Annotated in this window: 34 protein-coding genes and 1 pseudogene; 11 read left to right on the plus strand and 24 right to left on the minus strand. The window is 68.9% G+C overall.

What is annotated here, in order from left to right; genetic code table 11:
* A partial coding sequence (locus ONA70_RS11580) for a carboxypeptidase-like regulatory domain-containing protein (protein ID WP_265006386.1) occupies positions 1–823 on the plus strand: 823 nt, incomplete at its 5' end.
* A 54-nt stretch (positions 824–877) separates the two neighbouring features.
* On the opposite strand, the gene ONA70_RS11585 is transcribed toward ONA70_RS11580, so the two are convergent.
* The gene (locus tag ONA70_RS11585) at positions 878–2,086 is read right to left on the minus strand and encodes an aldehyde dehydrogenase family protein (protein ID WP_265006419.1); all 1,209 of its coding nucleotides are present in this window, start codon (positions 2,084–2,086) and stop codon (positions 878–880) included.
* Between the two features lie 456 nt (positions 2,087–2,542).
* Between ONA70_RS11585 and ONA70_RS11590 the strand changes: the two genes are divergently transcribed.
* A complete protein-coding gene (locus ONA70_RS11590; RefSeq protein ID WP_265006387.1) occupies positions 2,543–3,976 on the plus strand; it encodes a PQQ-dependent sugar dehydrogenase in 1,434 nt (477 codons plus the stop codon).
* Positions 3,977–4,122: 146 nt separating this feature from the next.
* On the opposite strand, the gene ONA70_RS11595 is transcribed toward ONA70_RS11590, so the two are convergent.
* The 5 genes from ONA70_RS11595 to eda form a co-directional block, all read right to left on the minus strand.
* A complete protein-coding gene (locus ONA70_RS11595) occupies positions 4,123–4,722 on the minus strand; it encodes an SRPBCC family protein (protein WP_265006388.1) in 600 nt (199 codons plus the stop codon).
* 47 nt (positions 4,723–4,769) lie between these two features.
* The gene (locus ONA70_RS11600) at positions 4,770–5,579 is read right to left on the minus strand and encodes a class I SAM-dependent methyltransferase (protein WP_265006389.1); all 810 of its coding nucleotides are present in this window, start codon (positions 5,577–5,579) and stop codon (positions 4,770–4,772) included.
* Positions 5,576–7,219 (minus strand): radical SAM protein, encoded by a 1,644-nt coding sequence (locus ONA70_RS11605; protein WP_265006390.1) that lies wholly within the window; start codon positions 7,217–7,219, stop codon positions 5,576–5,578. Before ONA70_RS11605 ends, ONA70_RS11600 begins: the two co-directional genes overlap by 4 nt.
* A 215-nt stretch (positions 7,220–7,434) precedes the next feature.
* Entirely contained in the window at positions 7,435–8,472 is a 1,038-nt protein-coding gene (locus ONA70_RS11610) for a sugar kinase (protein ID WP_406601184.1), read from the minus strand.
* Between the two features lie 63 nt (positions 8,473–8,535).
* Positions 8,536–9,198, minus strand: coding sequence for a bifunctional 4-hydroxy-2-oxoglutarate aldolase/2-dehydro-3-deoxy-phosphogluconate aldolase (gene eda, locus ONA70_RS11615; RefSeq protein ID WP_265006392.1), 663 nt, complete (start codon positions 9,196–9,198; stop codon positions 8,536–8,538).
* A 53-nt stretch (positions 9,199–9,251) separates the two neighbouring features.
* Here eda and ONA70_RS11620 point away from each other — a divergent pair, with 53 nt between their 5' ends.
* Positions 9,252–10,028, plus strand: coding sequence for an IclR family transcriptional regulator (locus ONA70_RS11620; RefSeq protein ID WP_265006393.1), 777 nt, complete (start codon positions 9,252–9,254; stop codon positions 10,026–10,028).
* 24 nt (positions 10,029–10,052) lie between these two features.
* Here ONA70_RS11620 and ONA70_RS11625 read toward each other — a convergent pair whose 3' ends face one another.
* Positions 10,053–11,423 (minus strand): mannitol dehydrogenase family protein, encoded by a 1,371-nt coding sequence (locus ONA70_RS11625; RefSeq protein ID WP_265006394.1) that lies wholly within the window; start codon positions 11,421–11,423, stop codon positions 10,053–10,055.
* 131 nt (positions 11,424–11,554) lie between these two features.
* Positions 11,555–13,078, minus strand: a complete 1,524-nt coding sequence (locus tag ONA70_RS11630; RefSeq protein WP_265006395.1) for a UxaA family hydrolase — start codon at positions 13,076–13,078, stop codon at positions 11,555–11,557.
* Positions 13,079–13,188: 110 nt separating this feature from the next.
* On the opposite strand from ONA70_RS11630, the gene ONA70_RS11635 reads away from it, so the two are divergent.
* Positions 13,189–14,313: an RNA-guided endonuclease InsQ/TnpB family protein gene (locus ONA70_RS11635; protein WP_265006396.1), complete on the plus strand. Its 1,125-nt coding sequence runs from the start codon at positions 13,189–13,191 to the stop codon at positions 14,311–14,313.
* A gap of 193 nt (positions 14,314–14,506) precedes the next feature.
* Here the strand turns inward: ONA70_RS11635 and ONA70_RS11640 are convergent.
* The 6 genes and pseudogenes from ONA70_RS11640 to ONA70_RS11665 all read right to left on the minus strand — a co-directional run.
* A pseudogene (locus ONA70_RS11640) lies at positions 14,507–14,986 on the minus strand (enolase C-terminal domain-like protein); the annotation flags it as partial.
* A gap of 58 nt (positions 14,987–15,044) precedes the next feature.
* The gene (locus ONA70_RS11645) at positions 15,045–15,938 is read right to left on the minus strand and encodes an ABC transporter permease (protein ID WP_265006397.1); all 894 of its coding nucleotides are present in this window, start codon (positions 15,936–15,938) and stop codon (positions 15,045–15,047) included.
* A complete protein-coding gene (locus ONA70_RS11650; RefSeq protein ID WP_265006398.1) occupies positions 15,938–16,858 on the minus strand; it encodes an ABC transporter permease in 921 nt (306 codons plus the stop codon). Before ONA70_RS11650 ends, ONA70_RS11645 begins: the two co-directional genes overlap by 1 nt.
* A complete protein-coding gene (locus ONA70_RS11655) occupies positions 16,855–18,006 on the minus strand; it encodes an ABC transporter ATP-binding protein (protein WP_265006399.1) in 1,152 nt (383 codons plus the stop codon). Before ONA70_RS11655 ends, ONA70_RS11650 begins: the two co-directional genes overlap by 4 nt.
* Positions 18,003–19,106, minus strand: coding sequence for an ABC transporter substrate-binding protein (locus tag ONA70_RS11660; RefSeq protein ID WP_265006400.1), 1,104 nt, complete (start codon positions 19,104–19,106; stop codon positions 18,003–18,005). Before ONA70_RS11660 ends, ONA70_RS11655 begins: the two co-directional genes overlap by 4 nt.
* A 194-nt stretch (positions 19,107–19,300) precedes the next feature.
* Complete coding sequence (locus tag ONA70_RS11665; RefSeq protein ID WP_265006401.1) at positions 19,301–20,290, minus strand: LacI family DNA-binding transcriptional regulator; 990 nt, start codon at positions 20,288–20,290, stop codon at positions 19,301–19,303.
* Positions 20,291–20,463: 173 nt separating this feature from the next.
* On the opposite strand from ONA70_RS11665, the gene uxaC reads away from it, so the two are divergent.
* The 5 genes from uxaC to ONA70_RS11690 all read left to right on the plus strand — a co-directional run bounded on the left by uxaC (position 20,464) and on the right by ONA70_RS11690 (position 28,124).
* On the plus strand, positions 20,464–21,879 hold the full coding sequence (gene uxaC / locus ONA70_RS11670; RefSeq protein WP_265006402.1) for a glucuronate isomerase: 1,416 nt from the start codon (positions 20,464–20,466) through the stop codon (positions 21,877–21,879).
* A 243-nt stretch (positions 21,880–22,122) separates the two neighbouring features.
* Positions 22,123–23,811 (plus strand): glycoside hydrolase family 55 protein, encoded by a 1,689-nt coding sequence (locus tag ONA70_RS11675; protein ID WP_265006403.1) that lies wholly within the window; start codon positions 22,123–22,125, stop codon positions 23,809–23,811.
* A gap of 140 nt (positions 23,812–23,951) precedes the next feature.
* Complete coding sequence (locus ONA70_RS11680) at positions 23,952–25,397, plus strand: glycoside hydrolase family 28 protein (RefSeq protein WP_265006404.1); 1,446 nt, start codon at positions 23,952–23,954, stop codon at positions 25,395–25,397.
* A gap of 288 nt (positions 25,398–25,685) precedes the next feature.
* Positions 25,686–27,059 (plus strand): glycoside hydrolase family 28 protein, encoded by a 1,374-nt coding sequence (locus tag ONA70_RS11685; RefSeq protein ID WP_265006405.1) that lies wholly within the window; start codon positions 25,686–25,688, stop codon positions 27,057–27,059.
* A 30-nt stretch (positions 27,060–27,089) separates the two neighbouring features.
* Positions 27,090–28,124 carry a hypothetical protein gene (locus tag ONA70_RS11690; RefSeq protein WP_265006406.1) on the plus strand — a complete coding sequence of 345 codons (1,035 nt, stop codon included), beginning with the start codon at positions 27,090–27,092 and terminating at the stop codon, positions 28,122–28,124.
* 163 nt (positions 28,125–28,287) lie between these two features.
* On the opposite strand, the gene ONA70_RS11695 is transcribed toward ONA70_RS11690, so the two are convergent.
* From ONA70_RS11695 to ONA70_RS11740, 10 genes are all read right to left on the minus strand, one after another.
* A complete protein-coding gene (locus ONA70_RS11695; RefSeq protein ID WP_265006407.1) occupies positions 28,288–28,977 on the minus strand; it encodes a DivIVA domain-containing protein in 690 nt (229 codons plus the stop codon).
* A complete protein-coding gene (locus ONA70_RS11700) occupies positions 28,974–30,140 on the minus strand; it encodes a globin domain-containing protein (protein WP_265006408.1) in 1,167 nt (388 codons plus the stop codon). The genes ONA70_RS11695 and ONA70_RS11700 overlap by 4 nt, the downstream gene beginning before the upstream one ends.
* Before the next feature lie 2 nt (positions 30,141–30,142).
* Positions 30,143–30,277 carry a hypothetical protein gene (locus ONA70_RS11705; RefSeq protein WP_265006409.1) on the minus strand — a complete coding sequence of 45 codons (135 nt, stop codon included), beginning with the start codon at positions 30,275–30,277 and terminating at the stop codon, positions 30,143–30,145.
* Positions 30,278–30,601: 324 nt separating this feature from the next.
* The gene (locus ONA70_RS11710) at positions 30,602–31,045 is read right to left on the minus strand and encodes a hypothetical protein (protein WP_265006410.1); all 444 of its coding nucleotides are present in this window, start codon (positions 31,043–31,045) and stop codon (positions 30,602–30,604) included.
* Between the two features lie 350 nt (positions 31,046–31,395).
* A complete protein-coding gene (locus ONA70_RS11715; RefSeq protein WP_265006411.1) occupies positions 31,396–31,956 on the minus strand; it encodes a hypothetical protein in 561 nt (186 codons plus the stop codon).
* Positions 31,957–32,457: 501 nt separating this feature from the next.
* Positions 32,458–33,468 carry an ABC transporter permease gene (locus ONA70_RS11720; protein ID WP_265006412.1) on the minus strand — a complete coding sequence of 337 codons (1,011 nt, stop codon included), beginning with the start codon at positions 33,466–33,468 and terminating at the stop codon, positions 32,458–32,460.
* Positions 33,465–34,427 carry an ABC transporter permease gene (locus ONA70_RS11725; protein WP_265006413.1) on the minus strand — a complete coding sequence of 321 codons (963 nt, stop codon included), beginning with the start codon at positions 34,425–34,427 and terminating at the stop codon, positions 33,465–33,467. The genes ONA70_RS11720 and ONA70_RS11725 overlap by 4 nt, the downstream gene beginning before the upstream one ends.
* On the minus strand, positions 34,420–35,946 hold the full coding sequence (locus tag ONA70_RS11730; RefSeq protein ID WP_265006414.1) for a sugar ABC transporter ATP-binding protein: 1,527 nt from the start codon (positions 35,944–35,946) through the stop codon (positions 34,420–34,422). Before ONA70_RS11730 ends, ONA70_RS11725 begins: the two co-directional genes overlap by 8 nt.
* Positions 35,946–36,992, minus strand: coding sequence for an ABC transporter substrate-binding protein (locus ONA70_RS11735; RefSeq protein WP_265006415.1), 1,047 nt, complete (start codon positions 36,990–36,992; stop codon positions 35,946–35,948). Before ONA70_RS11735 ends, ONA70_RS11730 begins: the two co-directional genes overlap by 1 nt.
* Before the next feature lie 136 nt (positions 36,993–37,128).
* A complete protein-coding gene (locus ONA70_RS11740) occupies positions 37,129–39,615 on the minus strand; it encodes a LamG-like jellyroll fold domain-containing protein (RefSeq protein ID WP_265006416.1) in 2,487 nt (828 codons plus the stop codon).
* A 259-nt stretch (positions 39,616–39,874) separates the two neighbouring features.
* Between ONA70_RS11740 and ONA70_RS11745 the strand changes: the two genes are divergently transcribed.
* Together ONA70_RS11745 and ONA70_RS11750 are read left to right on the plus strand one after the other, a co-directional pair.
* Positions 39,875–40,708 carry a DeoR/GlpR family DNA-binding transcription regulator gene (locus tag ONA70_RS11745; protein ID WP_265006417.1) on the plus strand — a complete coding sequence of 278 codons (834 nt, stop codon included), beginning with the start codon at positions 39,875–39,877 and terminating at the stop codon, positions 40,706–40,708.
* Between the two features lie 73 nt (positions 40,709–40,781).
* The gene (locus tag ONA70_RS11750) at positions 40,782–42,290 is read left to right on the plus strand and encodes a sugar ABC transporter ATP-binding protein (RefSeq protein WP_265006418.1); all 1,509 of its coding nucleotides are present in this window, start codon (positions 40,782–40,784) and stop codon (positions 42,288–42,290) included.
* The last annotated feature ends 441 nt before the right edge of the window (positions 42,291–42,731 follow it).

Raw genomic sequence — 42,731 nt, forward strand, 5'->3', positions numbered from 1 at the left:
CCGCACCTACAGCGGCGTCACGGTGGCCAGCGGACAGAGCACCATGCAGAACATCCAGCTCACCACCTCGGGCCGGGTCACCGGCACGGTCACCGGCGCTGGTGGCGCGGCGCTCGCTGGCGCGACCGTGACCCTGGAGGGCGGCAACCTGCCGACCACCGACACCGTCACCACCGACGCGGCCGGCAAGTACACCTCCGACTGGGACCCGATCGGCAGCTACACGGTCACCTGCTCGGCCCCCGGGTACGCCTCCCAGGTGGTCACCGGGGTCATCATCACCACCGGCGGGCTGACCACGGTGAACTGCACCCTGAGCAACACCGGCACGCTCACCGGGGTGGTGACGAACCTCAACACCGGCGGCGCGATCAGCGGTGCCACGGTGACCTACAGCGGCGGCTCCAGCGGGAGTACCACCACCGACGCCGCCGGCCGGTACACGTTCACCGGGGTGACCGCCAGCACGTACTCCGTCACCGCGACGGCCGGCGGCTACCAGGCACGGACCTACACCGGAGTCACGGTGACCGCCGGCGTGACCAACACGCAGGACATCCAGCTCACCACCACCGGCCGGGTCACCGGAACCGTGACCACCACCGGTGGCGCGGCGGTCTCCGGCGCGACCATCACCCTGCAGGGCGGCAACCTACCCACGACCGATGCCGTCGCCAGCGACTCGACCGGCCACTACACCTCGAACTGGGATCCGATAGGCACCTACACGGTCACCTGCTCGGCACCGGGCCGTAGCACCCAGATGATCACCGGCGTCCCGATCACTACCGGAGGCCTGACCACCGTCAACTGCCAGATATAGGCGGATCCGCCAGATCACGTGCAAACGACGAGGCCCGCGGAAGCACGTGGCGGATCAACGCGCCGCCCAATAGGTGCGGGTGTTGACGAACTCGCGTAGGCCGGAGGCAGCCAGTTCCCGGCCGTATCCGCTGCGCTTGGTCCCGCCGAAGGGTAGGCGTGCGTCGGACGCGACCACGGCGTTGATGAAGGCGGCTCCGGTGGTGACCTGGCGGGCGATGGCGATGCCGTGTTCGGGGTGCGCGGTCCACACGCTCAGCCCGAGCCCGTACTGCGAGGTATTCGCCAGCCGGACGGCGTCGGCCTCGTCGGCGGCGATCGCGACGGCGGCGACCGGGCCGAAGGTTTCCTCGTCGAAGGCGACCACGCCGGGCGCGGTGTTCCCGAGGATGGTGGGCTCGAAGAAGTACCCGCTGCCCGGCAGCGGTCGTCCTCCGGTGAGCAGGGTGGCGCCGCTGGCGAGGGACTGGTCGACCTGTCGCTGGATGGTGTCGCGGAGGTCGCCGCGGGCCATCGGGCCGATGTTCGTGCGTGGATCGGTGGGGTCGCCGACAGTCAGGGCCCGGGTGGCGGCGACGAAGGCGGCGGTGAACTGCTCCGCGATGGGCGCCTCGACGATGAACCGCTTGGCGCACACGCAGCTCTGGCCGGCGTTGGTGAACCGGGCCTTCGCCGCAGCGGCGGCTGCGGCCTGGGGATCGGCGTCGGCGAGCACCACGAACGCGTCCGAGCCGCCCAGTTCGAGTACGGATTTCTTCACGGCACGGCCGGCCGCGGCTCCCACGGCCGCGCCGGCGCGGTTGCTGCCGGTGAGCGTCACCGCGGCGATCCGGTCGTCGGCGATCAGCCGCCGGGTGACCTCGGGGACGCGCGGCTCCTCCACCACGATCGTGGTGAAGACGCCCTCGGGCAGTCCCGCCGCCAGGAACACCCGTTCGATGGCCAGCGCGCAGCCGGTGACGTTCGGCGAGTGCTTGAGGAAGACCCCGTTCCCGGCGGTGATCGCCGGGATGGCGAAGCGCATCGCCTGCCAGAACGGAGAGTTCCACGGCATCACCGCGAGCACCAGGCCCATCGGCTCGTACGCGACCCAGGCGTCGACACCGTCGATCTCGACCAGCTCGTCCCCGAGGATCGCCGCGGCCTGCGACGCGTAGTACTCGCAGGTCACGGCCGACTTCTCGATTTCGGCGGCCGCTTCGGCGAGCACCTTGCCCATCTCGTCGGTGATCAGCCGCGCGAACTCATCCTTTCCGGCGCGCAGCGCACATCACGCCGATCTCCCCAATCTCTGTCGGAATTTTTCGATCGAGAGTGAACCGGGCGCAGTCGGGGCGCGTGCCTTCCGGTGGGACCCGAGGTCCTGGCATGGCTTCGCCGGCGCCCTGTCGTGGGCCGTGTCGACCCCGGGCCCCGCGGGGTCTCCAGGTCACGAGACCCGGTCGCCAGCGGGTTCGTCCGGACGTGACGGACCGCCTGCGTCGGCGTTGGACAGAGGAGGCCACCACACCGAACGGCACTACTCGGCGGCAGTCGGGCTTCGCGACCGGCCGGTGCCGCCCGCAATCCACTCTTCACCACTCGGGCAAGAAGGGAACCTGGCATGCACGCACGACATCGCCGTACCGTCGTCCCACGCCGCAAGACCCTGGAAGCACCGAATGGAGGCGGCTGCGTAGCACCAACGCGCGCCCGCCGCCGAACGCGAGGGACGATCGCGATGCTGGCCCTGGCCGCATCCGGGCTGTCCATGACCGCGGTCGGCGCCCCAGCGAACGCCGAGCCGGGCGGCCCGACGATGCTCGATCCGAGGCTGGCGGTGCGGACCGTAGCCACCGGGTTGATCAGCCCCACCGGCCTGGCTTTCATCGGCGTCGACGACATGCTCGTGCTCGAGAAGACCACCGGGCGGGTCCAACGCGTCGTCAACGGAGCCATCGCCAGCACGCCGCTGGACCTCGCCGTCAACTCCGGCTCCGAGCGAGGCCTGCTCGGGATCGCCCTGCACCCGGACTTCCCGACGAATCCTGGGGTCTACCTGTACTGGACGGAGAGCACGACCGGCACCGACACGAGCATCCTCGGCGAGACCCCACTGCTCGGCAACCGGGTCGACCGGTTCGTGTGGGACGGCACAACGCTCACCTTCGACCGCAACCTGATCCGGATCCGCGCCCGGCAGGAGGACGCCGGCCAGCCCGCACGCGCGAACCACAACGGCGGGGTGATCAGCTTCGGCCGTGACGGGAAGCTGTACACCTTCACGGGCGACCTCGGTCGGCGTGGCCAACTGCAGAACCTCACCTGCGGCGCGACCGCCGCCTGCCCGGGGCCACCCGTGCCCGACGACCAGTTCGGCGGGCCGGCACCAGACAACGCCCACCTCAGCGGCGTCGTCCTGCGCCTCAACGACGACGGCACGACGCCGACCGACAACCCCTTCTTCGGTCCTGGTGCGGCCATGGGCGGCGAGGTCGGCGCCACCGTGCAGAAGATCTTCTCGTACGGCCACCGCAATGGATTCGGCATGGCCGTCGACCCCGCCACGGGCAATATTTGGATGCAGGAGAACGGCGACGACAGTTTCAGCGAGGTCAACCGGCTCGAGCCGGGCATGAACGGCGGCTGGGTCCAGATCGCCGGGCCGGTGCAGCGAATCGCCCAGTTCAAGGAGATCGAGACGACGTTCGGCGGCCGGAACCTCCAGCAACTCCGCTGGCCGCCGAGCAACATCGCGGACAGCCCGCAGGAGGCGCTCGGCAGGTTGTTCATGCTTCCCGGGGCGCACTACAGCGATCCCGAGTTCAGCTGGAGGTGGGAGCTCGCCCCCGGCGGAATGGGCTTCCTCAACAGCCGGACGTTCGGGCCGGAGTTCCAGGGTGACCTGTTCATGGGTGCCGCGACGGCCACCCTCAACGGGGGCTACCTGTTCCACTTCAACCTGACCGGCAACCGCCGGAAGATCGCCGTCGACGACCCGCGGCTGGAAGACCGGGTGGCGGACAACCTCGCCAAGCACGAGATCACGGAAAGCGAGAGCCTCCTGATCGGCCGGGACTTCGGCGTCGTCACGGACATCGAAACCAGCCCGGACGGCAACCTGTCCGTCCTTTCGCTGACCAATGGCGCGGTCTACACGATCCACCGGCGCTGACGACCATCAGCCCCGACGGGGGTGACCCGCCTGTCCGCCGTGCCGGGCCTGCGGGTCACCCTCTCGCATCAGCGTCTGCGGCAACTGTGGTGGCTCAGCGGCTGCCCACTTCACCTTGTCCACCCACGGTCGAGGTTCTCTGATGATCAGGCCGACGCGCTAGGGTCGGTCGGCTGCTTGCGGCCGAGCGCGTGCCGGCGTTCGGCCTCGGACTTCACTGCGGCCAGCGCGTCGGCAACCGTCGCCTCCCATCGCCGCGCGACCACCGCCGCCCACCGGGCACCCGGCGCCCAGCCGTCGGTGCCCATCTCGCCGGTGTACTCCAGTCGGGTGCGGCCGCCGCCGTCGGTGAGCGAGAAGCGTTCCCGAACGTACGGCACAGGGCCGCGCGCGAGGCGGAAGTCGACGGTGTCGGGGCGGGTGAAGGTAACCGTCTCGACCGTCTGGGTGACCAGGCCACGGCCGACCGGCGTGCGGTGGGCAGCCAGGACCATCCCCTCCCCGCGTTCCAGCACCTGGATCTTCTCCCGTTGGGCCTTCGTGGGCCGGCCGAGGTAGGGCTGGGCGATCACGTCGAAGACCAGCTCGCGGGGCGCGTTGATGTCGAGTACCTGCGGCCCGAGGGCGCGTGTCCGCCGGCCGATGCCCAGATCTATGGTGAGCTGGCCGGAGACCAGTGCCCGGTACCCGACCACGCCCGCGGCCGCGGCCGTGGCCGCGATGGTCCAGCCGAGCCGTGCTGCCATGATCGTCTCCGATCTCCTGTCCGGCGCTGGGGAGTCACCGTTCGCTGTCAATGCGGTTTCACGGCCGTCAGCAGCGCGTAGCCGAGGACACGATCGGCGACGGCGGCGCGGGCGGCGGCCAGCACCGCCGGGGCGCGGTCGAAGTCCACGCCGAGGGCCTCGGCCCGCGCTCGTGCGGTCATACGCACGAGCGCCAGGCGGGCCTCGATCTGATCGATCATGGCCGCTATCGCGTCGTCGCAACGTTCGGTGTGGGTGACCGTCAGCCCCGCGCCGCGCAGCAGGGCGGCGTACCCGTCCAGGGGGCGGGCGTCGGCGACACAGGCGATCCACGCTCCCAGCCCGGCCAGCTCGGGCGGGAGCCGCTCGGCATTGACGGTGACGTCGGTGATGCCGAGCCGACCGCCGGGGCGCAGCACCCGGGCGAACTCGGCGGCGGCGGCGGGTTTGTCGGGGAAGGTGCAGAAGGCACACTCGCACACCACCGCGTCGACCGACTGCGCATCGACGGGTAGCCGTTCGGCGTCGGCTACCTGGAACCGGATGCGGTCGGCGAGGCCGGCGGCCTGTGCGGTGTCGGTGGCGAGGGCGACGTTGGCGTCGGACAGGTCCACGCCGGTGACGTCGACGGCGTACTCGGTGGCGAGCGCCAGAACGGTGGTCCCCCGGCCGCTGGCGACATCGAGGACGACCTTCCCGGGGCGCAGGTCCAGCCGGTCGGCCAGCCGGCGGGTGAGGGCGAGGCCCCCAGGGTGGTAGGAGTCGCCGAGCAGCAGGGCCACCACGTCAGAGCCGTAGGTGGCGGCGCAGCATGCTTTGGCTGCGGCGGCCGTAGGCGGCTGGATCGGGACGCTCATCGGATCCCGCGGCCGACGTTGGTGCGGTCCGGCGCGATGCGGCGTTCGCCGTCCGGGCGATGCCCCACGCCGCTCCCGGCGATCTTCGAGCCGTAGGGCGAATCGATGAGGATCGGCTGCAGTGGCCGCGAGTTGGGCACGACGTCGGCCACCGTTACGCCGGACATCTGTTCGCGGACCTGTTCGCGGTAGCCGACGGAGTTGTAGGCGCAGAACGGTATCAACCTGCCGTCCGGGGTGATCTCCTCGACGCAGCATTTCATCAGCTGCTTGACGTTGAGGGTGTACGGATCCTGGAAATCCTGGATGACGATCATGAAGGCGCGGTCGGTGAGGTTCGCGACCGCGTCGGGCAGGTTGATGCCGCAGGCGTCGGCGCAGTCCAGCGCCGCGGCGGTCTGAGCGAGGCGGTCGCGCGTGGTGTCGGTGCCCATGAACGCCGACGCCGACCACAGCTTTTCCAGCGCCTCTCGTACGGCGTGGTCCGGCACGACCCGGTTGGACACGTAGTCGAGGTAGTCCTCGACGTTGAGCAGCCTCGGGATCGGCACCACGGCGAAGTCCGGCGTACCGGGGGCGCCTTCGGTGAGCAGGTAGGTGATGGACCGGCAGGTCGGGAAGCAGCACGGCACCGGGAAGAAGTCCTTGGCCTGGAACCAGTCGGGCACCTGCTTCGCGATGAGGTGGATGATGTCGGAGTTGGTCAGCCGGGTCAGCGGGTCGAAGGTGACGTGCCGGCCGGAGTGGGTGACCGGCTGGAACGAGACGCTGCGCACCGCCGGGTGAGCCAGGCCGTACCTGATGATGGCACCGAGTTCGTGTTCGTTGAGGCCGCGTTCGACCGCAGCGACGAGGGTGACGGTCAGCCCGACGTCGGCACAGTTGTCCAGGGCCTGCTGCTTGATGGCGCGTAGGTCCCGGCCGCGGATCTCCCGGTGGGTGCGCTCGTCGAACCCGTCGAACTGCAGGTAGATGTTGACCGGCCGGCCGGGCCGGTTGCGTTCCCCCAGCGCGGCCACAAATCTCCGGTCGGAGGCGAGGCGGATGCCGTTGGTGTTGAGGTTGACCGCCTTGATCGGGCGTGCCTGGGCGGCGTCGATGAAGTCGAGGATCTGCTTGTGGATCGTGGGCTCGCCGCCGGAGAACATCACCACCTCGGCCTCGCCTTCGCTTTCCACGAAGACGTCGAGCATCCGCTCGCACTGCTGCAGATTGATCGAGTAGCCGTCGGGTTGGTGGCCGGAGTCGGCGAAGCAGATCGGGCAGTCCAGGTTGCAGCCGGTGTTGACCTCGATGATGCCCAGGCAGGCGTGCTGCTTGTGCTCCGGGCACAGGCCGCAGTCCGAGGGGCAGCCGTCGCGGACCTCCGTCTGAAAGGTCAGCGGGATCGTGCCGGGCTTGTTGAACCGGGCGCTGTCGAGATACATCTGCGCGTCGCCGTACACCAACGCCTCGAACGGGCCGTGCTCCGGGCAGCGCTTGCGCAGGTACACCTTGTCGTCGCGGATGTTGACCTGGCCATCGACGACGATCTTGCACACCGGGCAGATCGACTTGGTGTACTCGACGAACACCTCGTCCCGGTCCCGCTTCGCCGCCGATGACACCGGAGGAACGGGGACCCGTTCAACAGCGGCCATGACTGCTCCTCGCGGCGGGCGATTCTGCTTGCCGTGATCAGCCTCGCGAAGACCAAACGCGTCCTTCCGTGATCACGCTTTCCCAACCCTCCCTCCGCCGAGGCTGTCGCGCCCGGAATTTCGGCAAAGCGGCACGGTACAGCGCGATGACGGTGTACACCCAGGTCGGTGCCACCGAACGCGAAGGGGGGCCGAGCCAGCGGTCACCGTGTCCGTTACCGCTGGACGCGGGCGCCGCCGCCGCGCACGAGAGCCTCGACTTCTTTCAGGCTGGCCATCGAGGTGTCACCGGGCGTGGTCATCGCGAGGGCTCCGTGAGCCGCTCCGTATTCCACGGCGGTGGCGAGGCCACGGTCTTCCAGCAATCCGTAGATCAGTCCGGAGGCAAAGCTGTCGCCGCCGCCAACGCGGTCGAGGATTTCCAGTCCGGGTCGATGGGTCGCTTCAACGAAACCGATGTCGGTGGACCAGGCAACGGCACCCCAGTCGTTGACCGTGGCGCTGCGGACCGTACGCAGGGTGGTGGCGACGACCGTGAAGTTGTCGTACTCCTTCGTGACCGCCTCGATCATCCGCTTGAAGCTGTCTGCTTCCAGGTGGGACAGCGAGGCGTCGGTGCCGGGCACCTCGAAGCCGAGCGAGGCGGTGAAGTCCTCCTCGTTGCCGATCATCACGTCGACATAGCGGGCCAGTCGGCGGTTGACCTCCTGCGCGCGGCTCTGCCCGCCGACCGCCTGCCAGAGGCTGGGCCGGTAGTTGAGGTCGTACGAGATGACGGTGCCGTGCCGGGACGCGGCCGCCATGGCCGCCTCCATGGTGTCCGGGGTGGTCGCGGACAGCGCGGCGTAGATGCCTCCGGTGTGCAGCCAGCGCACCCCGAGCGTGCCGAAGAGGTGATCCCAGTCGATGTCGTCGGGGCGCAGCTGGCTGGCGGCAGTGTGGCCGCGGTCGGAGGTGCCGACGGCGCCACGTACGCCGAACCCGCGTTCGGTGAAGTTGAGCCCGTTGCGGACGGCGCGTCCGGTCCCGTCGTAGGGCATCCATTTCACGAGCGACGTGTCCACTCCGCCCTGCAGGACAAGGTCCTCCAGCAACCGGCCCACATCGTTGTCGGCGAAGGCCGTGACCACGGCGGTACGCAGGCCGAAACAGCGGCGCAGGCCGCGGGCCACGTTGTATTCGCCGCCGCCTTCCCACACCCGGAAGCTTCGAGCCGTGCGAACCCGGCCCTCGCCCGGGTCGAGGCGCAGCATGATTTCGCCGAGCGACACCAGGTCGTATCGGCACTCCCCGGCGGGACGGAGCTGGAGCATCGGTCATGCCTCCGAGGTGGGGCGGGCAGCGGCAACGGCCGCCGCGGTACGGGCTGTCACCTCGTCCCAGCGGGCGGCGGCGATCAGGTCGGGAGCGACCATCCAGGTACCACCGACCGCCAGGACCGCCGGATGGGCAAGGTAATCGGCGAGGTTGCGGGTGTTGACTCCGCCGGTCGGGATGAATCGCAGCGAGCGGAACGGGGCGGCGAGCGCCTTGACCATTGCGATGCCGCCGAGTTGCTCGGCCGGGAAGAACTTGACCGTGTCCAGGCCTGCGTCGAGCGCCATCTGGATTTCGGTGGGCGTTGCGGCGCCCGGGAAGACCGGGACGCCGAGTTGCTGACAGTGCCGTACGACGGCGGGTCCGAAGCCGGGGCTGACGACGAACCGTGCGCCGGCCTCGACGGCCTGGTCGACCTGGGCCGGGGTCAGCACCGTGCCGGCGCCGACGAGCAGTTCCGGGCGCTCGGACATGACGCGGATGGCGTCGGCGGCGGCCTCGGTTCGGAAGGTCACCTCGATGCTGTGCAGGCCGCCTTGGACGAGGGCGGCGGCGAGTGGGTCCGCGTCGCGTGCGTCGTCGAGTACGACGACCGGGAGGATGCGGCTTGCGCCGATGGTCGACGCAACACCTGTCTGTTCATCATTGTGAACGCTAGTCACATATATGACCCTACCGGCGCCAGTCGCGGTGTCAACCCGCTAAAGTGGCCGCCATGGCATCACCCGAGCCGTTCCCGCCGGTGAAGTCCGCCGGCCGGACGCTGGAGGTACTCGAGGCGCTGGCCGCCTCGCCCCACCGGCGTTCCCTGGTCGACCTGTCCCGCGCCCTGAACATCCCGAAAAGCAGCCTGCACGGCATCCTTCGGACGATGACTCAACGCGGCTGGGTGGAGAGCGACGACACCGGAACCCGATTCGGGCTGGGCGTCCGCGCCCTTCAGGTCGGCGCCGCCTACCTCATGACGGACGACACCGTGGGCCTGTTGGGCGGGGTGCTGGACGACCTGTCGCAGCAGTTCGGGGAGACCGTCCACCTCGGACGCCTGGACGGCGCACATGTCGTCTATCTGGCCAAACGCGAATCGGTGCACCCCTTGCGGCTCTACAGCGCGATCGGCCGGCAACTGCCGGCCCACGCCACCGCCCTGGGCAAGGTACTGCTCGCCGACCGCCCCGACGACGCCCTGGACCAACTCCTGGCCTGGCCGCTGCCGGCCCTTACCGCGCACACCATCACCACACGGGACGCGCTGCGCGCCGAACTCGCCACCGTGCGGGCACGCGGCTACGCCGTGGATCGCGAGGAGAACACCGAAGGCATCTTCTGCTTCGCGATGGCCGTACCGTTGCAGGCACCGGCGACCGACGCCATCAGCCTGTCCGTGCCGGCGGCGCGGCTCGGCGCGGACAGCGAGGAACAGATCGTGGCCGCCCTGCGCCGGGCCGTCGACCAGGTCAAGGCCGCGCGCGGCCTGCTGTCCACGGCCTGAGGCGGCCAGTCCCCGTCGGCCGGTTCAGCCGCGGACGCCGGTCAGCCCGGCGACGTGGTCGATCAGCACAGCGCGCAACTCGTCATGGTCGCGAAGGTCCGTTCCGAAGATCTCCTGGATGTCCAGCATCGAGCTGACCAGCCGGCGCGGGTCGCCATCACCGGTAGCCGCGGCGGCACGGAGCCGGTCGGCCAACGGGTCCTCCAGCGGCAGGTCCCGGTCCCGGACGTCCCGGCCCCGAGCCACGTACACCATCCATCCGGCGACTGCGAGCGCGGCGTACCGTGGCACGGCGCCGGCCGCGAGGCGATCCCGGATCGTGCCGAGCAGCCGGACCGGAAGCTTCTGCGATCCGTCCATGGCGACCTGGACGGTACGGTGCCGCAGCGCCGGATTGGCGAAGCGCGCCAACACCTCTCGCCGGTAGTCGGCCAGGTCCAGGCCGTCGGAAACGCGCAGAGTGGGCGCGACGTCCTCGACCATGAGCGCGGCCGCGGCAGTGGCGAGGTGATCGTCGGCGAGGGCGGCCGCGATCGTCTCGTGGCCGCGCAGCGCGCCGAGGTAGGCAAGCATCGAATGGGTGGCGTTGAGCATGCGCAGCTTCACCGTTTCCCACGCTGCGACATCCCGGGTCAGCACCGCGCCGGCGAGCTCCCACGCGGGCCGGTCGGCCGCGAAGTCGTCCTCGACGACCCATTGGCTGAAGGGCTCGGTGACCACGACGCCCCGGTCTTCCAGGCCCAACACCGCTAGGGCCTCGGCTCGGTCCTCGGCGGTGGTGGCGGGCACGATGCGGTCCACCATGCATGACGGGAAGCGCACAGAGGTGGCGATCCAGTCGGCGAGACCGTGGACTTCAGCCGGTGGCAGCGCGTCCAGGAAGTCGTCGAGCAGCCCGCGCAGGACGGTGCCGTTGCCGACCAGGTTGTCGCACGACAGCAGGGTGACCGGGCCGGCGTCGGACGCCAGCCGGCGTTGGAGCCCGCGCACCAGCTGGCCGACGGCGGTCCGGGGTGGGCGGCCCGCGAGGTCGGCCATCACCTCCGGGTCAGACCGGTCCAGCCGGCCGGTAGCGCCGCGGCGGTAACCCTTCTCGGTCACGGTGAGGGTGACGACGCGTACGGCGGGGTCGGCGATCCGGTCGACGACGGCGACCGGATCATCCGGTCCGACCAGCACCTCCCGCACGCTTCCGACCACGCGCAGGGGTGCCGCGCCGCGCCCGCGTTCCAGTACGGAGTAGAGGCCGTCCTGCGGGCCGAGTTGGTCACGCACGGACGCCGACCGCTGGGTGACCCCGGTGATGCCCCAGTCGTCGCGCCCGGTCGCCGCCGCGGCCAGCTCGGTGAAGACTGCCTGGTGCGCCCGGTGGAAGGCACCGATCCCGAGATGCACGACGCCCACCCGCAGCGCGCGTGGATCCACGGCCGGGGCGGTCCACGAGGTGCGCCTGCCGTGACCGGCGGCGGGTTCTAGGGTCGCGAGGGAGAGTCGGCGTGCCCCGGTGGACACCTCGAAGGCCGGGCTCACAGCACCGCCCCCAGCTGCCACGGCACGATCTCCTCACCGCCGAGGCCCATCTCCTCACTGGCGCTGCGCCGGCCCGACGCGACGTCAAGCAGCAGGTCGTAGACCTGGCGCCCCATCTCCTCCACGGGCAGGCCCTGCTCGACCACCGGCGAGCAGTCGAGGTCGATGTCGCCGGCCATCCGTCGGGCCATCTCGGCGTTGCTGGCGATCTTGACCGTCGGGACGGGGCGGCTGCCGAAGACCGAGCCGCGGCCGGTCGTGAAGCAGACGAGGTTCGCACCGCCCGCGACCATCCCGGTGACGGACACCGGGTCGTAGCCGGGAGTGTCCATGAAGACCAGTCCCGAGCGCGGGACCTGCTCGGCGTACTGCCGCACGGCGGTCAACGGGCTGTGGCCCGCCTTGGCCACCGCGCCCAGCGACTTTTCCAGGATGGTGGTGATGCCGCCCTCCTTGTTACCCGGCGAGGGGTTGGCGTCCATCGTCGTTCCTTGGCTCTGGGTGTACTCCTCCCACCATCGGATCCGTTCCATCAGCGCCTCGGCGACGTCGGGGCTGGTCGCGCGGCTGGCCAGCAGGTGCTCGGCGCCGTAGACCTCGGGGGTCTCGCCGAGCAGGGACGTCGCTCCGGCGGCGACCAGCAGATCGGAGGCCACGCCGAGGGCGGGGTTGGCGGTGAGGCCGGACCACCCGTCGGAGCCTCCGCACTGCAGGCCGAGGACGAGTTCCTCCACACCGACCTCGGTGCGCGCCGTGCCGGCGAGCTCGCCGATCATCTCGCGGACGAGTGTGACGCCGTGCTGGACGGCCGAGGACGTACCGCCGACGTCCTGGATGGTGTAGGACGAGACCGGCACGCGGTCGGCGACGCCGAGGTCTGTCATCACTCCCGTCACCGCGTTGACCTCGCAGCCGAGCCCGACCACGACGAGGCCGCCGATGTTCGGGTTTCGGGCATAGCCGGCGAGGGTGCGTCGCAGCAGCTCCCAGCCGTGGCCGTGGGCGGCCATGCCGCACCCGGTGCCGTGGGTCAGCGCAACGACTCCGTCGACGCCGTCGATTCCCTCGGTGTCGTCTTCGGTGATCCGGGCCACCTTGCGGGCGACCGTCGCGGAGCAGTTGACCGTGGTGAGTACCCCGACGTAGTTGCGGGTGGCCGCCCGGCCGTCCGGTCGGCGATAGCCGTGGAACGTGCGGCGGAGGTCGGGCGGCAGCGCCGGGGTGGCCGAGGGCGCCGCGCCGGCCGCCGCTCGGGCGGCGGCGTCGTCCGGCATCCCAAGGTTGTGCACGTGCACGTGCTCGCCCGCGCGGACATCCGTCAGCGTACGCCCGATCACCTGGCCGTACTTGCGCACGAGCGTCCCCGCGGCCAGGTCGCGTAGGGCCACCTTGTGTCCGGCGGGAACGCCGGTGCGCAGGGTCAGCTCTCCCCCACCGCGCACCTCGACCCGGGCTCCGTCAGGCATGGCCGCGGTCGCCACGGCGACGTCATCATTCGGGTACAGAAGGACCAGATTCATCGGAATTGCGGCGTGGAAACCCGGCCGTGCAGGGCCGGGAGGAAACGCCGCCCCCTCCCTTGGGATAAGTGTCTTACGTGGACGGTAAATTGTGAGGCGTGGGTGGGGTGGTGAAGCGTGCGTACAAGTACCGCTTCTACCCGTCGGCTGAACAGGCCGAGCAGTTGAACCGCACCTTCGGGTGCGTGCGTCTGGTGTACAACCGGGCACTGGAAGCCCGTACCCGCGCGTGGGCGGTGGACCGCCAACGCACCACGTACGCGCAGTCGTCGGCGTGGCTGACCGAGTGGAAGCGCATCCTGGAGTTGGCGTTTCTGAACGAGGTGTCGTCGGTGCCGTTGCAGCAGACGCTGCGGCATCTGCAGGCCGGGTTCGTGGCATTCTGGGATAAGCGGGCCCGGTACCCGAGGTTCAAGTCCAAGCGCAAGTCGCGGGCGTCGGCGGAGTACACCCGCTCCGCGTTCCGCTGGCGCGACGGTCAGCTCACCTTGGCGAAGATGAACGCGCCGCTGGACATCGTGTGGTCGCGGCCTCTGCCCGAAGGTGCGGAACCGTCCACGGTCACCGTGTCCCGGGATGCCGCCGGCCGCTGGTTCGTGTCCCTGCTGGTCGAGGACCCGACCGTGAAGACGCTCCCGTCGGTCGCGGCGGAGGTTGGTGTGGACGCGGGCATCACCAGTCTGCTCACCCTGTCCCATCCCCTTGCCGGGGTGAGCGACGAGGAAGGGAAGGTGGCCAACCCGCGGTACGGGCAGACCGACCGGCGCAAGCTCGCCAAGGCCCAGCGGAACCTGGCCCGCAAACAGGACGGCTCCGCGAACCGGGCCAAGGCCCGACTCACAGTGGCCCGCATTCATGCCCGTATCGCCGACCGGCGGCGGGATCACCTGCACAAGCTGACCACCCGACTCGTCCGTGAGAACCAAACGGTCGTGATCGAAGACCTCAGCGTGCGGAACATGCTCCGCAACCGCCGCCTGGCCCGCGTCATCTCCGACGCGAGCTGGAGTCAGTTCCGCGACATGTTGGAGTACAAAGCCCAGTGGTACGGGCGCAAGGTGATCCCCATCGACCGCTGGTACCCGTCGTCCAAAACCTGCTCGACATGCCGACGGATCAACACCACCCTCACCCTCAACGAGCGCACCTGGACGTGCCCCGGCTGCGCAACCGAGCACGACCGGGACATCAACGCCGCGAAAAACATCCTCGCCGCCGGGCTGGCGGAGAGGTAAAACGCCTGCGGAGCTGATGTAAGACCCCAAGGGAAAATCCTCCCGGCAAGGCAATCGGCGATGAAACAGGAAAATCTCACGGGCAACCGTGGGAATCCCGACCCCTTCAGGACCGGGAGATGTCAACTCAACCTCTCCACGCCGGCGGCCTCGATCGCCGGCAGCCACCGGAGTTGCGCCGGGCGCGCCGGCTTCACCATGGGTGGACGGTGCCGTCCTCGAGCCGGTTGACCGGCAGGTACGCCGGCGAGTACGGGTAGCGTGCGGCCGCCTCCTCGTCGATGTCGACGCCGAGCCCGGGTACTTCCGCGGGGTGCAGATAGCCGCCCTCGAAGTGGTAGCCGTGCGGGAAGACCTCGTCGGTCTGCTCCGTGTGCCGCATGTACTCCTGCAGGCCGAAATTCGGGATCGAGATGTCGAGGTGCAGCGCGGCTGCCATGCACACCGGCGACAGGTCCGTCGCCCCGTGCGAGCCGCTGCGTACGTGGTGCAGCGCGGCCAGATCGAAGATGCGTCGCAGGTGCGTGATGCCGCCGGCGTGCACCACCGTCGTACGGATGTAGTCGATGAGCTGCTCACGGATCAGCTGGGCCGCATCCCAGACGGTGTTGAAGACCTCACCGACGGCGATCGGTGTGGTGGTGTGCTGACGGATGAGCCGGAAGCCCTCCTCTTCAGGGTGACGAAGTTGCGCCCGGGACTGGTCACGATCACTCGGGCGTCCGCGATTTTCACGGCTGCGGCTCCTCTTTGACCCGAGCGACCAGTTGGGTCGGGTTGACGTAGCGCAGCGCGACGACGAGCAGCACCAGCATCATCGACGTGTAGATGACCGCCATGGCGTCCACCGACTGCTGTGCCCGGATGCCCGCCGCGGACATCGAGTAGTAGAGGGCGACGACCAACGTCTGCGAGTCCGGACCGGCGGTCAGGAAGGTGAGTTCGAACATGCCGACGGTCCGGACGAGGACGAGGATCGCCGACGCCAGGATCCCGGGCAGGAGCAGCGGCGCCAGCACGCTGAGGAAGACCGAGCGCAGCCCCGCGCCGCACATCCGGGCGGCGCTTTCGATGCGCGGGTCGATCTGCTCGATGAAGGGCGTCATGGTGAGGATGACGAACGGGACCGACGGTACGAGGTTCGCGAGCACCACACCGGAGAGGTGCCCGGCGAGGCCGAACTTGTAGAGGACCGTCGCCAGCGGGATGCCGTAGGTGATCGGCGGCATGAGGATCGGCAGCAGGAAGACGAGATAGATGATGCGTTTGCCGGGGAAGCTGCGGCGGGCGAGGACGTACGCGGCCGGCACCCCGATCACCAGCGACAGCGCCACGACGAGCAGGGATACCTCCAGGGTGACGGTGATGACCTGGAGCAGCGCGAACTCGCTCCATGCCTGGCCGTACCACTTGGTGGTGTAACCGTCGGGCACCCAGGTGTCGAACCACCGCTGGCCGAACGAGCTGACGATGACGGATCCGATGACGCCGAGCAGGTTGACGAAGAAGAAGATGACCGCGCCCCAGACGAGCCACGCGGCGGGGCGCGCGACGATCCGCCGGCGCGGGGTTGAGCCGTCCAGCTGCTTCGTGCCGGCGGGACGGACGTCGGTGAGAGTTGCCATCAGCCCTTTCCTCCTGTCGACCCGGTGTAGAGGCGACTGCGGGCGGCGAGCACGAGGGCGATGATGACGAGCTCGACGACCCCCATGATCACGGCGATCGCCGAGGCGTACGGGTAGTCGTACTGCTCGTACGCCGCCTGGTAGGCCGCGATGGAGATGACCCGCGTCTCGCCGGCGGGATTGCCGACAAGGACGGCCGAGGGGAACACGCTGAAGGCGAGCACGAACGTCAGGCAGAACGTCGTCGCCAGCCCGGGCATCAACAGCGGCAGCGTGATGGTGCGGAAGCGCTGCCACCAGCCGGCGCCGAGGGTGGCCGCCGCCCGCTCCAGGGTCGGGTCGATTCCCGACAGGTACGAGAGCACGAGCAGGAACGCGAAGGGGAATCCGGTGATGATCAGGGAGAAGAAGACGCCCCAGTAGTTGTGGATGAGTCGGACCGGCTCGTCAGCGAGGTGCAGGGCGAGCAGTACGCGGTTGAACCATCCGGTGGGGCCGAGGAAGTTGAGCAGCCCCTGGGCGGTGAGGACCGTGCCGAGGGTGATCGGCACGACGAGCAGGATCGTGATCAGCCGCTTGCCGCGGAAGCGTCCCCGCATCCGGTAGGCGATGGGCACTGATGCCACCACGTTGAGCACAGCGGCCGGCAGGGCGATACGCAGGGTGATCCAGATTGTGTCCCGCTCGTAGGCGTCGCCGAAGAAGCGTGCGTAGTCGCTGAACGGCCCGCCCTTGGTCGGTTGGAAGGAGAGCCCGAGTCCGTAGAAGAACGGGTAGAGGAAGAGCAGCACGACGAAGAGCAACGCCGGCACGAGCAGCCACAACTGGCGGTCGATCCCGCGTTCGGCGAGGCGGTGCTGCCAGTGCGCCCGGGGGGATCGGGGCCGGCCCGCCGGCGGCGCGGTGGGTGGTGATGTCATGGGACCAGCCTTGGCTCGCGGAGTGTTCCGGGCTCCGCCGCATCGGCGAGGCCGGCGGCCGGCCGCTCCACCGAGTCGCTGGGAAAGACCAGCAGCCGTCGCGGATCGATGCTGAGCGTGACCCGGTCACCGGGGGCGATCCGTTTGTCCGTGCGTACGTGGACGCGGAGGCCGGCGTCGTTGCGGGCTTCCGCCGCCAGCTCCCGGCCCTGGTATTCGACCACCTCGATCTCTGCTGGCACGGTGTTCGTCGTGGCGTGCGGGTCGTCGACGCGGACGTCCTCCGGCCGTACCGCTGCGACAACCTGGTCACCCGCCGCGATCTGGCCGACCGGGTCGCCGACGAGCCGGAGCCCGTCGGCTTCCACGGTGATCTCTCCGGCCTGTGCCGCCTGTACCCGCATGGGCCACAGGTTGCGGTAGCCCATGAAGTCGGCGACGTGCCAGTTGGCCGGCCGGGTGTGCAGTTCCTGCGGCGAGCCGATCTGCTGCACGGCGCCGGCGCGCAGCACGACGAGTCGGTCGGCCAGTGACAGGGCCTCCTCCTGGTCGTGGGTGACGTAGACCGTCGTGAGGCCGAGCGACTGGTGCAGGCGCCGGATCTCGGTGCGCATCTCGAGGCGCAGCTTGGCGTCGAGGTTGCTCAACGGCTCGTCCATGAGGACCAGGGACGGCTCCAGGACCACGGCCCGGGCGATCGCCACCCGCTGCTGCTGGCCACCGGAGAGCTGGCCGGGCAGCTTGTCGACGTGCTCCTCGAGGCGTACGAGGCGGATGGCCTCGTCGGTGCGGCGGCGGATCTCCTGCTTCGGTAGTCGCCGCATCCGTAGTCCGAATGCGACATTGGCGCGAACGGACATGTGCGGGAAGAGCGCGTAACTCTGGAAGACCATGCCGAAGCCACGGCGTTCGGGCGGCAGGACGTCGATACGCCGCTCGTCCTGCCAGATGCTGCCCCCGGTGAGGGGCAGCAGTCCGGCAAGGCAGTTCAGGGCCGTGGACTTGCCACACCCGGAGGGACCGAGGAGGGCGATGAACTCGCCCGCCTCGATCGTCAGGTCGAGGTCGCTGAGCGCGTTCTGGCTGCCGAAGCGACGCGTCACGCCCTCCAGCCGCAACTGCGAGAAGCCTGGCTTCGGCGCGGTCATCCCTTCTTGACCTTCCCGCCACCGATCTCCCGGTCCCACCGGTCGAACGCCGCCACGAGGCTCTTCGCGTCGAGCGGAACCTCGGTCGGGTTGTTCGCGATGAGCGCCTCGTACTCCGGCCGGCCGAAGTCCCGGATGGCGTCCTGGCTCTGCTGGGGCGCGTCGGACAGGTTGACGCCCTTCACCGCCGGGCCCGGGTAGAAGTAGCCCTGGTCATACGCCTTGGCCTGCTGTTTCGGAGTGAGCATGAAGTTCAGCAGGGCCAGCACCGCGGCCTGGGTGTCGGTGGAGACGCCCTTGGGAATCACCGCGTAGTGCGCGTCGGTCACCCAGTGGAACCCGCTCAGGGAGCTGACCTTCGCCTCCTTCGGCACCGTCCCGAGCACCCGCGGGTTGATGTCCCAACCGGTCGTGGAGGCGATCACGTGCGCCGAGCCATTGGCCAGGTTCTTCATCGTCTCCGAGGTGCCGGAGGGGTAGTAGTCGACGTACTGGTTGAGCTCCTTGAGGTAGGCCCAGGTCTTGTCCCACCCGTTGATGGGGTCCTTCGGGTCCTTGTCGCCGAGGATGTAGGGCAGGCCCATCAGGAAGGTCCGTCCCGGCCCGGAGTTCGACGGGCGGGCGTACTGCACCTTCCCGGGGTGCGCCTTCGCATAGGCGAGGAGCTCGTCGGCGCTCGTCGGCGGGGTCGCCACCTTCGACGGCAGGTATTCGAGCAGGGGGCCGGACGGGTAGTAGGTGACGGTGACGCCGGCGTTGCCCGCGAGCTTCTGCATGGCGGCCGCCGGTTCGAGGTAGTCCTTCATTCCGGCCAGCCGGTCCTCGAACTTCGGCAGCACATCGATCCACAGGCCCTGGTCGATTCCGGCCGCGAGCCCGTCCACGCCGGTGAGCACCAGGCCGATGTCGACCCGGTTGGCGTTCTGCTGCGCCTTGATCTTGCCGGCCAACTCCGGCGCCGTGGCCTTGGAATAGGTCACCTTCGAAACGATGTCGGGATTCTTGCTGACGAACTCGTCGATCATTCCCTGGGTCAGCTGCAGGTTGCCGGCGACGTCGAGGATGTTCAGCGTCACCGCCTTCGCCGGCTTCTCGGGCACCTCACCGTTGCTGTCGCCGCCGGCCCCTCCGGGGCTGCTCGGCGCACCGCAGGCGGCGGTCAGGGCGAGTACGGTCGATGTTGTTGCGACAATCAGGGCACTCCGTCGGGTAAAGCCCATGAGACGTTCCCTTCGTCGAGCTGTTCGGGGGGATTTCCGTCGGCCGGGGTTTGGGGGAATCCCCGGCCGGATGGTCAGTTGGTCCGCGCGAGCCCGGTCGAGGCCCGCACGAGTAGTTGGGTGGGCAACTCCCGGCGGACCTTGCGCGCGTCCTCCGGGCGCTCAAGAATCGCGAGCAGCAGGTCAACGGCGGCCCGTCCGAGCTGCTCCTTGGTGAGCGATATCGTGGTGAGAGCCGGGGACGACATGCCCGACATGTGAATGTCGTCGATGCCCATCACGCTGATGTCCCCCGGCACGTCCAGGCCACGGTCCCGCAGGCGGCTCAACAGGCCGAGTGCCATGACGTCGTTGTAGGCGACGACCGACGTGACTCCGGAGGCGACGACGAGGTCCGCCGCGGCGACCCCGCCCTCGAAATATGGCGGGAAGTGGCCCGCGACAACGAGTTCCATGCCTGCGGCCGCGGTGGCGGCGCGCAATCCCCGGACCCGGTCACGGGTCGACCAGGAGGTGCGCGGTCCACCCACCCAGGCCACCCGTTGGTGGCCGAGGGCCCGCAGATGCGCGACCGCCTGCCGCATGCCGTCCGTGTTGTCGAAGAAGACGGATGGGACGTTGCGGATCCGCCGGTTGGCCATGACGAGCGGGGTGCTCTCCGCAAGCGCCCGGATCTCCTCCTCGGGTGCGCGCGGCGAGCAGAGGATGAGCCCGTCGACCTGCTTGGCCAGGATCCGCACCAGCCCCGCCTCGGCTGACGGGTCCTCGTCGGTGTCGGAGAGGAAGACGGCATAGTCCGCCTCCCGCGCCTTGGCCTGCACACCCTTCACCACGCTCGGGAAGAAGGGGTTCGCGAGGTCCGGCACGATCAGGCCGAGATTCCCCGTACGGCCGGTGATGAGACCCCTGGCGGCCCGGTTGGGCGCGTAACCCAGCCGCTGGGCCGCGCGGACCACACGCTCGCGAGTCGCCGCGTTGACGATCTCGGGGTTCGACAGCGCCCGGGACACGGTGGACGGTGAGACGCCGGCCTCGCGCGCCACTTCCCGGATTGTTGCTCGCACCGTCCACCTCCTGGCCGACTGTCGCCCACAACTCTGAAACCGTTTGCGGTCAGCTGTCAATACTCCGTTGCCAGAAGGTTTCCGGGAGGTTGCCCACCAGCCTCTCTTGTCGCGGCCAGCCGATGATGCAATCCTTTGCAGGATTTGCTGTCACCGAGACCCAAGGAGATCGTGTGGCCCCGCTACGTCTGCATCCGGACCGAGCCCTTCCCGCAGGCGACGAGATCCGCACGGTCGCCCGCCGGATCTACCAAGCCACGCGCGGCCTGCCGTTGGTGTGCATGCACGGGCACGTCGACGCGGCGGTCTTCGCCGACGACGAACGGTTCTCCGACCCCGCGCACCTGCTGGTCGTGCCCGACCATTACGTCACGCGAATGCTGGTGTCGCAGGGCGTCTCCCTCGATCAACTCGGCGTCCCCCGCCTCGACGGGGGCAAGGTAGAGACCGACCCCCGGGCGATCTGGCGGATCTTCTGCGCCCACTGGCACCTGTTCCGGGGCACGCCCAGCCGCTACTGGCTGGAGCACGAACTGGCCGAGGTGCTCAAGCTCGACGTCGCCCCCGGCCCCGGCACCGCCGACGAGCTCTACGACCTCATCGACGCCCGGCTTTCGGAGCCCGGCCTTCGACCCCGCGCTCTGCTCGATGCGTTCAACATCGAGCGGATCTCCACCACCGATTCCGCCACCTCAACGCTGCGGGACCACGCGGCGCTGCGGACCGCCGGGTTCGGTGACCGGGTCATCCCGACCTTCCGCCCAGACGCGTTGACCCACGTCGGGCACGCCGGTTGGGCCCGCCAGGTCGCCCGCCTCCAGACCCTCACCGGGATCGACACCGACAACTACGAGGGATTCCTCGCAGCTCTGCGCAGTCGGCGGGAGGCGTTCGTGGCGGCCGGTGCGCGCGCCACCGATCACGGACACCTCACCGCCGCCGCCGAGCCGTTGAGCGTCGAAGAGGCCACGCGCATCTACGCCGATGCGTCCAACGGCGGCGTGAGCACCGAGGCGGCGCAAGCCTTCGCCGGCCACATGCTCTTCGAAATGGCGCGGATGTCGTGCGACGACGGATTGGTCATGCAGATCCATCCCGGCGTGCTACGCGACCACGATCCGGCGATACACGCGTCCTTCGGCTCCGACCGCGGCTTCGACATCCCGATCGCCGCCGAGTTCACCCGCGCCCTCCAGCCGATGCTCACCGCCTTCGGCCGCGACCCGCACTTCCGGGTCGTGCTCTTCACCGTCGACGAAACCGTCTACTCCCGCGAACTCGCCCCGCTCGCCGGTGTCTACCCCTCCGTACGCCTCGGCGCGCCATGGTGGTTCCTCGACAGCCCCGACGGCATGCGCCGCTTCCGCGAGCTGGTGACCGAGACCGCCGGCTTCTACAACACGTCCGGCTTTGTCGACGACACTCGGGCCTTTCTGTCGATCCCGGCCCGACACGACCTGGCCCGGCGCATCGACGCCGGCTACCTGGCCCGCCTCGTCGTCGAACACCGACTGCCCGAGGACGAGGCCGTCGAAACAGCGATAGACCTGGCCTATCGCCTCCCGGTCGAGGCGTACGCCCGCCGGTAGGCGCAGCCGGCGGGAACTGACGAGTCTGGCCCATACCGGTAGGGAGCCGGCCCTTCGTGGCTCGGCCCGTACCGGCGTGCCCGTTGGCCGGCCGAACGAAGCATGCGACACGTTAAAGCGGCGTATGAAAAATGTTTCAGAGTTGTGAAGCATTGACTCCCGTGCCGGCCGTCTGGTGTCGTCGTTCTCGGCCGCAAAGGATTTCATCTCCGCCACCCGCACGAGGCCCCAGGGGAGATCGCCATGTCGTCCACCAGCGCACAACCCGCCATCAGTCGACGGGGACTCCTCGGGTTGGGGGCGGCGGCCACCGCCGCCACCACGCTGACCGTCGCCGCCCGCCCGGCCCTCGCGGCAGAGGCGGGGGCCGTCGGGCAACCGAGGGATGCCTCGGCCGACCTGTTGGCGCAGTGGCGGGAGGCGCCCGGCTCCCACCCCCTGGTGCCGGACGTGTCCCGCGCCGGCTACCGGCTCGGCGACAAGCCGCCGACGCCTCCCGTCGTCGCGAAGGTCACCGATTTCGGCGCCCGCACCGACGGGACGGACAGCACGGCCGCGTTCAATGCCGCACTCGGCTGGGCGGGCCAGCACGGTGGGGGCGTCGTTCTGGTACCACCGGGGACGTACACCCTGTCGGGGCCGGTCTGGATGCACTGGTCCAAGGTCGTGCTCCGCGGCGCCAGTCGGGACTCCACGGTGCTGCACTTCACGCGCACCCTCGATGACGGCTACCGGCCGAACCGTCAGTCCAACGGGAACAGCCGCTGGTCCTGGACGGGTGGACAGGTCTGGTTCGTCTCGCCCGAGCGGCGCGCACAGTCCGAGGCCGAGGACTACGCCGGGTCCGAGGGGTGGCTGCTCGGCGACGTGCTCGCCGAGGTCGGCGCGGCGTCGCGCGGCCAGCGGACGCTTGTCGTGTCCGACACCAGCCGGCTGGCCGCCGGGGAGATGGTCGTCCTGGAGTGCCAGAACCCCTCGGACGCCAGCCTGCTGAAGCACCTGGCCGGCGACGTACCCGGCACCCGAACGTACGATTGGCCGCGCCGGGCGCCACAGCTCGTGACGGGATCCGGTGGCCAGTACGTGCAGTACGCGACGCTGCAGTGGCCGGTGCGGGTCGAGGCGGTGCTCAACAACCGTGTGATCAGGCTGTCCCAACCGCTCAAGTACGATCTGCGGCCCGACTGGCCCGCACGACTGCGCGACATCGGCCCCACCGTCTCCGACGCGGGCGTCGAGCAGCTCACCATCCGCAACGAGTTGGTTCCCCAGACGGCGCACAACAGGCATCCGGGCTCGAACGGCGTGTGCTTCCAGGCCGTGCACGACTGCTGGGCGCGTGACGTACGAGTCGAGAACTGCGACCTCGGCTTCGGACTCACGACAGCCAAGTCGGTCACCCTCACCGCGGTTGCCGTCGGTGGCCGGGCCGCCCATCACAGCTTCGCCTGCCGGATGCAATCCAACGACAACCTGGTGGAGAACTTCGAGATCGAGCGGTTCAGCGTCCCGGTTCCGTCCGGCGCCGTCCATCACGGCCTCAACCTGGAGGGCCTCTCCTCCGGGAATGTCTACCGCCGCGGCCAGATGTCGGAGGGCACGTTCGACACCCACCGCGCCCTGCCGTTCGAGAACGCACGGACGGCCATCACCATCGAGAACAACGGATCGGTGGGCGGTTCGGCCGCGTCGGGTCCCCTGTTCGGAGCCCGGATGGCGCACTGGAACGTCAGGATCACGAACGCCCGCTCGTACGCGATCACGATCGCCGATGTCGCACCGCGCAGCGCGACCGTCGGCGTTCAGGGCGTCGAGGGCACCGGCGGCGGCCTGTCCCGGGACTTCTCCGGCGACCTCGAATCACTGCTCGTCGATCACGGATCGGCGCCGTCCGTCGACGACCTCTACGCCGCGCAACGCGCACCGCGCTAGGTCACTCACCGACACCGCGCCGGTCGGCCACACGTCATCGACCGTCCCGACGCGCCGAGCACCGGGCGATTCATCAGCTTCGATCACCACTCCCCCACCAGCAGGTCAACATCTCAGCTCCCAGAGCGAGGAGAGCACCAATGACGACGGAACACACCAGGCGCCATTTCCTCCGGTTGGCCGGCGCGGCGGGCGTCGCCGTGGCCTTCACCCCGGTTTTCGCCGGTCCGGCGGCGGCCGACCCCCTGCCGGCCGGCTACCCGTGGGCCCGGGCGGAATACATCAATGCCAAGGTACGCCGTCCGCACTTCCCCAACCGCTGGTACGACATCCAGGACTTCGGCGCGGTCGGTGACGGCGCCACGAGCTGCACCGAGGCGTTCAAGCGAGCCATCCAGGAGTGCCACTCAGCCGGCGGCGGCCACGTCGTCGTACCGGCCGGCCGGTGGCTGACGGGCCCGATTCACCTGCTCAGCAACGTCGACCTGCACGTCACCGCCGCCGCGGTGGTGCTGTTCAGCCAGACGCCCGCCGACTACCTGCCCGCCGTGCTGACCCGGTTCGAGGGGGTCGAGCTCTACAACTACTCCCCGCTGATCTACGCGTACGGACAGGAGAACATCGGCGTCACCGGTGCCGGCGTGCTGGACGGCCAGGCCGACAACGCGCACTGGTGGCCGTGGAAGGGCAAGGCCGAATACGGCTGGAAGAAGGGCGACCCCAAGCAGGACGCGGCCCGCAACCGGCTGTTCGCCATGGCCGAGCAGGGCGTGCCGGTCGAGCAGCGGGTGTTCGGCGAGGGCGACTGCCTGCGCTCCTCCTTCATCGAGCCGTACCGTTGCCGCAACGTGATCATCGAGGGCGTGACGATCCTCCGCTCGCCGATGTGGGAAATCCACCCGACGCTGTCGGAAAACGTGCTCGTCCAGAACGTCACCGTCAACTCGCACGGGCCGAACAACGACGGCTGCGACCCGGAGAGCAGCCGCATGGTCGTGATCCGCGACTGCACGTTCGACACCGGCGACGACTGCATCGCGATCAAGGCTGGCCGCAACGCGGACGGGCGTCGGGTTGCCACCCCGAGCGAGGACATCCTCATCGAGGGCTGCCTGATGCGCGACGGCCACGGTGGTGTGACGATCGGCAGCGAGATGTCCGGTGGCGTGCGCAACGTGTTCGTCCGCGACTGCGAGATGTCCAGCCCCAACCTCGACATCGCCCTGCGGTTCAAGACCAACTCGGTCCGGGGCGGCTTCATCACCGGCTTCTACGCCCGCGACATCACCATCGGCGAGGTCGCCGGCGCCGTGATCGACGTGAACTTCTTCTACGAGGAAGGACCTGGCTACGGCTTCAACCCGGTCGTAGGTGCCATCGACGTACGCAACCTCACGGTCCGCTCGGCCGCTCGGGGCCTCAACCTCCGAGGCTACGCCGACGACCACATCAACGGGGTGACCCTCACCGACGTCGACTTCGGCACCACCAGCAAGCCCGATGTCGTGGAATACGTCGACAACCTCGTGCTGCGCAACGTCATCGAGAACGGTGCGCCACTCGTCCTGAACTCCGTCTCGGCCTGAGCCGGCCGCCCGGATCGCGGCTGGCTGAATCGACGTTACGCAAGGAGCCGAAAGTGAACCGCGGCACGCGTGCCGTGCCGGTCGGGTGACCGCGGCCATGATTGTCGGCCTGCCCAGCCCGAGTTCAGCCATCGGGGCGTACGGCCCGGCCAGCCACGACCGGGACCTACGTCCGCTCGACCGGAAGGTCGTCGCGTCCCGGCCGGGCCGCGCCCGCCATCGGAGATCGGTGAGGAAGGTGTGGAGATGAAACGCCATGGTAGAAGTAGGGGCCGCATCATCATGCTGATGTCGGCCTTGCTCGGGTTCGTTCTTTCAAGTCCTCCGGCGGCGGCCACAGCTGCGTCTGGCGCGCCTGACAACGGTGCTGGTGCTCAGTGGGGAGCGCCCGGATGGGGGCAGGTGCCGCAGATTGAAAAGTCGATCACGGTGCCCACATTCCCGGACCGCGATTACACCGTGACCGAGTTCGGGGCAGTAGGTGACGGAACAACCGACGCGAGGCCGGCCATTACGGCCGCCATCCACGCAGCGAACAGCGCAGGCGGCGGCCGCGTCACACTCCCGGCGGGGACCTGGTTCAGCAAAGGTCCGATACACCTGATGAGCAATGTCGACCTGCACGTCTCCGACGGCGCGACGCTGCGGTTCAGCCAGGACGCCACTGACTACCTTCCTCAGGTGCTGACTCGTTGGGAAGGCACCGACCTCTACAACTATTCCCCGATGATCTACGCCTTCCGAACGACGAACGTCGCGGTTACCGGCGGCGGTGTCATTGACGGGAATACCGAGCCCTCTGACACGGAGGGATTTGGGACGTTCAGGCCCAAGCAGGGTCCCGCGCAGTCGCGACTTCGCATGATGGGCACCACCGGCGTGCCTGTTGAGGAGAGGGTGTTCGGTAACGGGGACTACCTTCGGCCGAGCATGATTCAGTTCTATGAATCAGAGAACGTGCTACTGGAGGGCTTTACCGCCGTCGACTCCCCGTTCTGGGTAAACCACTTCGTCTACACGCGTAACGCCACACTCCGCAATGTGACGGTCGACAGCAAGTCCTTGAACAATGACGGCGTGGACGTGGACTCCAGCACCAACGTGATGATCGAAGGCAATACTTTCATCACCGGCGACGACAGCGTGGTGGTGAAATCGGGCCGTGACCAAGATGGCTGGCGGGTTGGACGACCGAGCGAAAACATCATCATCCGGGGCAACGACATGCGAGGCCACAACGGTTTGACGATCGGGAGCGAGATGTCCGGTGGGGTGCGGAATGTTTTCATGGAGAACAACGTCCTCGGCGACGTGAGGTCCGCGCTCTACTTCAAGTCGAACACGGACCGAGGCGGCGCCATCGAAGACATCTGGGCGCGCAACATCACGGTCGGCGACGCCGACACAGTCCTTGACTTTGACACCAACTACAAGAACGAGGGCAGCGGCAGGTACCCGTCGCTGTACCGGAACTTCAACGTCGAGAACGTGACAGCCGAAAGGGCCGGGACAGGAATCCGCGCTGTTGGAATCGCGGCTCAGCCAATCCGGGATGTTCTGGTGAGGAACGTGACCATCAATGAGGTTGAAGATCCGCTCATCATCGAAAATGTGGACGACATCAACCTCAAGAACGTGTGGATGAACGGCGAACGATGCTAAAAGTGGTCGGAAGGGACGGAGTGAGCCGAGATGCCAAGTGAGGGCACGAGAGGGATCGCACGACGAAGCCTCCTGCTGGGAGCGGGTGCCACTGCCTCCGCAGTCGCGCTGGGACAACCCACCGCCTCAGCATCCGAGCGGCCCGCGCAGGCGCCAAATCCAGGTCAGTCGGGCAGGATTCTCAACGCGTACTACCTGGCTGCCAACGCCTACACGATCGTGCCGCGCCGAGTTCGCGAGGACATGACGTGGATGGCCAGCATCGGGACCAACGCGGTCTCCATCAGTGTGTTGGAGCAGGATTTTGACAGCGCCAACTACAACATACAAATCACGGTCGAGGAGGCGTTGAGAGCCGGCATAACCCCTTATGCCATTCCTTCGCGTTGGGGAAGTCTGGTGGCCGGCGCACCCAGCGTGCCCAGCAATTTCACCGAGAGTCACTCGGAGACCTGGCTGCTGGACGACGACGGCACTCCCTATACCAACAGCAGAGGCCATCGAAGCGACCCGACCCACCCGAAGACGATTCAGTTCTTCAAGGAGCGCACCGAGAGGCTGCTGACCCAGTGGCCCTTCGAGGGCATAATCTGGGATGAGCCGAAGGAGGACAACACCTACGACCTGTTTCGGCAAGCCAGCGAGCACGCCAAGGCGATCAAGCCTGATGTGACGATCTCGCTCTTCCTTGACCTCTCGGCCTACAAGGGAGCATCCAGGGAGGACGCGGCCGAACAGTTCGCCCGAATCGAAGCCATTGACTATTTCGGCTGCGACGGCAGCCCATGGGGGACGGACGACCCGGGTGACCAGAAGAAGGTTCTACTCGGCGGCGACGGGGAACGCTTCATCGCGATGGCCAGAAGGAACGGCAAAGGTAGCTTCCTCCTGGCGGAGACGTATGCCCTGCGCAAGTCGGTCTACCCGCTCGTCGACCGACGCCTTCCAGAAGTTGTCGACCTGGCCTCCGACTGTTTGAGTTACTACTACTACCCTCGAGACAACGAGGACCCGGAGCAGCTCATGCAGATCACTCGCAAGCATGTGAGGGGCTACGCCGGCTGACGCACCAGCGGAGCCCGGTTGTCAGGCTCTCACCGGGACACACAGTTGCCGCCCAGCTGGCCAGCCGGCGCAGGGCGTCCTGGGCCGGCGTACCGGGCTCGGCGCTGTAGGCCGTCATAGTCAGCCCGTGGTCGGCCCGCGATACGCGGGCCGACCACACCCGTCACTGATGCCGCAAGTGGGGCATTGGCTTTGTCACTCCGTTCAGTGATTGCTCGGCCCCGGCAACCGGGGTCACCATTCGGTTCATTGTTCGGGTCAGTTGCTCGCTGCCTTCGTTCAGGTGCCCGGCGGCGGACTGGAGATGCGAGATCATCATCTCGCCGAAGATCCGCAACGCTTCCTGGGCGGCTGTCGTGTCGTTGAAGGCGTCGCCGGTGTTGTGCCGATCGTGCACCGCTTGCTCGGCCTCCTGGCGGGCGTTCTCTACCGCGGCCTGCACGTAGGACTCGTACTGCACGCGGGCGTACTCGGCGACTCGGCTGGCGTAGTCGTGGGCCTGGGCGATGATCTGCTCGGCTTCCCGCTGCGCTGCGGACAGCATGTTGACCTGCTCGGCTACCGGTTGGTTTGCCGCCCTGTCACTGCTCGGAAGGACCCCGTGCCGGTGCAGCTCAAGGTGATCATTGAGCCGCGCGTTTTCCGCCTGGAGGTCCGCCATCTGCGTGGCGAGACGGTCCAGTTCGTCGGCTACCTGGATTCGGAACCGGTCGACATCCGTCGGCTCGTACCCGCGACGGGTGAACGAGGCGGCGTCGAACTGCCAGCGGCGCACCCGGTTGGCGGTCATGCGGACCGGGGGGCTCAGGGCCACCTGTCCGCCGTCGTACCTGCTGATCGACGTCACGCTCACCGGACACCTCCGGAATTGTCAGGGGTGGTGCTTGCTCGCCAGGTCGGCCCGTACCAGTGCCCGCCGAACCCTTCGTGGTGTAGTTGGCCGGCGTGGTAGCCCGCCTGGGTCAACGACGCCACCGACTGGGCCACCATCTGGTCGGAGCCGCAGACGTACACGTGCCGGGACCGCCAGTCCCCGTCGGCCAACGCACGGTCCACCGGGTGCACCAGGTCGCCGGGCCGCTGGAAGTCCAGACTCACGACGTGGTTCACGGTCAGCCACGGCCAGGACGAGGCCAACTTGTCAATCGCGTCGGTGTCGTAGAACTCGAGGCGGGTCCGCGCCCCCACATACAGGGCGACCTGTCGCCGGGAGTCTTCTGCCGCGACCTGCTCGAGCAGTGCCTTCATCGGCGCCCACCCGGTGCCGCCGGCCAGGATCAGCAGGTCGCTGGAGCCGGCCGGCCGCAGGGTGAGCCGGTCACCCACGGGGGCGGCCAGATAGATGCAGTCCCCGGCCGCGCAGCCGTACACCAGCCGGGAGGAGACGGCACCGCCGGGCGTTACCCGCACGTGCAGCTCGATGGTGCCGTCGCGGCGGGGGGCGTTAGCCGGCGAGTAGTACCGCCAGGCCCGCACCGCCGGGTGGGCCACGCCGATGGATTGGCCGGGCGTGAACCTCAACAGGTAATCGGGCCGCACCGTCAGCACCGCCACGTCGAACGTCCGCTGCTCGTGGCTGATGACCTCCGCCTCCCACCACGGGGGGTCGACCGCCTCGGCCTTCTCCGCAGCCTCGATCATGACCTGCGCGATCAGCTCGTAGGCGTCGGCCCAGTCCTTGGCGAGTTCGTCGGTCCACGCATCCCGCAGGAAGTGCCGCAGCGTCGCGAGCAGCGCCTGACCGACTGCCGGGTAGTGCTCGGCGCGCACCGCGTACTTGCGGTGGTCCGCGCCGAGCTGCTGCAGGAACTCGGCGAGCCGGTCGAGCTGGTCCACGTGGGAGACGATGTGCCCCAACGCGGACACCAGCTTGTCCCGCTGGCCGGCCATGTTCGTCGGGAACATCCGCCGGGTCTCGGGATATGCCAGGAAGAGGGTGGAATAGAAGTAGATCGGCACCTGCTCGCCGTGCGCGGCGACCTGGGACCAGCTTTCCTTCAACCGTGCGGCGTCCATGCTCAGACGCCCTGCGGCATGGCGGACGTCACCACCTGGTCCGGCACGTTCGCCAGGACGTCCCGAGCTGTCTTCCCGGAGGCGGCGCCACCGATTCGCTCGTAGTGGGAACGGCGGGTGTCTTCCGTAACCGTCACGGTCATTCCTCCAAGTGCAAGGGTTCCCGCGCGTCGACGCGGAGGGGCTCAGGCCTATCGGTGCGATGTCGGCAATCCACACCCCATCGGCACCTAACAGGCCGTGTCGGACCATAGCCGGTCGCCGCCGGCCCCGCTCACCCGGCTACGAGCAGGACGGGACAGGTTGTCAGGCGCGAGGACGCACTTCCAGCTCTCGCAGCGAGGCGTCAGCGAGCAGGACCTGACCAACGGCCCGCCATCGTCGTGACCAGCGCCGCAATGGCAGACGGCGGCGGCCACGCCGGCTGATGGCGTGGCCGCCGATTCAGGCGATGTGGGGGGCTACTTCCGGGAGGCGACGACCACGATGGCGAGGACCCAACCGACGAACAGCCCGTAGACGCCACCACCGGCTGCCCAGCCGAAGGCACCACGCAGGCTGGCATCCAGCTGGAGGAACGCGGTCAGGAGGCCAGCGGACGCCGCGGCGAAGACGTAGGCCCCCCAGCTTGAGAAGAACAGCCTCGCGCTGCGCGATGATCCTGCCGCGACCATGACGGACACGAAGACGCCGGTCAGCACGATGAGCAGAATTGCCTTGATGTCGTTGGCGAGGATGGTCCGCACTGACTCATCCGAGCTGAACGACCAGGTCGGCCATGCCAACTGCTTCAGAAAAAATCCCCACGCGTCGTTCGAGGTGTGGTTCTTCGCCCAGTCGGTGTAGGCCGGGTTACCGAATGCGATCACCAGGATCAGGGCGGCGAGCACCGCCGTGCCCGTCACGGTGCGGACCCGCCCGGCTGTAGTAGTAGCCATACGGACAGTGTGCGGCGTGAGTCCGGCGCGAGGCAATCCACGAGGGTAAATGGCCGCCCGCGTCAGCGGCGGCGCGGGCCTGCTCCACCAACTGGCCCCAGGCCTGCGCCGACAACCTCCGCCGGTCGTTCCGGTCCCTTCTTCGCCAGCCCGGCAGCATCCGAGGCGGTCGCCGCCTCCTGGAACGTCAGGTGCTGCCCCTTGACCAAGAGTTGCACCTTCGCCTTATCGCGCCGCCTCTCCTGATCGACGTACAGAAGTCACTGCCTTAGAGGCGGAGTGGCCCGTGGGGCTGGATGCCGGCCAGGTCCGCACCGCTACTGTCGGAGCGCCCGGGCGATCAGCCTGCCGATGACCAGGTACACCAGCGCGGCGAGCCCGTAGTTGAGAACGAGCCCAATTTTGGCGTCGTTCGGCGTAAATACGTCACCGAACCCTAGTACGAACACTTTGGCCAGCACGTACACGAATTGCACAAAGCCGTTGTCTTGGTTGGCCTTGGCCAACGAAAAGAACACGTGCAACGCGAAGATGAAAGCCACACTTCCGGTCACGCCGACGACGACGCGGGCGGCGATGGTAGCGGCATCCGTCTGGCCCCGTTGTCGTGGCACTGCCGGGGTCGCGTAGGGCGCCGGTGGGTAAGCAGGCGGGGCATACGGCGTCGGAGGCGGTGGATAGTGCGCCGCAGGCGGCGCGTACGGCGTCGTGGATTGGGGGTAGTGCGCGGCGGGCGGAGTGTAGGGCGTCGAGCCATGGCCGTGGTCCACGTCCACGTCCACGTAGGCGATCCGCTGAGTGGGTGGGGTGTGGGGTGCGGCGGGTCTGGTGTGGAACCGGTCTTGTTGGTCGTCGGGGTCGTAATTGCGGTACGACATGGGTGAGCAGTCTAGTGTCGCTCCACCTTGGGCAAAACCTCTCTTTCCGAATTATCGCATCTCTCTACATCTGGTCGTTAATTCACCACACTCCGTAAGCGCCCACTCTTCCTCGATATCTGTGACTCACCGCAACCGTCAGTGAACGCCGTGGCTACCGGCGGAGGTGGACTCACACCCGAGCGAGACCGAGTTGGCCAGGATTGGCAGCCGTGCCCGGGTGGGTAGGTGGCCCTGGGTGAGGCTGACCCATCGGTTGACCATCGCGGCCGCGGCGCTGTTAGCGCTCTGGGCCGGCCTGGCCGATGATGCGGGCCAGGTCAGCCCAGCCTGCATCGGAGATGGCGGCGGCCAGACGCCGGTTGCGCAGCAGGCTGACGGGCCAGCACCACCGCTTGCGATGGTGACGGGTCGATCGTGAACCGGAACGCGGTAAACCTCCCCACAGCCCCACAGCATGCCTGCCACCTACGGCACTTCCGAAACCACGGTCGACCGCCCTCAGGACAGCCGCTGCGCCCGGTGCAGGATCCGCTGGGTGACCACCACCAGAGCGAGGAACGCGCCGCTGACGACCTGCTGGAACGACGAGGTGAGCACGCCGATCTGGTTGATCAGGCTCTGGATGACCCCAAGCAGGAGCACGCCCGCCATTGTTCCGGTGAGACCGCCGGAACCCCCGGTGAGTAGCGTGCCTCCGATCACCACGGCGGCGATGACGTCGAGTTCCATGCCGGCGCCGAGGATGGTGACACCGGAGGACAAGCGGGCGGCGTTGAGGGCGCCCGCCAGTCCGGCGAGCAGTCCGGAGATGAGATAGACGAGGACCTTGACCCGCGTGACCGGCACGCCCATGAGGACCGCTGCCTCTTCGCTGCCGCCGATGGCGTAGACGTTCTGGCCGAAGCCGGTGCGTTGCAGCAGCACCCCGCCCAGCAGGGCCAGACCCAGCGTGATCCAGACGGGCACGGTGAGGCCCAGAAAGGACGCCTGGCCCAGGGCGCTGAACGCGTCGTTCCGCACCAGGTAGGTGTTCGCCCCCTCGTCGGATACGGCGAGCATGAGGCCCCGCATGCCGAGCAGCCCGGCAAGGGTCACGATGAACGGTGCCATGCCGGTGCGTGCCACGATCAGCCCTTGCACCAGCCCGATCGCGCCGCACACGGTGAGCGGCAGCAGCAGTGCGACGAGCAGCCCGTATCGGGAGCCGTAGGCGGCCAGCACCCCGGCGAGCACGAAGGACGAGCCGACGGAGAGGTCGATGCCGCCGCTGATGATGACGAAGGTCATCCCGATGGCGATGATGGCCAGGAACGACGACGACACCACGATGTTCGCGGCGTTCTGCGGGGTGGCGAACGAGTCGAAGGCGACGGCTCCGACCACGACGGTGACCGCCAGCACCATGAGCGCGCCGTGGTGCTGCAGCAGGTGGCCGATCCGTTCGCGGCGCAGCATGCCCGGCGCGCGCCGCGTGTCGGTGCCGGTGTCCGCGTCCGTGGTGGTGGTCATGCGCGCCTCCCTCGGGCGGCGTAGACGGCGGCCAGGATGATGACCGCCTGGACCATCTGGGTCCAGGACTGCGGCAGGTTGTGTTTGATGAGCGTGGCCTGGAGGAGCTGGATGAGCAGGGCGCCCATCACGGTGCCGAGCACGCGGACCCGACCTCCGGTGAGCGGGGTGCCTCCGACGACCACGGCGGTGATCGCGGACAGCTCCATGAGCAGGCCCAGCGAGGTGGGGTCGCTGGCCTGCAGCCGGGACGTGGCCAGCACGCCAGCCACCGCGGCGAGCAGGCCGGAGATGATGTAGACCGTGATCAGGACGCGTCGTACCGGCAGGCCGGACAGCCGGCTCGCGGCCCGGTTGCCGCCCACGGCGACCAGTTGCCGGCCAAAGGTGGTGCGCTTGATCAGGAACGCGACCAGTACGGTGAGCACCGCCGCGACGATGACCACGAGCGGCAGCCCCAGCACCGACCGGCTGCCAAGGGTGATCAGCGTGGGGTTACGGAACTCGGTCAGCTGCGGTACCAGCACGTTCGCCATGCCGCGTATGCCGACCAGCAGCGCCAGCGTCGCCACGATCGGCTGCACCCCCACGTACGCCACCAGTGCGCCGCCGGCTGCGCCGGCGGCCGCGCCGGCGATCAGGGCCGCGACGATCGCGACAGGAGCGCCGTAGCCGAGGTAGAGCACCACCATCGCCGAGGCGAGCGCCATGACGGCACCGACGGACAGGTCGATGCCCTCGGTGCCGATCACCAGCGCCATCCCGAGTGAGGTGATCACGACGGGCGCGACCTGGATGAGCTGAGTCCGGAAGTTCGCCACCTCCAGGAAGTGCGGCGTGAACACCACGTTGAAGAGCAGGAGCGCGAGCACCGACGCGTAGACGCCGTACTCCTGCAGCCACGTGAGCAGGCGTGCCCGCCCTCCCCACACGCGCGGCGCGGCCGCGAGCTCAGCCATCGGTCTCTCCTGTCGCGGCAATCGTTGCCATGATCGCTTCTTCCGTCACCTGGTCGCCGCTCAGTTCGCCCGCGACCGCGCCGTCGCGCAGGACCACGACGCGGTCCGCCCCTTCGACGAGTTCCTCCAGATCGGATGAGATCAGCAGCACGCCGAGCCCTTCGGCCGCAAGCTCGTCGATGAGCGCCTGCACCTCGGCCTTGGCGCCGACGTCGATGCCCCGGGTCGGTTCGTCGAGCAGCAGGACCTTGGCGCCGGTGGCCAGTGACCGGGCCAGCAAGACCTTCTGCTGGTTGCCGCCGGACAACTCGGAGACCTTCTGGTGCGGCGAGGCGGCCTTGATGCGCAGCCGCCGCATGAAGCTGTCGACGATCCGGTCGATCCGGGCGTCGGACACCACTCCGGACCGGGACAACTGGGGCAGGGCTGCCAGCGCGATGTTGTCCCGTACCGACAGGGTCGGCACGATCCCCTCGGCCTTGCGGTCCTCGGGGACGAGGCTGACCCCGGCCCGGATCGCCGCCGCCGGAGAGCCACGACGTACCTGTTGCCCGGCCACCGTCACCGTGCCGGCGTCGACCGGCAGGGCACCGGCGATCGCCTTGGCCGTCTCGCTGCGCCCCGCACCCAGCAGCCCGCCCAGCCCCACCACCTCGCCGGGACGGACCTGCACGGACACGTCGCGCAGGACCGGCCGGCAGGACACCGAGCGGGCCTGGACGAGCGGCTCGCCGACCGTGGTGGTGTGCTCGCCGGTGAACTTCGTCGCGCCGTCCCGCCGGATCTCGGCGGGGTCGCGGCCGAGCATCAGGGCGACCAACTCCACCCGGGCCAGCTCGTCGAGCGGCCCGTCGTGCGCGACCCGGCCGTCGCGCAGCACGGTGACCCGGTCACAGATCCGGTACAGCTCGTCGAGGCGGTGGCTCACGTAGATCACCGAGATGCCCTCGGATCGCAGGTCGGCGATGACACCGAAGAGGGTGTCCACCTCCCGCGGTTCCAGGGCCGAGGTCGGCTCGTCCATGACCACCAAGCGGGCCTCGATCGAGACGGCGCGGGCAAGGGCCACCATCTGCTGGGTGCCCATGCCGAGCGAGCGCAGCGGGCGGCGCACGTCGGTGCGGATGCCGTACCGGGTCATCACCCGCTCGGCCTCGGCGTACAGCTGCGTCGTGTCGGTCACCCCGAGTCGACTGCGCGGTTCCCGCCCGAGCAGCAGGTTGTGCGCGAGGCTCATCTGCGGGACCAGGTTGACCTCCTGGTAGATGGTCGAGATCCCGGCCCGCTGGGCGGCGAGGGGGTTGTCGAAGGTGACCGGCTCGTCGCGCAGCAGCAGCGTCCCACGGTCCGGCCGGTACACGCCGGTGAGGACCTTGATCAGGGTGGACTTGCCGGCGCCGTTCTCGCCGACGAGGGCGTGGACCTGCCCCGCGTCCAGCCGGAAGGACACGTCGTCAAGGGCGAGGACGCCGGGGAATCCCTTCGAGATTCCCCGGGCCTCCAGAACCGCGGTCGCCATCAGTACGCGTTTCCCAGGCTCTCCTTGGCGTTCGCCGTGGTGTACTCCTGGTCACTGATGATCACGGTGGCCGGGATCCCCTCCCCGTCGAGGAACTTCTGGGTGGTGGAGAAGGCGAGCGGGCCGAAGCGCGGGTTCGACTCGACGACCGCGGACAGCCAGCCGTCGACGATGCCCTGCACGGCGGCGCGGGTGCCGTCCACCGACACGATCTTGACCTGGCCGGGCGACTTGCCGGCGCCCTTGAGTGCCGTCACGGCGCCGAGCGCCATCTCGTCGTTCTCGGCGTAAACGCCCTTGGTGCCCGGTCGGGATTGGATCAGCTGCTCGGTGACCTGCTGACCCTTTTCCCGGGTGAATTCGCCGGTCTGCTCGAAGGAGATGGTGATGCCGGGCGCCTTCTCCTGGATGCGGTCCTTGAAACCCTTGGTCCGGTCGGTGGTGACGTTGTTGCCGGGCGCGCCGAGGAGGATGGCGACCTCACCCTGGCCGCCGAGGGCCTGGATCATCTGGTCGGCCGCCCGCTTGCCCTGCTCGTAGAAGTCCGACCCGATAAAGGTGAGGTAATCGGTGCACGGCTGAGCGTTGATCTTGCGGTCGATGGTGATGATCGGGATCTTCTTCTCCGCCGCCTGCTTCAGCACCGGTTCCCAGCCGTCGGAGTTCAACGGCGCGATGACCAGCAGCTTGGCGCCTTGGGCGATGAGTTGCTGAACGTCCGAGATCTGCTTGGCGAACTGGGACTGGGCGTTGGTGACCCGCAGGTTGGCGATGCCGAGCTTGGCGGCCTCGTCCTTGATGGACTTGGTCTCGGCAATGCGGAACGGATTGGCTTCCTTCTCCGACTGGGAGAAGCCGACCACGTCCTTCTTGAGGTCGAACCTCTGCCCGCCGAAGCTTTGCAGGGTGCAGGTGGGGCCGGTGGCGCCCGCGCTCTGCACGACCTGCTGGCCCGCGCTGCCGGCTGGTGCGGGCGTGTCGCCGCTGTCCTCGCTCTTGGCGCATGCCGCCGTGGCGAGCAGGGCGGCCAGCGCGATTGCCGCCAATCCGGATATCCTGGACATGAGAGGTCCTTTCGCTGACGGATTCTTCATTCGGCGGGGGGCGGTGCGGCGATGCCGGGGGCGGCCGTCGCCGTCGCGGTCAACACCGCGACGACGACGGCGACGAGGCAGGTCGGCCTCACTTGCTGGCTCCCGCTCCGTAGAGCTGGGCGACCTCGGCGGCGGACAGGGCACGGTCGTAGACCTGCACCTGGTCGATCGCGCCGCGCCAGTAGTCGACCGGGCCGCTGTTGTACCAGGCCCGTCCGATGACCGTCGGTCCGCTGGACGCCTCGCCCAGGCAGGAGCTGGCCGTGCCGGCCCGCTGCCCGTCAACGTAGAGCGTCAGCGTGCCGGTGGCGGCGTCCCGCACGCCGACCAGGTGATACCAGCGGCCGGTCTCCGGTGCGGTCGGCGCGAGCGCCCGGACTCCGGCGAAGCTGAACGCGAACCGGTTGTCCGCGCCCGAGTACTGCAGGAAGAAGGCGCTGTGGTTGCTGCCGTCCTGGCTCACCGCGGTGGCGAACCCGCCGAGGCTGTCCAGCTTCACCCAGGCGGACGCGGTGTAGTTGCCGGTGGTGTCGAGGATCGCGGCGCGGGTGTCGACGTACTGGTTGACGCCGTTGAGCTGCACCGCGCTGCCGGAGTGGCCGGCGGTCCACGTCGCGCCGTTCATCAGCGTCCCGTCGTGGTTGCCGGCCTTGTCGTCGGTCACCATGCCGGTGCCCTCGTCCAGCGGCCACCAGCCCACCCCGGTCAGCCCGGGCGTGCCCGGCGGCAGCTGCGGCGCGTTCGCACCGGTGCCGTCGACCGAGCGGACGATGGCGCGGTTGACGTCCCGGACCCGGTCGAAGTCCATCTTCTGGATCTGGCGGTCGTAGGTGTAGAACCCGTTGACCTCGTGCTCCACGTCGGTGGTCTGGGTGTAGACACCGCCGGAGAGCCCGCACCGGTTGGCCACGGTCAGCAGGTCGCGCTGGTTCTCCACGTAGCGCCGGGTGAGGGTGGCGCTGTCCGGCGTCATCTCGTAGCCGTGTCCGTCGCCGAACCACATGTGGCCGGGCACCTCCAGCCCGAGGCCGCCGTGCTCGCCGTCCACGGCGACCCGGTCCCCGCTGGGGATCGGTGAGGCCGGGCCGAGGTACTGGTGGAAGTCGATGATGTCACCGCGCCCCGAGTCGCCCTTGGAGGCGCAGCAGTTCACGCCGCTGTGCGCGTTGACCATCCGGCTCGGGTCCTGGGCGCGCAGCTCGTCGGCGATCCGACCGGTAGCGGTGCGGTCCCACTCGCCCCAGCCCTCGTTGAACGGCACCCAGACCGTGATGGAGGTCCAGCTCTGGTGCTCGTCGACGATCTCCTTCAGCTGCCGCTCGAACTCCTGCCGCGCGTCGATCGGCGGGATACCCCCGGTACGCATGGCGGGCATGTCCTGCCACACCATGAGGCCCAGGCGGTCGGCCCAGTAGTACCACCGGTCCGGCTCCACCTTGATGTGCTTGCGGATCGTGTTGAAACCGAGCCGCTTGGTCTCGGCGATGTCGAAGCGCAACGCCTCATCGGTCGGTGCGGTGTAGATGCCGTCCGGCCAGAAACCCTGGTCCAAGGTGGACAGGTTGAACAGGATCTTGCCGTTGAGGGCCAGGTGGAGCTTCCCGTCCGCGCCCTTGACCTTGGTCACCGCGCGCATGCCGAAGTAGGACTCGACCCGGTCGACCTCCTTCGGGCCGTCCAACACCCGCACCGTCAGCTCATAGAGGTACGGCGAGTCGGGCGACCAGAGCTGCGGGTTCGGCACCGGGACGCGCAGCTCGACGCCGGCCGGTCCCGAGGCGCGCCCGACGACCTTGTTGCCGGCGTACGCGACGGCCTCGACCGTACGGCCGTCGCCCTCGGCGACCTGCGCGGTGAGCCGGAGGCTGGCGTCGTCCACGTCGGGCGTCATCCGCAGCCGGTCGACGTGGCTCGCCGGCACCGGCTCCATCCAGACGCTCTGCCAGATGCCGGACGACGAGGTGTAGAAGATCCCCCGGTCCGGCACGTTGCGCTGCTTGCCGATCGGCTGCCAGGTCTTGTCGGTGCGGTCCTCGACGCCGACCACCAGTTCCTGGGCACCCCGACCGCGCAGGGCGTCGGTGACGTCGACGCTGAAGCCGTCGTAGCCGCCACGGTGGGTGGCGACCTGCACGCCGTTGACCCAGACCGTCGCGTCGTAGTCCACGGCGCCAAAGTTGAGGCGCAGCCGCTCGTCGCCGCCGATCCGCCAGTTCGCCGGCACCTGGAAGGAGCGCCGGTACCACATGCGGTCCTCGTGCCGCTGAATGCCGGACAGCGCCGACTCGATCGGGTACGGCACGAGCACCCGCTCGCTGAGCTGCTCGCCGATCGGCGGGGCTTCGCCTTCCTGCGCCCCCGCGAACTGCCAGACCCCGTTCAGGCTCTCCCACCTCTTACGGACCAGCTGGGGGCGGGGGTAGTCGGGAAGCGCGTTGTCCGGCGACACCTGGCCGGTCCACGGCGTGGCGATCGGTGGTGTGCCCGGATGCCAGGTCGCCTCGGCGCGCGCGACTCCTGGCACGCCGCCGATCACGCAGGCCGCGGCGATCAGCGCGGTGGCTGCTCTTCTCATCGTTCAGGGCCCCTTTCTCACGAGCGTGGCGTGAGAGGGCAGGCCGCAGCGCCCGGGCCCGGGCCGGCGGTGGGGCCGGCCAGGCCGGGTGGAGACCTGCCTGAAATCGTTGGGAAACAATCAATCACCGTCACGATCTCAAGTCAATACCATTCGATCAGATCCGATCAGAAACGATCCGGGAGCGCTCTCACCAGGGTCGGGAGTTCCGCAGAGTACGATCAGAAGCAGACCGACCCGTTCACGAAGAGAGGACAACGTGGCAGGCGACGACTCCCGGACGGCGACCGAGGGCCGGCGAACGATGTTTGCCGCCGAGCGCCGGCAACGCATCCTCGAACTGATGCACGCCAACGGTGCGGTCTCGCTGCGGGACATCGCCCAGGCCGTCCAGTCCTCAGAGGTCACCGTGCGACGTGACCTGCGGGTCCTGGAGGCCGACGGGCTGCTCAACCGCCATCACGGCGGCGCCACCCTGCCCGGCGCGCTGGCCACCCCACCCGGCGCGCTGTCCCGGGAACCCACCTACGCCCAGAAGGCCCAGGTCGCCGCCGCCGAGAAGGCCGCCATCGCCGAGCTCGCCGCCTCGCTCGTCGAGGACGGCGACGCCATCGTCATCGGCGCCGGCACCACCACCCAACTCTTCGCCCAGCAGCTCACCCGGTACGCCGAACTCGCCGTCGTGACCAACTCGCTGCTGGTGGCCCAGGCGCTCGCCAACGCGCCGCGGGTCGAGGTCGTCCTCACCGGCGGCACGCTACGCGGCGCCATCCTCGCGCTGGTGGGCAGCGCCGCCGAGCGCTCGCTCGCCGGTCTACGGGTCCGCCGGGCATTCATCTCGGGCAACGGTCTCACCCCCGAACGGGGCGTCTCCACGCCGAACATGCAGGTCGCCAGCGTCGACCGGGCGCTCGCCGCGGCCGCCGAGGAGATCGTCGTACTCGCCGACCACACCAAGATCGGAGTCGACACCATGGTGCAGACCATCCCGACGGACGAGATAGACCACCTCGTGACCGACGACGCCGCCCCCCGCGACGTGCTCGACGAACTGGCCAACCGGGCCGTCCGGCTGCACGTCGCCCGCCCCTGACGTCTTTACCTTCGCACCCGCCGTACGCAATCATTCGCCTCAGCCGACTCGCCGGCCGCTACGAGGAGGCACTGTGGCAGGCAGCAGCACCGTGATCGAAGCCGCGGGCGTGGTCCGCGACTTTCCCGGCACACGCGCCCTCGACCACGTCTCGTTCACGCTGCGGCGGGGCGAGGTGCACGCCCTCCTCGGCGAGAACGGCGCCGGCAAGTCGACGCTGGTCAAGGTGCTCTGCGGCATCGACCGACCGGACGCCGGGGTGCTGCGGCTGCACGGCACGCCGGTACGCTTCTCGTCCCCCCGCGACGCCGAGCGCGCCGGGATCGGCGCGGTCCACCAGGAAGCCAACCTCGTCCCCCAGATGAGCGTCGCCCGCAACCTGTTCCTGGGCCGCGAACCGCGCCACCGCCTCGGCCTCATCAACGTCGCGCGGATGAACACCGGTGCGCGCGACATCATGGCCGACTGCGGCCTGCGGATCGACGTACGACAGCCCCTCGAGTCGTTCGACGCCGGAATCCAGCAGTTGGTCGCCGTGGCCCGCGCGGTCGCCACCGGCACCTCGGTGATCGTCCTCGACGAGCCCACCGCCGGCCTGGACGACGACCAGGTCGAACGTCTGCTCAGCATGCTCGACACGCTGCGCGACCAGGGCCGATCGATCGTCTACGTCAGCCACCGTCTCACCGAGATCGAGCGGATCTGCGATCGCGCCACCGTGCTGCGCGACGGCCGGCTGGTACACACCGGCCCGCTCGCCGGCCTCGACCGGATGCGACTCGTGTCGCTGATGCTCGGCCGCCGGGTGGCGCTCGGGACGGCCGCCCCCGGCGGCGCATCAGCCGTCGAGCCCGCCGACCCGCCAATCCTGCAGGCCACCGGCCTCACCCGCCGCCACGTACTCGGTGGCGTATCGATCAACCTCCGACCGGGCGAGGTCGTCGGCCTCAGCGGCCTGCTGGGCGCGGGTCGGAGCGAGACGGCGAAGGCGATCGCCGGCGCCATGCCGCTGGACGCCGGGCAGGTGACCGTCTCCGGCGCCCACCTGCGCCAGCGCTCGATCGCCGGCGCCGTCCGCGCCGGAGTGGGACTGCTGCCGCAGAACCGTACGACCGAGGGCATCATCGCCTCGCTGTCGGTCCGCGACAACATCGCACTCGCCGCACTCCCCCGACTCTCCCGCGCCGGCATCGTCTCCGAGGCCCGGCTCGACCGGATCGTCGAGACCTTCATGCGGCGGCTGCGCATCAAGGCGAACAGCCCGCACCAGCCGGTCGGGGAGCTGTCCGGCGGCAACCAGCAGAAGGTGCTGCTGGCACGCTGGCTCGCCACGCACCCTCGGGTGCTGATGCTCGACGAGCCCACCCGCGGCATCGACATCGGCACCAAGTCCGAGGTGCAGGCCCTCATCGACGATCTCGCGGTGGACGGGCTGGCGGTCATGCTGATCTCCTCCGACCTGGAGGAACTCGTCGGTTCCTGCGACCGCGTCCTGGTGCTCCGCGACGGCGCCGTCGCCGGTCAACTGACCGGCCCGAACGTCACCGAGAAGAACATCATGGCGCTGCTCGCGGCGACCTGACCACCGCCGAACACGGCGTTAATCGCTCCGGTCACGCGACCCGCCGCCGCAACCGCCGGGACAGCACCGGCGCGGCGATCGCGACGAGCAGCACGCTGCCGGCGCATCGCCGAGGGTCCAGTCGTGTCACGGCGCGGGCGCGACGTCCGGCCTTATGGCAGAAACCGAGCATGCGGCACGTAGCCTGTTGAAAATTGCCAAACGTTGCGGTGGAATAGTCAGAATGTTTCACCATCGATCCTCGCGGATGAAGGTGGCACCATGTCAGTCCGCCCACCCCGCCTTCTCGGCACGGCGACGGCCGGTGCTCGGCGACGTGCACGTCAGCGCCGTGCAGGTGCGGATGAACCGGCTGAACTCGGAGATGATTCTCGCCGCCGAGCACCACAGCCGCCCGGCGTTTCCGCCCCCGTGGGAGCCTGCCGCGGGCCCAGCTCAGCC

Source organism: Micromonospora yasonensis, assembly GCF_026013475.1.
GTDB lineage: Bacteria > Actinomycetota > Actinomycetes > Mycobacteriales > Micromonosporaceae > Micromonospora > Micromonospora yasonensis.

Coding starts and splice junctions, on each gene's coding strand:
- ONA70_RS11725 (WP_265006413.1), bottom strand. CDS start 34,427: ATGGCTGAGCTCGCGGCCGCGCCGCGCGTGTGGGGAGGGCGGGCACGC.
- ONA70_RS11595 (WP_265006388.1), bottom strand. CDS start 4,722: ATGGCAGCACGGCTCGGCTGGACCATCGCGGCCACGGCCGCGGCCGCG.
- ONA70_RS11730 (WP_265006414.1), bottom strand. CDS start 35,946: ATGGCGACCGCGGTTCTGGAGGCCCGGGGAATCTCGAAGGGATTCCCC.
- ONA70_RS11675 (WP_265006403.1), top strand. CDS start 22,123: ATGTCGTCCACCAGCGCACAACCCGCCATCAGTCGACGGGGACTCCTC.
- ONA70_RS11685 (WP_265006405.1), top strand. CDS start 25,686: ATGTCGGCCTTGCTCGGGTTCGTTCTTTCAAGTCCTCCGGCGGCGGCC.
- ONA70_RS11600 (WP_265006389.1), bottom strand. CDS start 5,579: ATGAGCGTCCCGATCCAGCCGCCTACGGCCGCCGCAGCCAAAGCATGC.
- ONA70_RS11715 (WP_265006411.1), bottom strand. CDS start 31,956: ATGTCGTACCGCAATTACGACCCCGACGACCAACAAGACCGGTTCCAC.
- ONA70_RS11605 (WP_265006390.1), bottom strand. CDS start 7,219: ATGGCCGCTGTTGAACGGGTCCCCGTTCCTCCGGTGTCATCGGCGGCG.
- ONA70_RS11620 (WP_265006393.1), top strand. CDS start 9,252: ATGGCATCACCCGAGCCGTTCCCGCCGGTGAAGTCCGCCGGCCGGACG.
- ONA70_RS11740 (WP_265006416.1), bottom strand. CDS start 39,615: ATGAGAAGAGCAGCCACCGCGCTGATCGCCGCGGCCTGCGTGATCGGC.
- ONA70_RS11610 (WP_406601184.1), bottom strand. CDS start 8,472: ATGCTGCGCCTCGACCCGGGCGAGGGCCGGGTTCGCACGGCTCGAAGC.
- ONA70_RS11680 (WP_265006404.1), top strand. CDS start 23,952: ATGACGACGGAACACACCAGGCGCCATTTCCTCCGGTTGGCCGGCGCG.
- ONA70_RS11650 (WP_265006398.1), bottom strand. CDS start 16,858: ATGACATCACCACCCACCGCGCCGCCGGCGGGCCGGCCCCGATCCCCC.
- ONA70_RS11645 (WP_265006397.1), bottom strand. CDS start 15,938: ATGGCAACTCTCACCGACGTCCGTCCCGCCGGCACGAAGCAGCTGGAC.
- ONA70_RS11720 (WP_265006412.1), bottom strand. CDS start 33,468: ATGACCACCACCACGGACGCGGACACCGGCACCGACACGCGGCGCGCG.
- ONA70_RS11630 (WP_265006395.1), bottom strand. CDS start 13,078: ATGAATCTGGTCCTTCTGTACCCGAATGATGACGTCGCCGTGGCGACC.
- ONA70_RS11700 (WP_265006408.1), bottom strand. CDS start 30,140: ATGGACGCCGCACGGTTGAAGGAAAGCTGGTCCCAGGTCGCCGCGCAC.
- ONA70_RS11690 (WP_265006406.1), top strand. CDS start 27,090: ATGCCAAGTGAGGGCACGAGAGGGATCGCACGACGAAGCCTCCTGCTG.
- ONA70_RS11590 (WP_265006387.1), top strand. CDS start 2,543: ATGCTGGCCCTGGCCGCATCCGGGCTGTCCATGACCGCGGTCGGCGCC.
- ONA70_RS11655 (WP_265006399.1), bottom strand. CDS start 18,006: ATGACCGCGCCGAAGCCAGGCTTCTCGCAGTTGCGGCTGGAGGGCGTG.